The 57,671-nt window shown below is 42.0% G+C and carries 40 protein-coding genes (2 of these 40 running past the window's edge); 15 read left to right on the top strand and 25 right to left on the bottom strand.

All coding sequences use genetic code 11. The features are described from left to right. The 15 genes from RG47T_RS01870 to RG47T_RS01795 form a co-directional block, all read right to left on the bottom strand. Positions 1 to 687: the 5' portion of a TlpA disulfide reductase family protein gene (locus RG47T_RS01870; protein ID WP_074487706.1), read on the bottom strand. It extends 438 nt beyond the left edge of the window; only the first 687 of its 1,125 coding nucleotides appear in the window; its start codon is at positions 685 to 687; its stop codon lies beyond the left edge, outside the window. Positions 688 to 699: 12 nt separating this feature from the next. Continuing rightward, positions 700 to 2,106 (bottom strand): RagB/SusD family nutrient uptake outer membrane protein, encoded by a 1,407-nt coding sequence (locus tag RG47T_RS01865; RefSeq protein WP_074487704.1) that lies wholly within the window; start codon positions 2,104 to 2,106, stop codon positions 700 to 702. 14 nt (positions 2,107 to 2,120) lie between these two features. Further along, positions 2,121 to 5,459, bottom strand: coding sequence for a TonB-dependent receptor (locus tag RG47T_RS01860; RefSeq protein WP_175538884.1), 3,339 nt, complete (start codon positions 5,457 to 5,459; stop codon positions 2,121 to 2,123). A 273-nt stretch (positions 5,460 to 5,732) separates the two neighbouring features. Beyond that, positions 5,733 to 6,704 carry a FecR family protein gene (locus RG47T_RS01855; RefSeq protein ID WP_074487702.1) on the bottom strand — a complete coding sequence of 324 codons (972 nt, stop codon included), beginning with the start codon at positions 6,702 to 6,704 and terminating at the stop codon, positions 5,733 to 5,735. A 200-nt stretch (positions 6,705 to 6,904) separates the two neighbouring features. Continuing rightward, positions 6,905 to 7,450, bottom strand: a complete 546-nt coding sequence (locus tag RG47T_RS01850; protein WP_253187485.1) for an RNA polymerase sigma-70 factor — start codon at positions 7,448 to 7,450, stop codon at positions 6,905 to 6,907. Positions 7,451 to 7,617: 167 nt separating this feature from the next. Next, entirely contained in the window at positions 7,618 to 9,144 is a 1,527-nt protein-coding gene (locus tag RG47T_RS01845) for a rhamnogalacturonidase (RefSeq protein WP_091690712.1), read from the bottom strand. A 75-nt stretch (positions 9,145 to 9,219) separates the two neighbouring features. Further along, complete coding sequence (locus tag RG47T_RS01840; protein ID WP_074487699.1) at positions 9,220 to 11,058, bottom strand: glycoside hydrolase family 2 protein; 1,839 nt, start codon at positions 11,056 to 11,058, stop codon at positions 9,220 to 9,222. 3 nt (positions 11,059 to 11,061) lie between these two features. Further along, positions 11,062 to 12,177, bottom strand: a complete 1,116-nt coding sequence (locus tag RG47T_RS01835) for a glycoside hydrolase family 43 protein (RefSeq protein WP_083627261.1) — start codon at positions 12,175 to 12,177, stop codon at positions 11,062 to 11,064. An 8-nt stretch (positions 12,178 to 12,185) separates the two neighbouring features. Continuing rightward, complete coding sequence (locus RG47T_RS01830; protein WP_074487698.1) at positions 12,186 to 13,415, bottom strand: DUF2264 domain-containing protein; 1,230 nt, start codon at positions 13,413 to 13,415, stop codon at positions 12,186 to 12,188. Positions 13,416 to 13,679: 264 nt separating this feature from the next. Then, a complete protein-coding gene (locus RG47T_RS01820) occupies positions 13,680 to 15,014 on the bottom strand; it encodes a BNR repeat-containing protein (RefSeq protein ID WP_074487695.1) in 1,335 nt (444 codons plus the stop codon). Between the two features lie 51 nt (positions 15,015 to 15,065). Then, positions 15,066 to 16,691, bottom strand: coding sequence for a RagB/SusD family nutrient uptake outer membrane protein (locus RG47T_RS01815; RefSeq protein WP_074487694.1), 1,626 nt, complete (start codon positions 16,689 to 16,691; stop codon positions 15,066 to 15,068). A gap of 16 nt (positions 16,692 to 16,707) precedes the next feature. Then, the gene (locus tag RG47T_RS01810) at positions 16,708 to 19,725 is read right to left on the bottom strand and encodes a SusC/RagA family TonB-linked outer membrane protein (RefSeq protein WP_074487692.1); all 3,018 of its coding nucleotides are present in this window, start codon (positions 19,723 to 19,725) and stop codon (positions 16,708 to 16,710) included. 277 nt (positions 19,726 to 20,002) lie between these two features. Continuing rightward, positions 20,003 to 24,070, bottom strand: a complete 4,068-nt coding sequence (locus tag RG47T_RS01805; protein ID WP_074487691.1) for a hybrid sensor histidine kinase/response regulator transcription factor — start codon at positions 24,068 to 24,070, stop codon at positions 20,003 to 20,005. 172 nt (positions 24,071 to 24,242) lie between these two features. Next, complete coding sequence (locus tag RG47T_RS01800; RefSeq protein ID WP_074487690.1) at positions 24,243 to 26,231, bottom strand: sialate O-acetylesterase; 1,989 nt, start codon at positions 26,229 to 26,231, stop codon at positions 24,243 to 24,245. A gap of 41 nt (positions 26,232 to 26,272) precedes the next feature. Then, on the bottom strand, positions 26,273 to 27,286 hold the full coding sequence (locus tag RG47T_RS01795; protein WP_074487688.1) for a phosphatase PAP2 family protein: 1,014 nt from the start codon (positions 27,284 to 27,286) through the stop codon (positions 26,273 to 26,275). 192 nt (positions 27,287 to 27,478) lie between these two features. Here RG47T_RS01795 and RG47T_RS01790 point away from each other — a divergent pair, with 192 nt between their 5' ends. Beyond that, a complete protein-coding gene (locus RG47T_RS01790; protein WP_074487687.1) occupies positions 27,479 to 27,892 on the top strand; it encodes a hypothetical protein in 414 nt (137 codons plus the stop codon). Positions 27,893 to 27,989: 97 nt separating this feature from the next. Continuing rightward, positions 27,990 to 30,647, top strand: coding sequence for an ATP-binding protein (locus RG47T_RS25515; protein ID WP_083627259.1), 2,658 nt, complete (start codon positions 27,990 to 27,992; stop codon positions 30,645 to 30,647). 206 nt (positions 30,648 to 30,853) lie between these two features. Here RG47T_RS25515 and RG47T_RS01770 read toward each other — a convergent pair whose 3' ends face one another. After that, entirely contained in the window at positions 30,854 to 31,747 is an 894-nt protein-coding gene (locus RG47T_RS01770; protein ID WP_074487686.1) for an NAD(P)H-binding protein, read from the bottom strand. Positions 31,748 to 31,816: 69 nt separating this feature from the next. Here RG47T_RS01770 and RG47T_RS01765 point away from each other — a divergent pair, with 69 nt between their 5' ends. Further along, positions 31,817 to 32,200, top strand: a complete 384-nt coding sequence (locus RG47T_RS01765) for a winged helix-turn-helix transcriptional regulator (protein ID WP_074487684.1) — start codon at positions 31,817 to 31,819, stop codon at positions 32,198 to 32,200. A 199-nt stretch (positions 32,201 to 32,399) separates the two neighbouring features. Continuing rightward, positions 32,400 to 33,479 (top strand): GAF domain-containing protein, encoded by a 1,080-nt coding sequence (locus tag RG47T_RS01760; RefSeq protein ID WP_074487683.1) that lies wholly within the window; start codon positions 32,400 to 32,402, stop codon positions 33,477 to 33,479. 67 nt (positions 33,480 to 33,546) lie between these two features. Here the strand turns inward: RG47T_RS01760 and RG47T_RS01755 are convergent, their stop codons facing one another. Continuing rightward, positions 33,547 to 34,251, bottom strand: coding sequence for a DUF58 domain-containing protein (locus RG47T_RS01755; RefSeq protein WP_494337191.1), 705 nt, complete (start codon positions 34,249 to 34,251; stop codon positions 33,547 to 33,549). A gap of 18 nt (positions 34,252 to 34,269) precedes the next feature. Continuing rightward, on the bottom strand, positions 34,270 to 37,032 hold the full coding sequence (locus RG47T_RS01750; RefSeq protein ID WP_083627257.1) for a substrate-binding domain-containing protein: 2,763 nt from the start codon (positions 37,030 to 37,032) through the stop codon (positions 34,270 to 34,272). A 343-nt stretch (positions 37,033 to 37,375) separates the two neighbouring features. On the opposite strand from RG47T_RS01750, the gene RG47T_RS01745 reads away from it, so the two are divergent. The 5 genes from RG47T_RS01745 to RG47T_RS01725 all read left to right on the top strand — a co-directional run bounded on the left by RG47T_RS01745 (position 37,376) and on the right by RG47T_RS01725 (position 46,140). Beyond that, on the top strand, positions 37,376 to 38,701 hold the full coding sequence (locus RG47T_RS01745) for a sugar porter family MFS transporter (RefSeq protein WP_091690713.1): 1,326 nt from the start codon (positions 37,376 to 37,378) through the stop codon (positions 38,699 to 38,701). Between the two features lie 11 nt (positions 38,702 to 38,712). Beyond that, complete coding sequence (locus RG47T_RS01740; RefSeq protein WP_074487680.1) at positions 38,713 to 39,624, top strand: carbohydrate kinase family protein; 912 nt, start codon at positions 38,713 to 38,715, stop codon at positions 39,622 to 39,624. A 32-nt stretch (positions 39,625 to 39,656) separates the two neighbouring features. Beyond that, positions 39,657 to 42,797, top strand: a complete 3,141-nt coding sequence (locus RG47T_RS01735; protein ID WP_074487678.1) for a SusC/RagA family TonB-linked outer membrane protein — start codon at positions 39,657 to 39,659, stop codon at positions 42,795 to 42,797. A gap of 18 nt (positions 42,798 to 42,815) precedes the next feature. After that, on the top strand, positions 42,816 to 44,522 hold the full coding sequence (locus RG47T_RS01730) for a RagB/SusD family nutrient uptake outer membrane protein (RefSeq protein ID WP_074487676.1): 1,707 nt from the start codon (positions 42,816 to 42,818) through the stop codon (positions 44,520 to 44,522). A gap of 88 nt (positions 44,523 to 44,610) precedes the next feature. Continuing rightward, complete coding sequence (locus tag RG47T_RS01725) at positions 44,611 to 46,140, top strand: glycoside hydrolase family 32 protein (protein WP_074487674.1); 1,530 nt, start codon at positions 44,611 to 44,613, stop codon at positions 46,138 to 46,140. 354 nt (positions 46,141 to 46,494) lie between these two features. On the opposite strand, the gene RG47T_RS01720 is transcribed toward RG47T_RS01725, so the two are convergent. The 4 genes from RG47T_RS01720 to RG47T_RS26270 all read right to left on the bottom strand — a co-directional run bounded on the left by RG47T_RS01720 (position 46,495) and on the right by RG47T_RS26270 (position 48,307). Next, entirely contained in the window at positions 46,495 to 47,217 is a 723-nt protein-coding gene (locus RG47T_RS01720; protein ID WP_074487672.1) for a hypothetical protein, read from the bottom strand. Then, complete coding sequence (locus RG47T_RS01715; protein ID WP_074487670.1) at positions 47,214 to 47,441, bottom strand: hypothetical protein; 228 nt, start codon at positions 47,439 to 47,441, stop codon at positions 47,214 to 47,216. Before RG47T_RS01715 ends, RG47T_RS01720 begins: the two co-directional genes overlap by 4 nt. A gap of 355 nt (positions 47,442 to 47,796) precedes the next feature. Beyond that, positions 47,797 to 48,111, bottom strand: coding sequence for an NYN domain-containing protein (locus RG47T_RS26275; RefSeq protein ID WP_216350989.1), 315 nt, complete (start codon positions 48,109 to 48,111; stop codon positions 47,797 to 47,799). Next, the gene (locus RG47T_RS26270) at positions 48,089 to 48,307 is read right to left on the bottom strand and encodes an NYN domain-containing protein (protein ID WP_216350988.1); all 219 of its coding nucleotides are present in this window, start codon (positions 48,305 to 48,307) and stop codon (positions 48,089 to 48,091) included. The genes RG47T_RS26275 and RG47T_RS26270 overlap by 23 nt, the downstream gene beginning before the upstream one ends. Before the next feature lie 380 nt (positions 48,308 to 48,687). Here RG47T_RS26270 and RG47T_RS01705 point away from each other — a divergent pair, with 380 nt between their 5' ends. Together RG47T_RS01705 and RG47T_RS01700 are read left to right on the top strand one after the other, a co-directional pair. Next, positions 48,688 to 49,989 (top strand): site-specific integrase, encoded by a 1,302-nt coding sequence (locus tag RG47T_RS01705; protein WP_171972459.1) that lies wholly within the window; start codon positions 48,688 to 48,690, stop codon positions 49,987 to 49,989. A gap of 37 nt (positions 49,990 to 50,026) precedes the next feature. Then, complete coding sequence (locus RG47T_RS01700) at positions 50,027 to 50,716, top strand: hypothetical protein (RefSeq protein ID WP_074487666.1); 690 nt, start codon at positions 50,027 to 50,029, stop codon at positions 50,714 to 50,716. Positions 50,717 to 51,532: 816 nt separating this feature from the next. Here RG47T_RS01700 and RG47T_RS01690 read toward each other — a convergent pair. After that, on the bottom strand, positions 51,533 to 52,738 hold the full coding sequence (locus tag RG47T_RS01690) for a DUF8462 domain-containing protein (RefSeq protein ID WP_074487662.1): 1,206 nt from the start codon (positions 52,736 to 52,738) through the stop codon (positions 51,533 to 51,535). Positions 52,739 to 52,995: 257 nt separating this feature from the next. Between RG47T_RS01690 and RG47T_RS01685 the strand changes: the two genes are divergently transcribed. The 4 genes from RG47T_RS01685 (at position 52,996) to RG47T_RS01670 (ending at position 57,255) form a co-directional block, all read left to right on the top strand. After that, positions 52,996 to 53,286, top strand: coding sequence for a helix-turn-helix domain-containing protein (locus RG47T_RS01685; protein WP_083627254.1), 291 nt, complete (start codon positions 52,996 to 52,998; stop codon positions 53,284 to 53,286). 95 nt (positions 53,287 to 53,381) lie between these two features. Further along, positions 53,382 to 54,176, top strand: a complete 795-nt coding sequence (locus tag RG47T_RS01680) for a hypothetical protein (RefSeq protein ID WP_139302406.1) — start codon at positions 53,382 to 53,384, stop codon at positions 54,174 to 54,176. 1,004 nt (positions 54,177 to 55,180) lie between these two features. Beyond that, on the top strand, positions 55,181 to 55,744 hold the full coding sequence (locus RG47T_RS01675; RefSeq protein ID WP_074487658.1) for a hypothetical protein: 564 nt from the start codon (positions 55,181 to 55,183) through the stop codon (positions 55,742 to 55,744). A 251-nt stretch (positions 55,745 to 55,995) separates the two neighbouring features. Further along, positions 55,996 to 57,255 carry a site-specific integrase gene (locus RG47T_RS01670; RefSeq protein WP_074487656.1) on the top strand — a complete coding sequence of 420 codons (1,260 nt, stop codon included), beginning with the start codon at positions 55,996 to 55,998 and terminating at the stop codon, positions 57,253 to 57,255. A gap of 104 nt (positions 57,256 to 57,359) precedes the next feature. Here RG47T_RS01670 and RG47T_RS01665 read toward each other — a convergent pair whose 3' ends face one another. Further along, the gene (locus tag RG47T_RS01665; protein ID WP_245770779.1) at positions 57,360 to 57,632 is read right to left on the bottom strand and encodes a HigA family addiction module antitoxin; all 273 of its coding nucleotides are present in this window, start codon (positions 57,630 to 57,632) and stop codon (positions 57,360 to 57,362) included. After that, positions 57,547 to 57,671, bottom strand: partial view of a type II toxin-antitoxin system RelE/ParE family toxin gene (locus RG47T_RS27020; protein ID WP_354524260.1) — the 3' end only. The gene runs 157 nt beyond the window's last position; 125 of the gene's 282 nt are visible here — the last part of the coding sequence; the start codon falls outside the window, past its right edge; it ends in the stop codon at positions 57,547 to 57,549. The genes RG47T_RS01665 and RG47T_RS27020 overlap by 86 nt, the downstream gene beginning before the upstream one ends.

Here is a 57,671-nt window from a genome sequence, read left to right as displayed (position 1 = left end):
ACTTTCTTTAATCTGCTTGCCGTAAAAAGCATTTTGGGCAGCAGGGGTTAATAAGGCAAACAACTTATTGGCCTCATCAAACTGAAAGTAAGGGATAAAATGGGTGGCGATAACGAAGGCACTTACAGCCGATGCCGGATGCTTACTGATAAAATCATAATGCATTTTGTAATCCAGTTCCTGTACCGTGGCATAGTCTGCCTTCAGCATCGCTTTGGCTGCCGAATCCGGTTTGTTATGGTATACCTTGTTAACCGAATCTGACAGGTGATAATATTTACCGGCGCGATTGGTAACAGGTTTCCAGGCTTGCAGATATGCTTTCCATACATCATTGGTTGGTGAACCCTTAATGTCTGCCTTGTAAACTGAATCGCGGTCGGCATTTACTGTAATGGTGGCATTCTCCACAAACAAAGCTACCTGCTGGCGGTCTATGCCCGAAAATTTGATGAGATACTCCACAGGCTCGCCAACGTGCCCTTTAAACTCAAAATTGCCGCCGGTAATATTTACCGAATCTACAATGGTGTTGGTACTACCATCCATTAAATAGGCTTTCCCTGTTTCTGTTTTGGTAATATGGCCTTTGATGGTAAAATCGTCGCCAATGGTAAATGCGGCTAAACCATAGGCTGCTATAAGCAGGCCTATGGTATAACACAATGTTTTAATTTGCTTTTTCATGGGTGTTATTTATTAATAACCCGGGTTTTGTGTAAGTGTGGTGTTTTGCTGCCTTTGCAAATCTGGTATTGGAAACAATACAGACCGGGTGGCATTCCAGGTGGCTGGTTTCATAACGCTTAATACGGCATTAGCCTGCCCGGTTCTAAGCAAATCAAGCCAACGGTGGCCATACTCACCAAATAATTCCATTTTTCTTTCCTGGGCAATGGCTGCAAGTAAAGCAGTTGACGATGATGCCACAGTTGCCGGTAAATTAGCCAGGCCGGCACGTGTACGAATCAGGTTTACATCTGCAGCCGCGCCGCTTGTATTACCTTGCTGCGCCCTTGCTTCGGCCCGTATGAGGTATTGCTCTGCTAAACGTAATACCACGTTAAACTCATTACCCGCACCTGCAGTTGCCCCTGTGTAAACTTTATATTTGTTAATGCGGTAGTATTTAGAACCCGATACCGTTGAGTCTACCCAGTTAGTTTTACGATTGTCGCCGGCTTCAAAGCTGTTGGCAATGTTGCTGGTAAGTACATAAGTAGGCGGGGCAATATTTACAGCCGATGTTGAAGTACGATACGATTGCACAAATGATGAAAAACCGTAATAGGTAGCAAACTGTAAAATAGTTTCGTTACTGGTATTAATAAAGGCAGAAGCTGTTGGCGCTAAGGTATAAGTACCCGTATTAATTACCTGCGTTGCCATTGCTTCGGCATTTACATAATCTTTACGGTATAAATAAGCCCTTGCCAGTAAAGCCGTAGCTGCATACTGGTTTACCCTTGCACGCAAGGTACCCACATAAGCAGTTGGCAATAAGCCCTGCGCATCTTTTAAATCGCTGATAACGGAAGTCCATACCTGGTCGGCAGTAGAGCGGGGCAGGTAAGCATTGGTTAATGGAACACCACCTGTTAAAGGCACACCGCCATAAAAGTTAACCAGGTAAAAATTCACAAATGCCCTGAAAAATTTGGCTTCGCCCAGTAGTTGCGTTTTTACAGACGGCGTTAAAGTGGTAGAATTTGTTATGCCTGTTATAGCATCATTAACCGCCAACAGTTCGGCATAAGCATACATCCAGAAATTAGCAATCTGTGTGCTGCCGATAGCGATTTTATTATTTTCAATATCGTTAATTTCCGGCGTTGCTGTTAATGTATAATGTAATTCGTCGGCGCTTACTCCACCATAAAAACTGATATACTGCTGCACCGGCACAATTGAACCGTAAATACCATAGTTGTATAATGCAATAACAGCAGCAGTAGCAGAAGCATCTGTTTGATAGGCTGTTGAAGCCGTGATTTTATTTTGAGGAGCATCCAGCTCCACATATTTTTTGCAGGAAGAAGACATGATCATAGCAGGGAAAACCATGCAGATCAATAACAATTTTGATAAACTATATTTAAATTTCATGTTGATCCGATTTATTAGAATGTGCAGTTAAGACCAATAACCATTGTGCGCAATTGAGGCATAGCTATATACTGGCCGGTACCCAAGCCCGGTGCAGCGCCAGAAACCGCTGTTTCCGGGTCGTAGGTATACTTTTGCTTAGCCCAGGTAACCAGGTTTTCGCCCCTTGCAAACAACATTAAATTAGAAAAGCCGATTGTACGAACCCATGCTTTTGGCAAAGTGTAACTTACGTTCACTGTTTTTAATTTCAGGAATGAAGCGTCGCCCCAGTTTGCATCTGATGAATTATAATTATAATAAGGGGTTGTGCCTAATGTAGTTGCACCCGGATATACCGAATTATTGCCCGGTGCTGTCCAACGTTGCAGCTCGCTGGTGTTTTGGTTAGTTAAACTGGATCCGTAAGGATAAGATGAGGTATTGTTAATATAACCCATGCGGTGATTAAACAAAAACGATACATCTAATTGGATTTGCTTATAAGTAAAGCTGTTGGTCATGCCGCCATAATATGGGTGGCCAAGCGGTGCCGGGGCACGGTCGCCAGCGTAGGTTATCGCACCATCACCATTTAAATCTTTATAGGTTGGTATGCCAGTTGCCGGATCAATGCCTGTAAAGTGATACAATAAGATAGCATTAACAGGCTGCCCAACAATATAGCTCGAGCTGTTGAAAAGCTGGCTTGAATTGTCGATAGATAAGATCTTATTACGCTGAATGGTAAGATTAAAGCTTGTGATCCATTTAAAGCTTTTTGACTGCACGTTGGTGGTACTCAATTCAAACTCGAAACCGTTGTTTTGCACCACCGCCGGGAAGTTTGAAGTGTAGCTGTTAAAGCCTGACTGGGTTGGTAATACTACAGATACCAATTGGTCTGATGAGCGGTTACGGAAATAGTCTGCCTTTAAATAAACACGGTCTTTAAAAAATCCCAGTTCAATGGCGTAATCCAGTTTCTTATTGGTTTCCCAATGCAAATTAGGGTTAGGTATTGACGAAGGGTAAATAATAGACTGCCCCTGGTAACTGTTGGCCGAGCCCGCTGCGTTAAAGTAAGCATCGTACTGGTAATTTGAAATCTGGTCATTACCGGTTAAACCGTAGCTACCACGTAATTTACCAAAGCTAAGCCATGGCAGGTCTTTCATGAATGCCTCTTGCGAGAATACCCATGCGGCACCCACTGCCCAGAAATTACCAAAACGGTGGTTAGCACCAAACCTTGATGAACCATCACGGCGGAAAGTACCATCTACAATGTACTTATCATCCCAGTTATAATTTGCACGGGCAAACAAGGCCGTGTATTTATAATCAGAATTATTACTGCCGTAGTTAACGATTGAAGCTGCGTTATTAAGGTTACCTATCAGTGCATCGCTGCTAAAACCAGTTCCTAATAAACTTACACCATCTGCAATGGTACGTTGAAAGGTTGTACCTACTAAAGCCTGCAGGTTTCCGCCCAGTATTTTTTTCAGATACTCAACCTGCGGCTCTATAATGTAGTTAGAGTACGTATTGTTAGCATATTGCAGGGTATTATTAGGTGCAGATAAAACCACATTAGCCGGGTTACGGGAGGTCAACGGTGTCTCTAATGTTTGCTTAAGGCCGGTCGCCGAATATCCTAAATTCGCTTTCACACTTAAACCAGGCAGTAAATGATAATAAACATTCATGTTACTGATAAGGTTGGTTGTTGTATTAGATGTAGGGCGAAGCAGGTATGCCAATGGATTGGTTACTGAAGAGTTCCAGTAAAGTGTACCATTTGCATTGGTGGTAGGCAAGTTTGGCGGCAAGTTATATAGCGTAGACAGATCGGTACCGATCAAATTGTTTTGCATGTAGCCGTAGTTAACACTTAGGTCTATGCCAAATTTATTGTCTTCACTTCTATGCCCTGCGCTTAAGCGGTTGGAGAATGTATTAGCACCAAAACTTCCCGGGAAAACAGTTCCCTCATGGCGATAATTAGAACTGAATAAAAATGTATTTTGTGCTGTACCGCCAGATATGGCAATATCAGCATTGGTAGTATGAGCGGTACCGCCTATCAATTGTTTTTGCCAGTTGGTGGTGGCATTCTGATCCCAAACGGTTAGGTCAGGCGCATTAGTTGTTGTCGGCGTTACACCGGCAGCTGCAAAAGCCGCCCTGCGCATGGCCACATAATCTGGCGTACTCAGCATATCGATAAAGTGGCCTATTTTGCCGGTGCCCTGGTAAAAGTTTACATTGTATTTAGTTTTACCAGTAGCACCCTTTTTAGTAGTTATTAAAACTACACCATTGGCACCTTTTGAACCGTAAATAGCTGTTGCATCGGCATCCTTTAACACATCAATACGTTCAATATCATCGGGGTTAATCATGCTCAACGGGCTAATTTCACCGCCGTTAGCGCCACTCACACCATACGCATTTAAACCGTCGGTAGCAGGCGTACTTCCGTTAAACAAGGTAAACGGAAGCCCATCCACTACGTACAAAGGCAAAGTACCGCTTGCTAGCGAGCCGATACCCCTGATCTGTACCCGGAAACCGCTACCCGGCAAACCATTATTTTGAGTGATCTGCACACCGGGTAATTTACCCTGCATAGCCGCCAATGGGTTAGAAACCGGTTGGTTTTCGATATCCTTAGCTGTTATAGAACTTACAGACCCGGTATTGTTTCTTTTGGTTGTAGTACCATAAGCAATAACCTGTACTTCATCTATAGTACCTGTAGCAGGCTCCAGATGCACATCTAACGATGTTGAACCGTTGGTGGCAACTTCTTTAGGTTTATAACCAATAAAAGTAAAAATAAACACATCATTCTCTGACGAAATATCCAGATGGAAGTGTCCGTTTTCGTCTGTAGCAGTGCTTAAGGTATTATTTTGTTTTGAGCGAACGGTTACACCCGGCAAAGGCTCGTTATTTTCGTCGCGTACAATACCAACAATGCGTTTGTTAACCTGGTCAGCATTAGCAGCAGCATCTTCGGCTGTTTTTCCGGCAACGGTAGCCTTCTTTGTTTCAGACAAAATAATTTTGTTACCAACCTGGTGATAATCAAGGCCTGTACCTTTCAGCAGTACCTGCAATGCGTCGGCAACCGTTTTAGGCTGGGCATCAATGCTGATGTTTTTAAACGCATTTACCTTAGCAGATGGGTAAAATATACTAAAGCCGGATTGGTCTTGTAATTTTTGAAGTGCAGACTTCAATGATTCCTGGTGCACCTGTAATTGCACCTTTGTGCCATTCAGGCTTTGGCCATTGGTTCGGGTAGCCGCGAACAAGGAAAAACTGAATATTAATATGGCACCACAACAAACACTTAATCTCATGACAAACAGCCAGTTAATTCGTGAAAATATTTTAAAAGGGGTATAGAATTTCCCCTTTGCAAAAGCAGTATCTTTTTGCATTATTTGTATAAGTTAAAAAATGAGTCAATAAATTTTTTAATGGAAAACTCCTCATTGCTGTCCAAGGCCGGGGAGTTTTTTTATGTAGTACAGGCATCCTGCCAATAGCTACCTATTATTGCTTTGCTATGCGGAGTAACAGTTTTTCATACAGCGTTTAATTAGGGGTTAATACTTTATTAGTTTGTTAGTTTAGTTACAGCCAATACCGTCTAATACAACGGTTTTACCATCAATTGTATAGGTTGAACCCATCGTGTCTGACAGCGTTTTTAACACCAGTTCCAGGCTTTCTGTACCGGTAAAGCGGCCAGTAATTAAGCAGCCTTCCAGGTTCTGGTTTTTAAATTTCACGTTTACATCGTAGCGCCTGCTTAAGCGTTCGGCCAATTGCTTGTAGGGCATATCGTCAAACTGCATATCTGCTTTTGCCCAGGTAATTGTTTGCTTAGCCTCTATATTGCTTTGATCCAGCTTTTGGGCTGTGGTGTTGTAAACTACCTGTTGGTTGGGCAGCAGGGTGGCAATGGTGTGCTTATTTTCATCGGCCACGCTAACCTTTCCGCGGGTTACAGAAACAGTAACGTTTTGGCCGGGGTATGCTTTAATATTAAAAGCCGTACCCAATACTGTAGTTTTTACCTTGCCTGCATGGATAACAAAGGGATGGTTAGCCATGTGCCTGATATCAAAGTAGGCCTCGCCTACCAGCTTAAGCTCGCGTACATTACCGTGCATGGCATAATTAATGGTACTGCCAGAGTGCAGCAAAACCGTACTGCTATCGGGCAACAGCACAAATTTATTTTCAGAAAACTGAGTGGGTGCCGATGCAGTAAGCATGGCCTGTTTAACTGCTTTTTTACTTTTTTCAACAACAAAATAACCGGCAATTAATGAAACGCCAATTAATACCGCAGCAGCTTTTTGTATAAACCGGGTATTTAGCTTAAAAACCTTCGGTCTTGTTGCCTTAACGTGATTTTTAAGATGATATAGCATTCGTTTTTCAACCAGCTCTTCTTCGCTGTCGAAATCTGTATGCCATACAGCATCTTGCTCACTATTTTGCTGATACCATTGATCTAGTTGCTTCTTTTCTAAATCCGTTGCCTCACCAGCCAGATATTTATCTATTAAGACAAGTAATTTTTCATCTTCCATACAGTACAGTACGCGTATTTATATAACAGTTACATAAACCCCGCATCTACCCTTAGTCGAAATGAAAATATTTTATAAAAAAATTGAAAAGCATAATAAATATGCAATAAACAAACACCAAAGAAGTAAAAAGCGAAAAATTAAGCGCTAAAATACACTCAATAAGAAAAGTATTTTGGGTAAATCCGCAAAAAGAAATATCAGCGAATAATATTCAGCAAAAACACAAGATAAACCATACCGATGCTCCGCAGCGACAAACGAATTACCTTTAAAGCCTTTGTTAAATGAGCTTCGGCTGTTTTTTCGGCAATATTCATTTCAACAGAGATCTGTGGGATGCTTCTACCCTCTTCGCGGCTGTATTTAAATACCAGGCGGCATTTTTCGGGCAGTTTTTCTACGATGCCGTTGATGTATTCCTGCAGAAAGCGGGCATAGATCTTTTCATCATCAAAATCGTGCTGGGTTTTTCCATATACAGATAGCGCAATATCGCTCCTGCGTTTTTGCCGGTGGATAGCTGTAAGTACAGAAAACTTGGTAGCCGTGGCCAAATAGTTAGGTAAAGAATCAATTTTAACCTGATCTCTTTTGTCCCATAATTTAATCAATACTTCCTGTACTATCTCTTCGGCGGCAACCTTATCTTTGGTATGGTTAAAAGCAATGGCCAGTAATTTACGCCAGTAACGCCTGTAAATTTCGCCAATAGCAGCTTCATTCCCCGTTTTTAAGGAACTCACTAAATCGCTATCACTGTAATTTTTAACCCCCATACATCGATACCGCAATATATTAATTTATTGTAAATAAAAAGCTCACAGGCTTTTGAAACTACAATTGGGTGTATATTGGGCCGATATTGACTTTGCATAAAACCATTGACCGTCAGAAAGCAATGGTAGTTTTCTTACTTCAATATTAACCAGGCAGCATGCGTTATATCTTTATTGCTTACCTCAGCAAACTGAAAAAGTTGATTACCCATTACCTCGGGTACTTTAAAGCGATCTATCTCCAGTCCGTTAACATCCTGGGCAATTAATGCCGGGCGATTGTCCTGTTTGGCGGTAGTGAAGGAGATATTTAATAAATGCAGCCCGTTGATATGCCTTGCAAATAAACCATAAGCGGGATTGGCTCCCAGTAAAAATGGTTCGGGATAGCCTTTCTCCAGTTCGGGGAAGGGTTTCATCCCCTGCTCTTTAGTGCCGCCGCCTTTATATTGAACCGAGATATTTTGCAGGGTAATGTTTTGGAGCGGGTAACCGGGCGTACCGGTTAACTGGATGCCGCTTAACGAATCGGCGCCGGTTACATAAATATTGCTTATCAATATATTCTTTACCGTCCCCATGTGGGTGCTAGCCTTTGGCCCGCGGTTTCTTTTGCCAAGCGTTACATAGATGGGGTAGTGGGTAATATCCTGCATGGTGATATTGGTTACAATTATGTTTTCCATTATCCCGCCGTCAACCTCTTCGAGGGCCAAACCATTGCAGTTACGAAACGTACAGTTAGAAACTACACAGTTGCGGAAGCCGCCGTTTGATTCGGTACCAAACTTAATACGCCCGTTAGACCAGCCTGCCTTTGCGGGGATCCTTTTGCCATTTAACAGCGTACCTTCTTCGTAACCGGATACTTCACAATTAGTGATCACCAGGTTTTCGGTGATCTGGGGCTTATTCAACGCGTATGAACTTTTGGGGCAAATGGCATCATCGTGCGGCGAGTTTACCCGGCAGTTAGATACCAGGGTATTGGTGCAGCAATCTATATCAATACCATCGCGGTTGGTATCAATGGTTAAATTATCCAGCGTAACCAAATCGCAGCCTGTTAACAAAATGGCGAAGTGCCCGCCATGGAATATAGTAACATCGCGGATTAAAATATTACTGCACAATTTTAAGGCGATAGCTTTATCTCCTGTACCTATAGAGCCGCCTGTCGGGTCGCCCATATGTTCGTGGTCTTTGTTGGTCATGCCGCCACCGTCTATTTTACCACGGCCGGTTATGGATACATTGCTGAGGTGCTCGCCCCAGATGAGGCTGTTATGAAAATACGTATGGCCGCCATCCTGGTAAGCGGTATCGGCAAAAGCTTCGGCTTCATCATAAGCTTTGCTTTCTGGCGGTGCGCCTAAAATAGTTGCCCCGGCATCGAGGTATAAGTTAATATTACTTTTTAGGCGGATACTGCCGCACAGGTAAATCCCCGCCGGCACATAAACGGTGCCGCCGCCTTTACCGGCACAAGCTTCAATTGCTTTGTTGATAGCTCCCTGATCGAGATGTTTACCATTACCTGTAGCTCCATAATTTTTAACATTGTAGAAAATGCCATTGGATGTGGCAGTTACTTTCTGCGCAAAACATACCGATACGGCAAACAGGACAAACAAAGTCAAATTCAGGAACTTCAGCATCATCAGCAAATTGGTAGGGCTATATTAGGCAGATTAAATTGTTTAAAAGAGTACGGCCTTAAAAAATCTACGCAATCGTTACCGGACGCGTTTGCTCATCTCTTTATAATAAGCCTGCATAATGTAAAAGGCTTTCTTTTTATTGCCTTTATCGTCATAAAGTCCTTTGCGGTTCCAGCCTTCCTGGTATAATGGATTGTTACGTTTTGGCGACCGGAAATCATTTAACACCCAAGGTGCAACCCCCACATAATTGGATGGCATGCGCTTAAACATGGCTACCTGCTCTTTAAAATACCACTCCTGAAACTCTTCGCTAAACCGTGTGAGCGAATCGGCATGGAAACCAAATTTGCCCTCGGCACCGGTTTCACTAATAAAAAGCGGCTTATGATAAGGAGTACTCCAGTTGGTAGTTCGGCACTGATCGGGCAAACCGCCATACCAGCCGAGGTATTCATTAAAGGCAACCAAATCAACAAACTCACCGAGCGGATCATCCACTACATTCTCGTTTTTCAGGGCCGCATAGTTTACTTCTAAGGCTGCCGAGATCATCCGCGACGAATCCAGATGCTTGGCTTCTGTGATGAGATTGTGCATAAAATCGGTACGGGTTTGGCTGATTGGGGTTTCGTTACCTACCGACCAGATAATAATGCTGGCCTTGTTATGGTCGCGGGTTATCATTTCATTAAGCTGCGCTTTGGCTTTATCCAATACTTCCTGGCTGCCAAAATTGATAGTCCAGTACACCGGGATCTCCGACCAGACCAAGATGCCCAGCGAGTCCGTCATCCGGGTCATGGCCTCATCGTGCGGGTAATGTGCCAACCTAACCATATTGCAACCCAACTCGTGCGCCTGTAATAATAACTGTTTAGCATCATCGGTACCGTGTGCCCGCCTTACCTCCTGCGGTATTTCGCCATGGATACATATGCCGCGCATAAAAATAGGCTTTCCGTTAAGTAGTACCTGCTCTCCCGAGGTTTCGATGGTACGGAAGCCTATCCTATCTTCCACCTGGTCTGTAGCCGATGAAACAACTACCCGGTACAATTTAGGGTGTTCCGGCGACCATAGTACAGGGTTTATCAGCTTAAAATTTATTGGCGTTACCGCCCCTGTAGATACTACCTGATATTTCACTTTAAGCTCCGGAACAGTGATGGTCAGGCTTTCGCCCGGCTTGGCATCGCTCAGTTTTAACCAGCCGCTTACCTCCGGATTTCTGGCAGGTGCTTTGCCCGGCTGCGGCTTACCCAACTGGATCACATAATCCTGTATAAAGGTTTGCGGTAACTCCACCAGCTTTACATCGCGGGTAATGCCGCCGTAGTTCCACCAGTCGGTATTTAGGGTGGGCACTTCATCAGCATAGCGTTTATTATCAACCTTAACTACTAAAAAGTTGTCCTTCTCCTTGAGCAGCGATGCCGGCACCTCGAAATTAAATGGGGTAAAACCACCCTTATGCATGCCCAGTTTTTTTCCGTTGAGATAAACATCGGCCCGGTAATTTACGGCACCGAAATACAGGAAATAACGGCCACTACCAGTTGGTTTAAAGTCGAATGATTTCTTATACCAGATGGTACCTTCATAATACAAAAATTCGGGCTTCTGATGGTTCCAGTCGCCGGGTACCTTCAATGTATTTTTATCGGTATAGCCATGCTCCTTTTTATCGGTTTTGTTTACCGGCACATCGCTGTTCCAGTAAGCATCGGTGTTGCTTTCTTTAAGCTCTTTGTAGCGGTAATCGTAAAAACCGGTTTCGTAAGGGTCAACAATATACTGCCAGGTACCATTGAGCAACAATGCCCTGCGGGCTTCTATATTGGTGATAAGGTTGCTTTGGGCGTTAACCTTTACGACTAAGTCCACCAATATTATCAGAAGTAATTTCTTCATCGTTTAATTGTTGAATACGTTTAAATCCCAATTTTCCATCCAGTTAATTTCAATATCATCGCCCTTAAAGGTGACAGGGAACCACAGGTAACGGCCATCTATGGCATCTTTCGGCGTCCATTTATCGGCCATAAAAATAAAGGCGTCCTTTTTCCCGGCCACAGGCAGTACATAAGTGCTCTGCCCACCAAATGTTAGTTCTGCTTTTGGGCCGATGCAAGGATTACCATGATAAGTCCATGGGCCCCAAATGGATTTTGCCGAGAACCAGCGCGCCGGGTTAGGGTCCCAGCCTGTAGTACCCGACCCAATGAGATAGTAGGTACCATTGTGCTTAAATATGGCGGGCGCTTCTGTCTGATGCCCGGCGTATACCCTGGCAAACTTGCCGGTATGGCCGGTAAAATCTGCATTAAGCTCGGCAATATCCAGCGTAAAGTTTTCTTCGGCCGAGAAGATGTGATAGGCCTTGCCATCGTCGTCAACAAACACGTTCATGTCGCGCGCCATCTGTCCGCCGGGTACATCGCGGCAAAAGAAGCCCTCGCTCTTATTTTTCGGCTGTGTGCAATCTACCTTTTCGTTATCGGGCGTGCCATCCGGGTAGTAGGGCATAAACCCTGCATTGGGGCGATAGCTCTTCACAAATGTATATGGCCCGGTTACCTTATTGCTTACAGCCACACCGGCACGGGCCGCCTTGTAACCCTGTCCGCGTAATTCCAGGTGGAACCACATTACGTATTTTTTTGTCTTCTTGTTATAAACAACCTTGGGCCTTTCCAGTATACATCCTTTGGCAATATCGTTGGTAGTATCGGGCGATACCGGAAGGGCGATGCCTTCATCTTTCCAGTTATATAAATCTTTAGACGAATAACAGTGTACACCCACCATGGCACGGTTACCTGCGCCGCCTGCTATTTTATGTTCGCCAAACCAATAGTAAGTTCCCTTTTGATAAAGAAAACCACCGCCATGCGCATTTATGTGCACGCCATTATTATCGGGCCAGATAGCGCCCGGTGTAAATTGCTTTGCCTGCGCATGTACCATCAATGGTATGGCCATTAGCCCGGCAATGATCAGCTTAACAGCATATATTTTTCTCAATTTCATTTCGTGTTTTATTTAAGGTCTAATGCATGATCGGCAGGCACATCCTGGCCACTCCAAACTTTAACTGCTGTCCAGGGTTCTGCAGGTGCGCTCCAAAACTCATCTGTTTCTGGCAACCCCAACGCTACAAAAACGTTGGTGCAGATGTACAAACTGCCCGTGGTGATATAAAAATCGGCCAGGCCGGGTTGCTTTCCATATAGGCCGATGTTAAGCCAGCCATCAGCGGTAAATGTTTGCGGCGCACCCAGCGTTTTACCAATCATGGCGGTTAAGGCTCCCCTTACCTGCGCCGGTTTAAGGCTGGCCGGCAGTTGTTTTTTCAAGGCCAGGTTAGACAGGTGATGGAAAACCCCTCCCCGGTAAACGATAGACCGGCCTGTTGGCGGGTAGCTTCCATCTGTACCGATCAATCGCTCCAGAAGCTCGGCATAACGCTGCCCGAACTTCAACTCGCGCTCTTGCTCGTGTAAATAGCTTTTCTTTTTGGCATTCACTTCTTCCAAAATAACACTCAAATTGGGGTGGATCACAATACTATTATAATAATCGTTGTGGAAACTCATCCCGTCCGAATACATGCCATCGCCCACATACCAATGCTGCGTAAACTCCCTGATCCCATACTCTACCCTTACAGGGTCGTAACCCAGATCATATTTGCAAAGAAAGGCCTCGATCATGCCCGAAAACAATATCCAGTTGCTATAAACCGGCACCGTGTTACGGGTGATCTTCATCACATCAACTACCTGTTTTTTCACATTCTCATCCAGGTGTTCCCACAGCCAGGGCGAACGGATGAGCGCCAGTGCCAGGTAGGAGGCATCTACCAGCGGCTGCCCGCCGTTCCATTGCAGGTAATCTTTAGCCTGGGGGTTTACTGCGTTGGTTATTGCTTTTAAAGCCCATTCGCGGTATTGGTTACGCAGTTTTAATTCATCAGGGTCTCCACCCTCTAATTGCAGCCAGGGGGCTACGCCACTTAAGGTACGGCCAAAGGCTTCCAGGTAGGCCACCTTGGTGCGGCTTTCTTTGTTATCTATATGGTCTGATAGTGCAACCGGCATCTTCTCCTTCAGCTGGTCGGCAGCCAGGTTAGCTAGCACCGGCCGGGCTACCTTATCCATATAGCTAAGCCAGATCTTCCTGTCGGACAAGGTTGCCGTGCGCTTTTTCTGCGCGGCAGTGGTTAGTGTTAATGTTATTAATATGAAGTAGATTAAAATCCTTTTCATGATAGGTTATTTAGATGATTTATTTTTTACCGGCATTAATTTTTCGAAAACGTTAACCGGCATCATATTGCCTTAGGATAGATATTGAATTTATTGTTAAAAACGGGAATATTGGTATCAGCATAAAGGCCGGCAATACAGACTTGGGCGCATGCAGTGTATCTATCGTCTGTACAATAATTGCCAATCTTATATCCGTCAAAAAAATCAAAAGGAGCTTACACTTCATCATTTCTTCAAAAAATCTTTAGCTGTATCAAATATTTATCTTTTTTCCGGTTTCCATTCTATTACCTGCACAGGTTGCGGGCCTGCATTGGCCTGCCCCTCCCCATCTACCTGTATTGTTTTTTGCACAAACAGATCCAGCACTTTTTTATCCTTCCATAACTCCGTATCATATGTTGGTTCCCAGTTACCAACTGATGTACCTGTGAGATATTTGATGTTCCACTTAGCGTTTTTAAGGTCTTCGTTAATAGCGACAGATACCTTACTCCCTCTTTCTGCATCGCGAAATATCAATGCCACTGCCATTTTACCCTTTTGCCGGTAAGCCACAATTTGCGGCCGCGATACCGGGATACTTTTGGTGCCCGTGCCGCTTAAGCTAAATGGTGTTTTCCTGAAATCGAGATCATTGATTTGCCATTGGCCGCTGATGTTATAAACCAAATGGTATTGCGGTACCGTTTCACCTTGTTTACGCCAATAGGTGGCTATAAACGGATGCCCGTTTTCGTCGGCAAACATCGAAGTCTGGTTAATCAGTTCGCTTTGCTGCGGAATTTCACAGGCATACTCAGCGGTGTTCAATGTAATCGGCAAGTTATATTTTTCGCCGGATGATCTTTCCCAGGTTAAGCCGCCATCTTTAGACCGGGCATAGCACATATCGTGGTTACTGGCCACATCGGGGCTTTCGCGCCATACCCACGAGATATGGAGGGTACCTTTAGTATCAATTGCTATCTGCCAGTAAGCGTTCCGCTTGCCTTCGCCGTCAATGAGGTTGTCCTGAACCCTGGTCCATTTTTTATTTTTAACATTATACCTGTTTAAAACCAGGTTGCCGTTGCCCGATTCGCCATCGCGGTAAAAGAACAGCAGATCGCCCGAGGGCATTTTATAAAATTCGGGGTAGGTAACCTTATTTTCTTTTATACCGGTCATCGGCATTTTACCAGTCAGCTGTAAACTACCCGGACTAACGCTACGGCAATAATTTAAGGGTTGGTTATGATGCCCCCAGGTTACGTGCAAATAGCCCTCGCCGTCAACAATAATGCAGATGCATTTGTGCGCGTCAGTAGCATCGCCGGTATATGGCGTCTGTTGCGTTTGCCAGTTCTGTGATCCCAATTTCCTTTTGGCTAGCACCACATATTGCTGTACATCATAAAATGCGGCATACTGAGTACCCTGAAAAGTAACCAGCGAATTTTTCCTGAAAACCACCGTGTTCACCGAGTTATTTGCCCAGCCATTTGCAGCAATAGTACTTGTTTGGGCCTGTGCCGAGCAGGTTACTTTAAAACAAATGGCAAGCACCAGCCAAAGCCATTTACTATTGATCACTTTCTGATAATTCGATAACATTAGTCTGTTTTATATAAAGCGGCAGCTGGCTAACTGCCGCTTTATTATTTATTAATAGCCCGGATTTTGATCCAGAACTGCATCCTTATTTAATTGTATTTCTGTTAAGGGTATAGGCAACAACAAGTTTCTGCTCGAAATACCTGTTGTTGGGTGCTGTACATCGTTACTGTTGAGCCTTGTCGAACGGTCTACCAGCGTACCTGTACGCATCAACGTCATCCGCCGGTTCTCTTCGGCAATCAACTCCCGGGCACGTTCGTCCAGGATAAAATCAAGCGTCATTTGCCCGGCGGTAACCAGCGGTGCACCGGCACGGGTTCTCAGTACGTTAATCGTGTTGGCAGCCTCGCCGGTTTTACCCTGCTTAACCTGTGCCTCGGCCAGTAACAAATAGGTTTCGCCCAAACGCATCATTATAAAATCTTTAATCATGGCATAGCCAAAGGTATCATTAGGGTCAAATGCGCCCCACTTTAAAGTGCTCGGGCATATTTTATAAAGTGTATCGGGCCCGGTAAATGGCACTGGTTTACCCAATAGCGCAGATTGTGCAGGGTCATTATAATAGTATCTTCTTTTAATACTATACTTTGAGTTCCTGATATCACCTGCCGGATACAAACCGTACAATACCCAGTTACTTAGCCTTAACCTTGCAACCCCCCTGCCGCCTAATGAATCGCACGGCAACATACCTAAAATATTGTAATAAGCAGCTTCCCATACGCGGCGTTGCTGCGCATTATCAACGTTACCACCGGTTACCGAGCTTGGGTTTTCTTCTTCCAGCACCCAGATGGCTTCGCTGTTACCTTGCGAACGCCGCTGGTTACCGTACACAAACATGTCTGAATAGTAATCGCCGGCACCACCTGCCCTCACGCCGTAGCGCGACTTAACCAGGTTAAATTTACCGCTACTGATAACCGCTTGCGCCTGTGCTTCTGCCAGATCATTTTTTCCCATCCTCAAATAAACCTCTGCAAGCAGCTGCATAGCCATATATTTATTGGCACGGCCTGCCGGTTTACTGTTTATATTTACTTTTGATGAAACTGCGCCTATTTCTGTGAGGTTAGCCGCAGCAAAGGTTAAATCGGCTACAATCTGCGCATTCACCTGGTCGAGCGGGGCCCTTGTAAAATCTGTTTTCGGCCCGGTTAGGGGATGGATAATCAATGGCACCTTGCCATATAAGGTGGCTAGCGATTCATACGCATATGCCCTGAAGAACTTAGCCTCGGCAGAAACTGCATTTTTACCGGCCGCGCTTAATCCTTTGGCATTGGGGCCTTCTGCACCATCTATAATAATATTGGCATTATTGATAAGCGAGTAATTACGCTGCCAGGTAAATGCGGAGGCGGCATCTGTAGCCGTAAGCTGTGTATAATTATAGTAAGGCACTTCAATACCTTGCTGGTTGGCGGTGGCATTGGCTACATCTGTACCTACCTGCCAAACGCTTGGCCAGCCCTGCGCGCTGGAGTAGGTAAGCGTGCCTGTTGCATATTGATATAACCCTACAAGCGAGGCATCAAAACCCAATGAATCTGTAACCGTCAACGGCGTGTATGATGAGTATGGTTTCTCTGCCAGGTAATTCTTTTTACAAGATGCAAACGCAATCATCAATACCGATGCTGTAATTAATATGGTTGAATATTTTTTCATTTTTTTACGTTTATCGTTATTTTAAGGAAACATTAACACCCAGTACAAATGTGCGTGTTACAGGATAGTTGTTGGTATAATCGGCCACAAAGGCAGATTGATTACTACCCGAATTACCGGTACCCCTGGTGTAATAGGTTTGCTCAGGATCCCAACCTATCCATTTGGTAAAGGTGGCCAGGTTTCTGCCGCTTACATAAGTGGTTAAACTGGCAATGCCAATTTTATCCAAAAACTTTTGAGGCACTACATAGCTAAAGGTGATATCCTTAATACGGGTATAACTTGCATCGCGCGGATAGCCATAGCCCCGGGTATTGGTATAATTTAACGACTGGAATGAATTGGTAGGATTGGTTGACGCCCAGTAGCCGATGTCCACCGGTGTGTTTCTGCGGCCCGATTCATCGGCATAGTTCAAATCGGCGTTATTTTTTAGCATGCCTTGTGCCGTTTGGATAAATACACTCAGGTTAAAGTTTTTATAATGAAAGGTGTTGGTTAAGCCACCGGTCCATTTTGGTGCTGTTTGCCCCTGTACAACGCGGTCTTCTGCGGTGATCTTACCATCGCCATTGGTATCGGCAAATTTCAGGTCGCCGGGTTTAGCACCCGGATCTTGTTTGGAGGCATCCTCGCCTGTTTGCCAAACGCCGGTCATCTTGTAATCGTAAATAACGCCAACAGGCTGCCCTATGAACCAGCGGTTTCCCAAATCGTCCTTACCATCGCCATAAATAGAAACAATTTTATTGCGGTTGGTTGCATACACAATACTGGTTTCCCAACGGAAAGCCTTACCTGTAATATTCTGCGTGGTTAACGTAAGCTCTAAACCTTTATTAGCCGTTTTACCAATATTGTCCCACACGCTTGAGTAACCAGTGATGTTTGGCAAACTTCTTTTCAGCAATAAGCCGCTGGTTCGATAATCGTAAACATCTAAACTACCGCTAACGCGACTTTTGAGCAAAGAGAAATCAACGCCGATATCGGCTTGGTTGGTAGTTTCCCAATGTAAATTATCATTACCCAGGTTATCGGCCTGTAAACCAATGGTACTTACACCATTAAACGGAAAACGAACGGATTTGTCGGCCGTAATGGTTTGGTAAACAGAGATGGCCTCGTTACCAGTACGGCCGTAAGACCCTCGCAACTTCAAGCTGCTTACAACATTAGAATTCCGGAGAAAAGCTTCATTGCTGATATTCCAGGCTGCGGCCACTGATGGGAACCAGCCATATTTGGTAGTATTAACCCCAAATACCGAAGAACCATCGCGACGGGCAGTTGCCGTAAATACATAACGGCCATCATAAGAATAGATGAGACGGCCCATTTGCGAGTTAAGCGCATAACGATCTGAAGAAGAGGTTGACGATTGGCTAGCCCCCGAACCTAAACTATTATACGATAATTCATCATTAACAAAGCCGGTGGCTGTGCCGGTTGATGTAAAATATCTTCTTCTTTGCGCACTGTACAAACCCGTAAAATCAATGTGGCTTTTGCCTATATCTTTAGTATAATACAATAGGTTTTCAACGGTATAAGACTGTGTTTCAGAACTGGTTGCAGTTGCTGTGCCTAATAAATTATTGGCCAGCCTGCCCACATAACTATCGGTGCGGGTTGGCAAATAATTGTAACCTGCATTTAAATGGTAGCGCAAGCCTTTAAGTACACCGCCAAATTTAACCTCGGCATAGCCATTGCCACTCAGGTTAACGCTACGGTTAAGCTGGTCTGTTTTAAGGCCCAATAAGGGGTTGGTGTACAATTGCTCGGGATTCATTGGGTAAATGGTGTACGAACCATCGGCATTGTACTCATTACCATAAGGGCTCATGGCTGTGGCAAACAAAAGATTGGCACGGCCACCATCATAGTTATTGTTGGCATAATAAAGCGATGTACCCACGGTGAGGTAGTTGGTAACGTTAATATCCAGATTTGACCGGATACTTACACGCTGGTACTGATAGCCTTTTACAACGCCCTTTTGGTTCAGATAATCGCCGGAGATAAAATACTTAACATCGGTACTGCCGCCGGAGATGCTTACATTATGATCTTGCATAATACCCTGCTGGGTAGCTTCTTTTACCCAATCAATGGTTCTGCCTGCCTTGTAATTGGGCAGTTCTGAGTTATTGGGTACCGGGCTGGTTTGCGTTTGGCCGGTCTGTTTCAGGTAGTCGGCATATTTCTGTACGTATTGTGCACTGTTGCGCGGCTCCAGGATATGAGCCAGGTTTTCGGTACCCACATAGCCGTTGTAGCGAATAATAGGTTTACCTGTATTACCTCGTTTGGTGGTCACCAAAATAACCCCGTTAGAGCCGTTGGTACCATAAATGGCCACGGCTGATGCATCTTTCAGAATTTCCACAGAGGCAATATCATTAGGGTTGATATCATTTAACGACCCGCCTGTTTTGCTCAACGGAATCCCATCAACCACTACATAAGGGCTCGAGCTGGCATTAATTGAGTTTTGCCCGCGGATTAAGGCCGCCGGCTGGCTACCCGGCACCGAAGAGCTGGTTGAAATATTGACACCCGCTACAGCACCTTCTATAGCCTGCAAAACGTTGGTAACCGGTAATTCCGTCAACCTGGCTTTGGGTACAGAGGCAACGGCACCGGTAACGTCAGATCGTTTTTGGGTACCGTAACCCACTACAATTACCTCGTTAAGCTGCTTCCCATTATCAGACAGGGTAACATTAATGATTTTGGTGGTGCTGTTTACAGCTACAGATTTAGTTTCCATACCGGTGAAACTAATGGTTAGGGATGCGGCACCGTTAAGGGTTAAGCTGAAAGCCCCATTGCCATCTGCCGTAACACCCTGACTTGTGCCTGCTACCTTTACAGAAGCGCCGGGGAGGGGTAAATTTTTATTGTCGACCACCTTCCCCTTAATTACGTACGAGGCTGCCTCCTGGGCATACGCTGTACTAAAACTGGTAAATATTACGGTTATTAAACACGTAAGATAAACTGCATAAGTAAAAAATTTTCTCATCTAAATTAATTTGTTGGTTTATTGCTTTGGTTTTTTAATCGATTGCATGTTATGCAGGGCGGGCATACTAAATGCGTAACTGCTGTTTTAGGGACATATAGTTTGTACTAAAATTGGTTTATAAAAAATAACTGAATTAGAGATCAGTTGTAATTGGTAGTAACTAAGTAAAGGGGTTTTAACGTTACCGAGAGGGGTTAAAACAGTAAATTAAAGGGGGGTAATTTGGTAAAATGTAGCTTTTAGGGCATAGTTATACCTTTAGCTGCGCAAACAGTTACAGAAAGCTATCTTCTATTAAATAGGTTTTATGGAAGGCCGCCCTGTGCTTCTTAATAAACTCGGACGGCTTATCGCCAAACTGTTTAATAAAGTGCTCCCTGAAATACTTAATGTCGTTAAACCCGGCATTAAACGCCGCTTCGTTAACATTACAATTGGTGTGAATCATAATTTCGGCAGCCTTACGCAGGCGTACAAACCTTACAAAGCTGTTTACCGATTGCCCGCTGATACCTTTAATTTTTTTGAACAGGCTGGAGTAACTCATGCCCATTTCATCGGCAATAGTTTTTACATCAAAGTCGGGGTCAACGAGGTAATTTTCGATAATGGCAATGCATTTATAAAGGAAGTTCTTGTGGTCTTCTGAGATATTGCGGGCGTTTGATTTTAAGGTTACTTCGTTGTAAAAGTAATTCTGCAATTCGCGCCTGTCTTTTAAAATACCTTTAACGCGGGCCTCCAGCAGGTCTTTTTCAAAAGGTTTGCTCACAAAATCTACCGCTCCTACTTCCAGGCCTTTGAGCTTGATCTCGGGGTTCGGGTCGCCGGTAAGCAAGATCACCGGAATGTGGCTTAGCAGGGCATCCTGCTTAATAATCTGGCATAACTCTATCCCCGAAAGCCCGCCCATCATCACATCGCTAATCACCACATCGGGCAGGTACTTCTTTACCATTTCCAGCCCGGCTTCGCCGGTTTGGGCTTGGTAAATTTTATAGTGCTTCTTAAAAATATCCGTAATATACCTGCGAATCTGGTTGTTATCATCAATTACCAGAACCGATTGCCTGTCCGAGATCAGCAGTTCCAAATTGTTCACTTCTTCTTCCGGCGGCCTTACTTCGTTTATCTCATTGTTGATTAATTCATCAATAAGGTGCTGGTTGGCTTCCATCATTTCCGGCTCGGTTTCCAGCTGCAGTGGTTTACCTTTTGGCAGCTCTACAGTAAAGGTTGTACCGCCTTCGGCATTACTCATATAAGTAATATAACCATGGTGACTTTTGATGAAGCTTTTCACCAGGTACAGCCCTATCCCGAACCCGGTTTTGATGGAAGTGCTATCCTTGATCTGGTAAAATTTGTCAAACAGTTTTTCGCCGGTACCTTCGGCAATACCGCAGCCATTGTCTGACACTTCTACAAAAACGGTTACTTCTTTTTGCGAAAGCCGGATCTTAATTTCGCCGCCATTCGGAGTAAATTTAATGGCATTGGAGATGAGGTTGAACAAGGCGATTTCTATTTTCTCCCGGTCGGCCTCGATAAAAATCTGTTCCTCGCCGGCACAAAAACTGTAAGTGATATTTTTGATCCTGGCCTGGTGTACAAAGCACAAAAATACATCCTTGCATACGCACGAAAAATTGAGGGTCACCATATTTAACTGGTCGGTTTCGCTCTCGGTTTTCCGGAACAACATTAAATGATCTACCAGCCCCAGCAACCGGCGCGCGTTACGGTAAATGGTGTTCAGCTCCTCATTATCTTTATTGTGCGCATTGCGCAGCAAATCTTTTATCGGGTTAATAATCAGCGTAAGCGGCGTACGGAACTCGTGCGATACATTGGTAAAAAAAGAAAGCTTCTTTTCGTTCAATTCTTTTTCGCGCTCCACTTTCAGGTTAGCGATCTGCACCTCGTATTTTAGTTTGGTTTGCCTGATGCGATACAGCCAAAACCAGTATACCACCGTGCCTATTACCGATAAATATAGCAGATAAGCCCACCAGGTACGGTACCAGGGAGGCAGCACCATAATTTTAAAAATAAGCTGATGCGGGTTCCAGCCGCCGGCGGTGTTGGTGGCCTTAATCCGCAGGGTGTACTCGCCTTCGTTTAAACGAGTGTAGTAGGCCCTTTTTAGCTTGCCTACATTGTTCCAGCCGTGGTCCCAGCCTTCGAGGTAGTAGGCATAGCTAATTTTGTTGGGGAACGAATATTCGGGCGTGGTATAATCGATAGCAATGGTTGCATCGTAATAGGACACTGTAATTTGCTTAAGGCCAACTATCGATTGGTTGGCGGTATAATTGGAATCGCCTTCAATAGTTTTGTTATTGATATAGAGCCCGGTAAGTTTTATTTCGGGCTGGTGCACGGCCACGTTGATACTATCGGGATAAAAAATATTAAAACCATTAATGCCCCCGAATACCAGTTCGCCCGAGCTTAATTTTAATGCGGCATTAAAGTTAAACTGGTTACTCTGCAAACCGTCTGATGCGTAAAAGTTTCTGAACTTTTGCGTGGTGGTATTAAACTCGGTAAGCCCGTTGTAGGTACTGGCCCAAAGGTTACCCCCTTTATCAACCAAAACATTCAGGATAGAATTGCTGGGCAAGCCATTTGCCTCGGTAAACCGCGTGAGTTTATTTGTTAAACTGTTATATTTCAGCAGCCCGCCCCCTTCGGTGCCAACCCATAAGTTATGGCTATTATCTTCTGTAATGGATCTAACGGCGCTTTTAACCCCTATAAACTGATGCACTTTTTTAGCAAGATCTATTTTGATCAACCGCGAGTAATCTCCGGCCCAAAGCGTACCGTTATGGTCTTCAAAAATGGCGTGGATGTTGGTGAGCTGTTCATCAAACATCATGAATTTATCTGTAGTGCCATTGTACCTGTACAATGCCCCGCCACGCGTGGTACCTGCCCAGATCTGGTGGTGCGAGTCGAGGTATAATTTCCAGAGGTTTTTATCAATAACCTTGGTAGCCGGGTTATAGCAATCATAATGTATAAACCGATGTGCCTGGCCGTCCCAGCGGTCTATCCCACCACTAAACATGGCCACCCAGATCTGATTTTTGTGGTCTTTAATAATGCTGACCACAAAGTTACTGCTTAACGATGCCGGGTTATCGCTATGCACATAATTGGTGTACCGGTTTTTCTTCCGGTCCCAATAACTCAGGCCCCCGCCATCAGTACCAATCCATAAATTATGCTGCTCATCCTCGCAAAACGACAGGCTGAAGTTGTTCACCACACTATTGCTGCTCAGCGCATTGTGGGTAATCAGCCTAAACTGGTTAACGTCGTTGTCTACAATATTTACGCCTCCCCGCAGGGTAGCAACCCAGGTGCGGCCTTCGTTATCCTCATAGATCATACTAATGGCATCGCTATGCAGTGTAGCAGTAACGTCCTTGCCACTTACCATATAACTTAATTGCTGCTTAGCGGTATCTAATACATTTACGCCCCCGCCATTGGTGCCTATCCATAAATTACCCGACTTCGAGAAATTAAGGTCGACGATGTTTTCGCTGGTCAGTTTTACAGCTGCATTTGCAAACCTTGATAAATGGCGGGTGGCTAATTGATAGGTGTACAGGCCATTATCTGTCCCTATCCAAATGTTGGCATGGTTATCTGTTAAAAGGCAATTGGCCGATTTTAACTCGGTGCTAACAACCTCCAATATATGGCTTTGCCTATTTAGCTTGCAAAGACCCACATTGCGAATAAACAGCCATACTTGGTTAGCACCATCAATACGGATAGCCTGTACGCTATAGGTTTTGTTAGCCTTGCCCAGTACAACCTGCCTGCTAACTCCCTCGCGCTGGTTATAGATAAATAAGCCTGCATAGTCTGTGCCTATGTAAACATCGCCCTGTGTGCCGGTAACCAGCGAAGTAATGTTAGAAGTTATTTTTTGCCTGCCGGCTTTATGGCCCGCCAAATAAAATACCGGGTAAAACCGGGCATCGTTATAATTATAATAAACAAGCCCGCTTAAAGTGCCTACAAAAACCTTATTACCCGAGCCGGTAAGTTTATTAACGTGATTATCATTTAATGATCGGGCATCGCCCCATATGTTTCTAAAAATGCGTACAGTACTGCCATCATACCGGTTTAAACCATCGTAGGTGCCAATCCAAACAAAGCCATGCCGGTCTTTATAAATATTGGTAACCGAGTTGTTAGACAATCCCTGTTCGATGCCTAAATATTTTACGGGCTGAAAACCGAAACCTGTTTTACATAAAAGTAAAATACAGCAGATAAAAATACAAGACAACCAGGGTTGCAAAACTCTTTTCATCAATCAGGAAAATTAGCAGGTATAATTGGGTTACAAAACCAAATTTATCAATAAAATGGTGACGGCATATAGCCGATTGATTTTTCTATCCAACACCTGCTTATTTACCGGCAACACTGATTTTAATGAGCTGAGATTGCTGAAGGTGTTCCTGCTGCAGGTTATATAGCAATTACGGAACCAGTTTAACATTGTCGGTAATGCCCGCCCAGGTATCAGACCTGAAAGGCCCTACCGGTAAGCCTGCCCCGCCAAACAAATTAGCATCAACGGGCGAATCGCTCCAGGCATAGCGCACGGCAACGGGCTGCTGTACTGCTGTGCTCCATACTTTTACTGTATTGTTGATGAGCTGAGCCTGTGCGTAATGAAAAACATGATCATTTCCGGCTACTTCAAACCCTTTTAAATAGCCGTATTTATCTTTAACAGTTAAAGGGCCATTGGCATCATTAAATGTAACCAGCGCATAATTTTGCTGAAAAGTGGCCGAGTTGAACAATGGGCTTACCGCCACATCTGCATAATGGTAAACCCTGTTTAACGCCACACCCGCAGCCCGGTAGCCAAACGGCGCTTTATTGGTGGGATGAAGGTTATTGGGGTCGCCAATATCTGTAGTTACAACTAAAGCAGAGTCGGCATATTTAACTGCCACAGCGGCCTGTGCTTCTCTCAGCTCGGCCCAGGTACTTCCCTGGTTACTATTTTGCGTTGGGCCGTATGCCGGCAACTGCATCACCACAAAAGGCAGTTTGCTTTTCCATTGATTTCGCCAGTCGCCAATCATTGTAGCAAGTACATCGCGGTATTGAAATGCCCGCCCGGCGTTAGATTCGCCCTGGTACCATAAAACACCCGCAACAGACAGGGGGATCAAAGGTGCTATCATCCCGTTATACAGGGTAGCTACCGTATTGTTAGGCATTAACTCCATATGGTATGGCTTGGCCCAGTCTGCCATTAAACGCCATTTGTTATCCATTAAGGATACCGTGGTATCGGCCAGTTTTATAAAAAGATCCTGTTTATCACCATTGAGGCCAAAGCCAAACCAGGCAGGGTTCTTTTGATTTGTTTGCAGGTTAAGTAACAGGCTATTATCGCCAGCTTTCCAGGTTCCCGCAGGGATGTTAATGGGAGTTCCTTCGGGTAAATCTCCTTTATAAACCACATTGCCGTTAATAGCAATCGCCATTTTTGCATCTGTATGGCCCAACCGTAAAACGGATGCAACTTTTGCCTGTGCACTATCTAAAGTTACTATACGCTGCATAAAGCCCTCGCCCCTAAAGGCCGACCATTTGCCCTGCCACATCCAGGCACCAGGTGTGCCGGTGTTCCAGCTGTTAAAAAATGAGGCTGGGGCAGCTGCCAATTGCTCAAATGTGTAAAGTGTTGCTGCCTGGTTGTGGTAAGCATAGTTTTTAATATCCTGCTCTACCTTGCTTTTAACTTCATCAAGGCTGTTTGGCTGGCTTTTAGCTATTGCGTTTAACGTTGCAGATTTAAGCATAGCATCTTTGCTTACCCAGCACTCGGCCTGTGTGCCACCCCAGCTGCTATGAACCAGCCCAACAGTTACGTGCAGCTGCGCAGCTAATTGTTTGGCAAAGTAATAACCTACGGCTGTAAAATCGCCAATGGTAGCAGCGCCGGCCGGCACCCAGGCACCTGCGTCTAGCTCTTTTTCGGGGTTAATACTCATGCGGTGCGGTACAAAAAACTGCCGCACGGCAAGCCTGCTTGCAACCTTTTGCTCTTGTTGATAGCCATCCGAATTTTTGAGTACAAACTCCATATTAGACTGGCCCGAACAAAGCCACACTTCGCCCATCATAATGTCTTTGTATTGCAGCGTATCAGCACCGCATGATATGGTCATGGTGTATGGCCCGCCCTCCTTCATCGGCTGCAATGTTGCTTTCCATGAACCATCTGCCTTAGTACGGGTACTAATTAATTGCCCGTTAAAGCTTAACCTTAGTGCCGTGTTTTTTTTGGCGTTTCCCCATACCACCACCGGTTTGTTACGCTGCAGCACCATATGGTCTCCAAATATTTTGGAGGTAAGCAGTTGTGCCTTCGCAACAAAAACCGTGCTGGCTAAAAACACAGCCAACAGCAGTACCCGGGTTAAAAGGAAATACTTTTTAGACATATAATTTAAATCTCGTTCTTTATATTGGTTAGGCAAGTTGGTTAAAGCGAAACCGCCAGGGTAAGGCCCGTCATATTGGTAGATATAGCGGGTAACACCTGGTAGTTAAAGTCTATTTTGTGCTTATGGTTTATGCCCATTTGCTTTTCCCGTTCTTTTTTTTCTGCCTGCTTCTTTTCCATCAGCCGCGAACTGCTTACAATACCTTGCCCTATCAGGGTGCCCAGTAAACCGCCTGCTACCATATCGCCAACCCAATGCTGGTGCGAATCTACATCGGCAAAAAAGATAACGGTAACGGCGCCATAGGGTATCCAGTAATTATGAAATTCCATGGCCATTACCTTGGCTACAGCAAAATATGCGGTGGCATGCATAGACGGGAAAGATGTACCGGTAGGGCCGGTTCCAAAATTAATGGCGCGAAAGTTAAAAAAGTCGTGCGGGTTATCTGTATAGGGCTTTCTTGGCGGCTTGCCATCGCTCAGTGTCGGGTCGGGCCTTTCCCTGGCAAATATAGCTTTTAGGGTTACCTGCGTAATAAGGTACGAGTATGCTAATGCTTTTGCCGAGTTAAGCGCAGCCATTTGCCCTGTTTTGTAGTTGCCGGCCAGCGAACCAGCATACAGACCAGCAATAGCATAATCTAAGTAAGCATCATTACCGTAAAAGAAACGCGAGCTACCTGCACCGGGGAGTTTGGGGAGTTTATAGTTGACGTTCTTTTCAACATGATCCTGGTACCATTGGGTTATTGGTTTATCGGCCAGTACTAATAATGATATGCCCCCCAAATAAGCGGCTGTTTTACGCCAGTCTTTCCCCAGAATATGCCCCATTTGTGCAAAATCGCCGGGCGTGCTCAGCACAAATGTTTTCAATGATTTTCCGGCAGTTTGCAGGTGGCCGTCTTTTACGGCCATGGTATCGGGCAGCACACTGGTGGTGTCTGCCATCGGTGCCGCTTTAATAGAATCGCGCTGTTGTGCTAAACCGGGAAAGGTAATTAATATAGAAAGGAATAAAATGGCGGCAATCTTTGTCAATATTGTCATCAAGGGGATATTTATTTAAAATAACTCAAAAAAACTTGGTTAGCCAAATTAGTTATAATTAAGGCAACAACTTATGAGTGATAGCTTTTTTTCGATGACAATCACCCGCTTGTAATAAAATACGATTAACCTAAATTATCGCTCCCCGTTAACAACAGGATCTGCTTTTTTAACGTATATAGCTTAAGCAATATGAAAAGTATACTGTTAATTACGTTTATGTTGGTATTGGCAGGCAGTGCAAATGCCCAGGTAGGTGGTATGCCAAGAGAATTAACCTGCACCGAAGAAGCTTTTAACTTTAAGGTAAGCATTAAATCGGGCTGGCATTTTGGCCAGGTTAGTATGGGGCCTTCAGGATTGCCTAAAAACACCCCGGATTATTTAACAGTACGCTCTTTTAATGAAAAATTGCCCCAAACACATTTGCCTGACAATAATCTTAGCACAACACCCCTGCAACGTAAAATAATCCCGCTTATGCCTAATAACTTGATGTTGCCATCTTTTAATAAACTCAATTACATATTTCCCTATAACAGTAAATTTGCGCAGTTAATAAACTATAACAACAGCAAACTTCTCTTTCAGGCCGGTTTAAAATAAAGTACATTGTATGATAAACTGCGCCAATTGCGAATCGAATTACAATTACGTCGGCTGAAAATTCTTATCTTTGCCCGATAATTACGCTCATTCACGAATGATTGATCCGACTGTAAATTTCAGCGATAAAATGCTTCTCGATGTGCTTGCACAGTCTAACGAAGCTACTGCAATTTATAACAGCGAATCACTTCACATCCGGTTTGTTAACGATGCCATGCTCAAGATCTGGGGCAAGGACAAAAGCGTTACCGGGAAAACATTCGAACAGGCTATTCCCGAAATAGTGGGCCAGCCTTTTACGGCGCTTCTTAAAGAAGTTTGGCGTAGCGGTAATACCTATATCGCCCAAAAAACGCCGGCCAATTTGGTAGTAGGTGGTTCACTCCAAACATTTTATTTTGATTTTGAATACCGGGCCATTAAAAATGAGCGTGGCGAAACACTGTGCATTTTACACAGCGCAACCGATGTAACCCAACAAGTAGTGAGCAAGGAAGCCCTTGCGCATGCGCGAGTGCAACAGGAAGCCTTAGAAAATGAGCAGGCTTTGAATGAGGAACTGGCTGCTGCTAATAAAGATCTGACCACCGCGAATGACGCAATGCATCATGCGCAACGAGGTTTGCAAGAATTTAATGAAGAACTGGAGGAACGGGTAATGCTACGTACCCGGGCTGCCGAAGCTGCAAAGTACAGATTGGAGGCTATGGTGATGAACACACCGATTGCCATGACCATTTTAAGAAGCAAGGCGTTAATTGTAGAGATTGCCAACCAACCCATGCTGGATGTATGGCGCAGAACAGCCGACCAGGTTATTGGCCGTGGTTTGGTTGAGATTTTCCCCGAACTTAAGGACCAACCTAACCCCGAAAGAATGCGTGGGGTATTGGATTCTGGCAAACGCTTTTCCCTGCCCGAAACAGAAGTAATTTTGGGTACTGTAAACGGCGAATTAAAAAAGCATTACGCAAGGTTCTCTTACGACCCTATTTTTGAAGCTGATGGCAGTATTAATTCCATATTGGTTACCGTAATTAATATTACCGACGAGGTAACCAACAGGCAAAAATTAGAAGCAAGCCGCGCTGAATTATTGGAAAACAGCGAGAAACTTACCCTGCTGAACGACGAGCTATCTGCACTGAATGAAGAGCATCAATCTACCAATGAGGAGCTCAACGCACTTAACGAAGAATACCAGGTTATTAACGACAACCTGTTAAGCACTAACGAATCGCTTGAGCTTATACAAACTCAACTACAAACATCTAATAACAAGTTGATTGAAAATGAGTATAGGACGCGTAGTATATTAGAACAGGCACCTGTTGGGCTATGCGTGTTGAGGGGGCCCGAGCATATTATTGAAATAGCCAACGAAAGTATATTGAAAATTTGGGGACGGGCCGAGGTGGAAGTACTGGGAAAACCCCATCACATAGCTCGGCCGGAGTTAAATGGACAACCTGTTTATCAATGGCTCGATGATGTATTTGCTACCGGGGTAACAAAAGCCAATAATGAGTTTAGGGTTATGCTATACACAGATGGCGGAAAATTGCGGGAAGCGTATGTAAACTCCATCTATCACCCGCTCAAAAACGCACAAAACGAGATAACCGGTGTATTGGTTATCCTGGAGGAAATAACAGAACGGATAATAACAAGTCAAGAGAACCGGAAAACAGAAGACATGCTTAACCTGGCCATACAGGCGGGCGAACTGGGCACATTTTACTATGATCCAGTAACCAACTTGTTTTCAGGAAATGATTTACTAAAATCGTGGTTTGGCTTACAACCCGGCGATACCATTGACCTTAGCTATGTAACCGGTGCCATAGCTGAAACAGACCGCGACAGGGTTAGCCGTGCTACACAGCAAGCTTTAAATTTTGAGATGGGCGGCAACTACGAAATTGATTACACTATTATACATCCCGCAACAAAAGAGCCGCGTATTGTAAGGGCTAAAGGCAAGGCCACGTTTAACCAGCAAGGCGAAGCCATCAGCATGAATGGAACACTGCAAGATATTACCGAAAGCAAGCAGGACGAGCAGCGAAAGAATGATTTTATAGGCATGGTTAGTCATGAGCTTAAAACACCGCTTACTTCGCTGGGCGGTTATGTTCAGATACTACAAGCCAGGGCCGAAAAAAACCAGGATGCATTTACTTCGGGCGCGCTTACCAAAGCCAATAACCAGGTAAAGAAAATGACAACCATGATCAATGGTTTCCTTAACCTTTCGCGACTAGAGTCTGGTAAGATTCATTTAGACAAGCAGCGGTTTAAACTGGATGAGCTGGTTAAAGATATTATAGATGAAATGGCATTAATTACAGCCAGTCACACCATCATACTGCTGCCTTGCAATCCCATAACCATTTATGCCGACATGGATAAGATAGGTAACGTTATATCAAACCTTTTATCTAATGCCATAAAATACTCCCCCAATAATTTTAATATTGAGGTGCAATGCAAGGTAAAAGAAAACCATGCGTTGCTAAGCGTTAAAGACAATGGGTTTGGCATAGCCGACAAAGACATTGAACACCTTTTTGACAGATACTATAGGGTAGAATCAAACCATACCCAAACCATCTCCGGGTTTGGTATTGGCTTATACCTCAGCGCCGAAATCATTGAGCGCCATGACGGCCGGATATGGGTGGAAAGCGAACCAGGCAAGGGAAGTACCTTTGGCTTTACTTTGCCATTGACCGAGCCCCTCTCTGTTTAAAAAGACGAAAGTACAAAAACCCTTAGCTTCCACTAAGAGTTTCTGTATCTGTGGTAGCTACCGTCCAAATCTCGAACTATTTCCTATCTGATTTACGTTTAATTGCCTATTTAGACTTAAAAATGAATTTTGGAATGAATAGGAATCTATTTAAAAGCTATGCATAATGAAGGCTGTAGAACAAGTAAGGTAAGGCTCGACGACGATTACTTTTCTGCATACGCAGCAGCAAAACGGTTAGCGAAATCTTCCAATCGAAAAGTACCTTTAACAACATTAGCACTTTTCCAGTAATCTTCCTGCATTTTGCCATTACGGATGGATTGTCCCATATCACGATATAACGCGGCAAAACTCTGATTAAGTCCTGCCTGTACCATTCCGGTGTAAGCGTCTTCATCGCTGAAGTTAATCCATGGCAGTTCATTTTTTCCAATTGCGGCGCCAAGTATCGCAGCAATTTCACCCGGTTTTCTTTCGTCACTTGAAATATAGGTAATCGTTTGTCCATCGGTAAAGGGTGTCTTTAATTGCTCCGCAGCCACACTTACTATATCGTCAGTATCTACTAAGACCAGCTTTTCTTCTGTATTACCGAAATTGCTGCCCGCAATACCTGCTTGCTTGATCAAACCAATCTGGCTGTATAAATTATTAAAGAAATATGACGGGCGCAGAATTTTAAGGTGAAGGCCAGGAATTTCGCTTAGCTTTGCTTCGAGGTATCCTAATGCATCAATTGGGCCTGCGCCTTTACGCAAATGTGCTCCTATACTGCTGAGCAAAACGACCTTCTCAATCCCAGCCGTTTTTACAGCTTCTGCATATTTATCTGCAACTTTAATCTGGAAAGCACCGTAATCTTGTATGGAAAAATCACTCGGTATCATCAAATAGGCAATATCTTTACCTTTAAAAACTCCTTTCAAAAACTCAAGGTCTGTAGCAGACCCTATAGCTGCTTTGGCGCCGAGGGTTTCTATCTTTTCTTTTTTATCTGCGTTGGAGCTGATCACAGTTACAGTGTGACCTGCGGCAATTAAACTTTTAGTAACGGGCAGGCTGATATTGCCCAATGAACCGGTGATGAGGTAATTCATATTTTGTTTTTTGTTGTACAAAGTTATATTTGTACTTACTTTATAACAAGTACTTACCCCAGAGTACGTATGACTAAAATTAAAGAAAGCTCGACTTACCATGCCAACCGGGAAATTGTTCTGAATGAATGCCCGGTGACTTACGTTATGAATAAAATCGGCGGCCATTGGAAACCAATCATTCTTTACCATTTGCTTTCTGGTAGCAAACGATATAGTGAACTTAAAAAGGCAATGCCGCATATCACCGAAAAAATGCTGATTCAACACCTAAAACAACTGCAAACAGATAAATTGCTTATTCGCGAAGCAAAGACGGTAATGCCCTTGTTTGTAACTTATACTTTAACCGAAAGCGGAACTGCTTTGAAAACAGTAATAAACGCCATGGCTGAATGGGCATATCTTGATATGAAAAGCCAGGCTGTTTCTGTGACAAATTGTTTATTGTAACCAAACCACGTTTCCCCTAATAACGTAACAAAAACTTACACAATCATGAACCCTTTTTGCTGGCGATACCGATCTGATTAATAAAACACAACCGGTGATCGCCCTATAGCCAAATATCCCAGCGATGATTAAAAGTAAAAATTTGTCTCGATGGAAATCTATTACCGATGCTAAAGAAGGTATCGAAGCTTATTAAAATATGCCTCACCAGGAAACACAAAGACTGCAGGCTGTTCACAGGTTTTTAAACCTGAAATTCAGCAAAGAAAAAGAACTTAAGGAAATTATCCGTTTAGCGGCTACCATTTGCGGTACCCCAACAGCGCTGCTCACGCTTATTGACAAGGATACCCAATATATCAAGTTCAGACAGGCATTTGATTTTGAAACTACTTTGCGCAAAGATGCATTTTGTAACCATGTGATCGAACAGGATGAGGTGATTGTTGTACCAGACGCCAAATTGGATAGCAGGTTTGTTAATAACCCCCTTGTTAACAACGATCCAAATATTAGGTTCTATGCCGGAGCCCCTTTAGTAACTAACGATGGTCATCGTCTCGGCAGTTTATGTGTTATAAACCAAATACCCGGACAGCTAACTGAAAACCAACAACTCATGTTAATGATTTTGGCTAAACAAGCCATGCAGTTGATGGATTTTGATGAGAGTTTGAACTTACTTAAAGAGCAGTTCAACGAGGCTAAACGTTCGGAAATCGAACTTCGGTCGTTTTTTGAAAGTTCTATGGACCATCATTTGCTTCTTGGAAGAAATTTCGAAATACTAGCCTTCAATAAAGCTTGGGGAAATCATGTCATAAACGCCTATGGAAGACAGATGGAAAAAGGGAAACCTATGATAGATTATATCCATCCTGACAATCTCCATCTTTTTTACAAAGATTACCAGACCGCTTTAAAAGGTACCGCTGTTTATGATGAGCGCAACCTTGGGCAAAGCAGAAATAATTGGAGGTTAGTAAAATTTGAGCCGGCTTTTAATCCTGCCGGCGAAATAATCGGCGTTTCTGTCAATACAGCTGATGTAAATAAAAGAATAGAACACGAAAACACCGTAAAAGCGCAGACGGAGCAGCTCAATGAGATTGCCTTTATTCAATCTCATGAACTACGTAAGCCAGTGGCATCGATACTTGGGTTAATGGATCTGATCAGAATGGATGGAAGAAATGAGGGGATGGAAGAATGGCTGATGCTGGAAAAGGCTGTGCAAGAGCTTGATGATAAAATACGGATGATCATCAAGGTAATCTGAGCATATATTGTTGCCATCCATTTTACGTGGCTGGTTTTTACATTATTTGTGGAGGCGTATTAACCGCTTATAATTTTTGGGCCGCTTTTATTTCAAGGTACCGGTTAAGGCTATTTACGGTTAAATTTTGCGGTGGGGTTAATATACATTGTATGCCGTGGCGCGTAAGTTCTTTTACAATCAGTTTTTTCTCATACATAAACTTTTCGGCTATTGTTTTTATATAAACACCTTCAACATCGTTGGCCGGCTGGCGGCTCAGATTGCGCAAACCTGTATTTTCAAAAAATATTACTACCAGTAAATGATATTTGGCAATACGTTTTAAATAAGGTAATTGTCTTTGCAAGCCCGATAGGCTCTCAAAATTAGTAAAAAACATAACCAGGCTACGCTGCTTTAATGTGCCGCGTATGGTTGAATAAAGCAGGTCCATATCGGTTTCGGTATAGCGCGTTTTCTCTTTATACAGCACCTCCATTATTTTGTTAAGTTGCGTAGGCCCTCGCTCGGCAGGTATAACCGCGCCTTTTTTATCTGAAATGGTTATTAACCCGGCTTTATCTTGTTTTAACAGCGCTACGCTTGATAAGACCAAACTGGCGTTAATGGCATGATCAAGCATGCTAAGACCATCAAAAGGCATTTTCATTACCCGCGATTTATCGATGACGCAATACATGTGCTGCGCCCGCTCTTCGGTATAATTATTTACCATTAAGGAACCGTGCCGCGCAGTAGCCTTCCAATTCACGGTACGCGGGTCACCCAACTTAAATCTTCATGTTAATCACGAAGTCTGCTTGCGCTTAAACTCGCTTGGGGTACAATTGTACTGCGCCTTAAATACAGTCGAAAAATAGTTGGGGCTTGCAAAGCCTACCATGTAGGTTATCTCGGAGATGGAATATCCTTCATGGGTTAACAGATATCTCGCTTTTTTTAACCTTCGGTTTAAAATGTAATCGGTAATGCTACAACCTAACAGGGCTTTTACTTTACGATATAACTGTACCCGCGAAATGCCGATGGTTTTGCAGATATCATCTACATTAAAGTTTTCATTGGCTAGGTTTTGCTCAACAATACCTGTAAAATCGTTAAGAAATTTTTTATCGAGCGATTTTGATGCCGGTATTTTGCCATGACTTACATCGCTTGTAAAATGTTCTTTAAGTATCACCCTATTTTTAAGCAGGTTTTTTACTGTTGCCAGCAGCTGATCATAATTAAAAGGTTTTACCATATAAACATCGGCCATGCTGCTAATGCCATCAATTTGCTGCTCTACGCTGGCCTGCGCCGTAAGCAAAATAACCGGGATGTGCGATGTACGCATATCTGTTTTTAGGTTTTCGGTAATTACTTTCCCCGACATACCTGGTAGTACAACATCTGATATAATAAGGTCGGGCACTTTTTCAAACGCTTCTGCCAAACCCTGCAATCCATTATCTGCCGTGAACACCTCGTAATCGGCACCCAATTTATCGGCAAGGTAGCCCAGCAAATCGGCATTATCTTCAATTACCAGGATAGATTGCTCTTTAGGGCTGCCAAGGCCTGTCGAATCCACTTTTATTTCGTCTTGTTCAAGGTCGGTAGTATAAATGCGCGAGCGCTCGTCAATGGCAGCGGTGCTAACCGGTTTATAATGTTGGCCGGTACTATAATTGTAAGGGTTGCCCAGTGGCAGTGAAATGGTAAAAATAGTTCCATGCCATTTTTTACTGCTTACTTTAATGCAGCCATGATGTAGCAAAACAATCTCTTTAGATAAAGAAAGCCCCAAGCCAGATCCCTTTGTATTGCCGTTATCGGCCTGGTAAAACTGGTCGAAAATATGTTCAGTTTCTTCGGGCTCCATGCCTATGCCATTATCCTGTATGGCTATTTCAACATCGTTGGTATTTTGGGTAAAAGTTACTATGATGCGGCCGTTATCTTTAATAAACTTAAGTGCATTAGATAATAGGTTAAAGAAAACTTTATCAAGCATATTACTATCAAACCAAACGCTTATATTTTTTTCTGCCGATACCAGGCTCAGCGTAATATTCCGTTTACGGGCATTGTGCTGAAAGCTATCCATAATGTCGGTAACAAAATGTACCAGGTTGTTTGGCGACGCGTTAATTTGCTGTTTATCATATTCAATTTTGCGGTAGTCTATCAACTGGTTAACCAACCTTAACAGCCTAAACGTATTTTTATGTATTAGCTTTAAATTTTTGCCGGCTATAATATTCAGTTTCTCGTTCTTCATCATATCCTCAACCGGCGACAGGATGAGCGTTAAAGGCGTACGAAACTCGTGCGAGATATTGGTAAAAAAGTTCAGCTTGGCTTCGGTAGCAACTTCGGCCCTGGCCGACATTTCCATCAGTTGGTTGCGCTGCAGCAAAATTTCGTTATTTTTTACTTCCAGGCTTTTGTTGATCTTTCGGTTCTCCATCAGCCAGTAAAAAGCAAGCCCTCCAAAAACAATGGCCAGCACCAAGGTTATTACAATAATATTTAAAACCAACTGCTGGCTGTTATAAACCTGTCGCTGCTCTTCCAATAGCGATTGCTGCCTTTCAATATCCTTCTGCTGGTTGTTAATTTTGTTCCACTGCATTTTCATGAGCTGCACATTGGTTGAATCGATAACAAGCGATTGCAGGATGTTTTCTTTAGAAAAAGCTTCTTTATTCAGAATCCTGAACGCGGTGGTAATGGCCTCTTTGCCGCCTGTGGGGTATACTAAACTGGCATCAATAGTTTTTGATGCTACCATTTGCAGGCCTCCGCCGGCTCCAGGCATAGCATCGACTCCTAATACTTTAACATGGTGGTTTAAATGCAGGTTGTTTAGCACCTCCCTGGATGCGCCTGCCATTACATCGTTGTGGGCAAACAGGGCATCGGCTGTTTTTAAATCGGGCTTTACCTGGTAAAGTTGTTTTTGGGCATGGTCCTTAAGCCAATCGCCATATACCTGTGCTTTGATATGGATATTATTAAATTTAGCCAGGGCATCGCTAAACCCCCTGTGCCGTTCAATTGCAGGCGAAGAACCGGGTAGTCCCATCACCTCTACAATGTTGCCTTTGCCCAAGTTATTGCCTATATATTCGCCGGCCATTTTGCCAATCTGGTAATTATCGGCGCCAACATACGCTGTATAAAGGTCTGACGACGTTTTACGGTCAATTACAATTACCGGGATACCTTTATTGTAGGTTTGCTCAACTATACCGGTTAAAGGTTGTGCTTCATTGGGCGATATAATGAGCAGATCGATGCCTTCATCCAGCATTTGCTTTACTTGTTTAATTTGTTTTTTGCTGCTGTTATCGGCATCAGCATAAATGAAACGGGCATCGGGATGTAAAGAAAGCTCCATTTTCATTTCGTCCAGCATATTGCGCCGCCACAGGTCTGAGCCCACACATTGCGAAAAGCCTATGGTATACTGTGATGTTTTGTCGGCTTTTTTACAGCCGGTAAACAACATTACTATACATAAGGTTGGCAATAACAGGTTGCGCAATTTATAAAGCAAAGCCATTAAAAAATATTAAGTAAACGTTTAAGCCCGGTTTTATTGGTTAATACAATCCTTTTGGGTGGGGATGTATACAAAAGTATCGATAAATATTTTTACAATACAAATAATAACCCCTGGCCAAAGGCTGCCACTTGTGTCATCATGTATCAAAACTGGAAATACAATGTATCAAAATCAAACATTCGGCTGATACAGAATTGAAATTAATTTTATTTCACTGATAATCAATAGATTAAAATTGATTTAATTTTTATACTATTTTGGAATAAAATCAATAACTGTCCATTTGCATATCGCCCTACTTTGCAACAGTAAATCCAATTAACACCATTTATAATTTATTATGAGAAAACATTCCGTCCTGGCCTGGTCCATGGTCGTAGCCCTTGGTGGCTTCCTTTTCGGGTTTGATACCGCTGTGATATCGGGCGCCGAAAAATCTATCCAGGAATTCTGGCATCTGTCTGTAATGGAGCACGGGCTTACCATATCTATCGCACTTATTGGTACCGTAATTGGTTCATTGTTCGGGTCGAGGCCATCAGATATCTTCGGAAGAAAAAATACTTTATACTTTGTAGCCGCAGCTTATTTATTGTCATCAATAGGTACCGCGCTTGCAGATAACTGGTACCTGTTTTTAGTGTTCCGGTTATTAGGCGGCCTTGGGGTGGGCATATCATCGGTAACAGCTCCTATTTATATATCAGAAGTGTCGCCGGCGGATAGGCGAGGACGTTTGGTTGGTTTGTTCCAGTTTAACGTGGTATTGGGGATCCTCATCTCGTACCTGTCCAACTACCTCATTAGCCAGGGCGGTGAGGCTTCATGGCGTTGGATGTTGGGTGTGCAAGCCTTTCCTTCAGCTTTATTTTTGACGCTCATTTATTTCATTCCCGAGAGCCCCCGCTGGCTCATCCTTAAAAAAGGTGAAACAGGCAGGGCACTTGAAATATTGCGTGTGATCAATCCGCTCAATTGCGAACAGGAACTAGCTGCTATAAAAAACTCAACCCTGCATGATACGGCTTCAAGCGGCAATCTTTTCTCTGGGCAATATAAAACGCCGGTAATATTAGCCATGCTCTTTGCCTTTTTTAACCAGGCATCGGGCATAAACGCCATTATATACTACGCGCCCCGGATATTTGAAATGGCCGGGCTTGGTGCGCACTCTTCGCTGCTATCTACAGTTGGTATAGGGCTCATCAATTTTATATTCACCCTGCTGGGTATTAATATTATTGATAAGGTAGGCCGTCGTATATTAATGCTGGTTGGCTCATTCGGGTTAATCGTGTCGCTGTTTATGGTAGCGTTCACTTTTCACTCCGGCCACATGAGCGGGTTTGCAATCCCAATTTATATGATGATGTTCATTGCCTTTTTCGCTTTTTCGCAGGGGGCGGTTATCTGGGTTTTTATATCCGAAATTTTCCCAAATCAGGTACGCGCCAAGGGGCAAACCCTGGGCAGTTCAACACATTGGGTAATGGCAGCGATAATTGCTTTTTGTTTTCCATACCTGGCCGAGTCGTTGGGAGGCGCGGTTACCTTTTCCTTTTTCTGCGTGATGATGGTATGCCAGCTCATTTTCGTATGGAAGTTTATGCCCGAAACCAAAGGCCGGTCATTGGAGCAGATAGAAACGAATATGGTAATGCATTAATAATCAGAATAATGAATACCCAGCAAACTAACATAACAACCCCGGCCATTTGCTACGGCGAAATCCTTTGGGATGTATTGCCGGATGGCCCGCAGCCTGGTGGGGCATTACTTAATGTGGCTTATCACTTAAATAAACTGGGCATGCCCACCAGCCTGGTAAGCAAAATAGGCAACGATGCCAACGGCCACAAGCTAGAAAATTTGATGGACGGCTGGGGAATACCAAAAAATTTACTGCAAACCGATACTGAGCACCCAACAAGTCAGGTAATTGCCAAAATGAATAATGGCAACGAGGTATCGTACGATATCGTTTTTCCGGTAGCGTGGGATTTTATCTGTGATAGTAAACATATAATAGGGCAGTTGCAGCCATCAACCTACCTGGTATACGGTAGTCTGGCATCGCGTAGCAGCGTATCGCGTAATACCTTATTTGAATTATTGGCAAGCGATGCGATTAAAGTGTTTGATATTAATCTTCGCCCGCCCTTCTTCAGCCGCGATTTGCTGGATGAATTGTTGCAAAAAGCCGATATCGTAAAGTTTAACCAGGCCGAACTGGAAATGGTGCAGGGCCTTTTCAGGGGATCGTTCGGCAAAGAATCAGAACAGGTCAGGTTTATACAAGATCATTTTAACATTCCCGAGATCGTTGTTACAAAGGGCGAGTTTGGCGCATCTTATTACAAGCAAAACAAGGCATATCATGTTGCCGGCCGCGAGGTAAAAGTTACCGATACCATTGGCAGCGGCGATTCTTTTTTAGCCGCGTTTATTGCCAATCATTATAACGGCGTACCGCCAGTAACCTTATTGAAAAATGCGATAGCGATGGGTGGCTTTATCGCAACAAAGAAAGGAGGTTGCCCCGATTATAAAATCACAGAATACCAAGACTTTAAAAACCAATTATTTTAAATAAACCATACCTAATAAACTTAATTAAGCCAATGAGAAAATTATTACTTATTTGTTCCCTCCTTATACTGCTCATAAGTAAGGGATACGCGCAATCCCGCGTTATTACCGGGACTGTGCTGGATAACGCATCAAAACCAATGGATGGCGTTACCGTTGTGGTTGTTGAAACCCAAAAATCAACTTTGTCAGATGCCAGCGGAAAGTTTAGCATCGCGGCAGCAACCGGGCAATCTATACGGTTTTCATATGTGGGTACCAAGCCGATGTTGTTAACGGTTGCCGCAGATACCAAGGTGCTTGATGTGGTATTTAAAGATGCTTCCACTGCATTAAATGAAGTGATAGTAACAGGTTATACATCCGAAAGAAAGAAAGACCTTACAGGCGCTGTGGCGGTTGTTGATCTTACGCCGGTAAAAAACAACAGTTCTGGTAATACCATGCAGGCTTTGCAGGGCAGGGTTGCCGGTTTGTATATCGAGAAAGATGGATCGGCCAATGGCTCAACCAGCAAGATACTGATCAGGGGTGCAAATACATTGGGCAATAACAACCCTTTATATGTTATTGATGGCATACCCACCACCAGGCCCGAAGTGTTTCAAAATTTATCACCCTCAAACATAGCATCTATACAGGTGCTAAAAGATGCGTCGGCCGAATCTATTTACGGATCAAGGGCATCCAATGGCGTTATCATTGTAACTACAAAAAACGGCGGCAATACGCAGGGCAAAGTTCAGTTCCAGTTTAATAACAGTACATCTGTTCAGTCCGAAAAATCATTACGTTTTAAGATGCTGAATGCTACAGACAGAGGTAAGGCACTATGGCAGGCCTCTGTAAACGATGGCCAGGACCCTGCTGCCGGCTATGGCGACATATATACCTTTAATTGGAATGGCGATTACAACAACCCGGTTTTAAACAGCGTTACACCCAAACAATTTGTAGGTGGCGACCCTAATACCCCTGCCGGCAATACAGACTGGCAAAGTGTGCTGTATAAAACAGCCATGGTTTATAACAATGATTTCACAGCATCGGTTGGTAGCAAAAACGCATCGCTTGAAATTAACATTGGCAACATCAAAAACACTGGCCTGGTTCGATTTACCAAGTACAACCGCACTACAGGTAGTATTAACGGTGTGGTACGTGCCTTTGATAACAAAGCTTCTTTTGGCGTAAATTTAAAAATAACCAACTCCAATGAAACGCTTACTACAACAGATTTGGGTGGCGCGGCGACCACATTTTTGGCGGTAACGCTGGCTCCTACTATACCAGTATACCAAAAAGATGGTGTTACTTATGCCGGGGAATCTGGCGCGGGATACTCTGATAGAAATAACCCCTTGCATATGCAGGATTTGGCCAAGTGGAACAACGCTAACCGGGTAAATACTTTTGGTAACGTTTTTTTAGAAATACAGCCTATTAAAAACCTGTATTTCAAATCGAATTTTGGTGCCGATAATGCAAACTACCTGAGCAAGGTAATAACTCCAACTTTCCAGGAAGGCGCCCTGGCCCGTACAACTAATAGCTTATTTTTTGACCAGAACCATTACCTAAGTACTACTTTTTCAAACACGTTAAGGTATAACTATGATTTATCAACCAACAACCACTTTAAATTATTGGTTGGTACCGAGTATATTAAAACCTTTACCGATTTACAAAGCACGCTTAAACAAGGCTACGCCATACAAACCGAAGATTATTTTACTTTAGATGCCGGCACCGGCAATACCATTGTAACGGGCCGCTCAACCGGTAATAGCTTGTTTTCGCAATTTTCACGGTTAGATTATAATTATGCGGGTAAATATTTAGCCTCGGTTACTATCCGTCGTGATGGTTCATCAAGGTTTGGGTCAAACAACCAATATGGTATTTTCCCGGCAGCCTCCGTTGGTTGGAAAATTGACCAGGAGCGCTTTATGAAAAACAACGCTATCTTCTCTGAATTAAAACTAAGGGCAGGTGTTGGCCGCGTTGGTAACCAGGAAATTGGCGATATTTCTCGATTCGCACTTTACGATACCCGCTATGGTACCGTTCAAAATCAGTTAACCCCGGGCTTTTGGGAGCAGTACATGAACGTTGGTACGGCGTACTCACTTTCTGGCGCTAATACCGGCTCGTTACCCTCGGGCTTTGTGCAAACCCAGGCTGCAAACCCGGCCCTCAAATGGGAAACAACAGATGAGATAAACGCCGGGCTTGATTTTGCCATCTTACACGATAAAATATCGGGTTCATTCGATTATTTTACCCGCCGCACTACCGGCATCCTTATTACACCGCCTGTTGCATCGGCCTTGGGCGAAGGGCAATCAAAAACCGTTAATGGTGCCTCAAAGAGCAATAAAGGGTGGGAGTTTTTGGTAACCTATCATGGCCAGCAATCAGGCGATTTCAATTACAATGTAACGCTAAACTTTTCGCATTTCAGGGATAAGATCACAGATTTACCGGAGAATGTCAGACCGGCTTATCCTGGTAATATAGATAATACCATAATAGGACATTCACAGTTTGATATTTTTGGCTACAAAACAGCCGGCCTTTTCCAATCGCAAGCCGAAGTGGATGCTGCCCCAACGCAAATTGGCGCGGGGCCAGGCCGTATACGTTATGTTGATGTAAACCACGACGGAAAAATTGATGCCAACGACCAAACATGGATAGGAACTACATTGCCGAGCTTAGAATACGGTGCCAGAATTGATCTGAGCTATAAAAAGTTCGATCTGTCTATATTTGGTTCGGGTGTTGCCGGGCGTAAAGGGTTTGATGTATATACCCTATACAACAACTTGATGCATAGCCGCGAAAACGTAGGCCCCGGTGTATTCAACGGCTGGACATCACAGCATACTAATACAACAGTGCCTGCATTAACTCTAAAAGACAACAATAACGAAGCCCGTACTTCCGACTACTTTATTGTAAATACCTCTTACTTTAAATTGCGCAATATCCAAATTGGATACAGCATTGCACCCAATGCGATATTTACCAGGCTTAGGGTATTTGCCATGGCCGAGAACGTATTTACGTTGAAAAGCAAAAGCTATTTAAGCCCAGATCCTGAAAGGATTGACCTTGGACCGGTTCCAATTCCTAAAGTTTTCAGTTTTGGTATTAACGCATCATTTTAACGATATAAACTATTCAGTATGAAAGCAAAAATATTATTCACCGCTATCTTATCCGGACTGCTCATCTTCAGTTCATGTAAAAAAGCGTTAGACTATACACCCAAAGGGGTGTTGTCTTCATCAGATTTAAAAACACCAACCGCTATTGAAGGTTTGGTAACCGCAGCCTATGCCGCTATTGGCAATGGCGATATGATAGGCCCTATATATAGCAACTGGGCTTACGGCAGTGTTCGCTCAGATGACGCTTACAAAGGCGGCGGCGGTACCGGAGACGTAGGTGAAGTTGATGCCTTGGAGCATTATAACCTGGTAACCCCCTCAATGGACTCGTTTGTTTCGCGCACCTGGAAGAATTTATTTAAATCTATATCAAGGGCAAATGTTGCACTAAGGGCAGTTAATTCACTCTCCGAAGCCGAGTATCCCAACAAAAAAATACGTTTGGCCGAATTAAAGTTTTTACGTGCCCATAGTTATTTCACCATGAAACTGCTTTATAAAAACATTCCCATTTTTGACGAAAATGCTACTTCGGATGATATTCTGAAAGTTTCAAACACGTTGTCAAATGAGGATTCATGGAATAAAATTGCAGCCGATTTTCAATTCGCTGTTGATAATTTACCGGTAACCCAGCCAGAGTTGGCCCGTGCCAATAAATTAAATGCCCAGGCTTATTTAGCTAAATTGAGGTTGTACCAGGCTTATGAGCAGGATAATAAACATCAGCTAACAAGTATCAACAAAACGAGGTTGCAAGAAGTTGTTACGCTTACCCAAGCGGTTATTTCATCTGGTAAATACGCGTTAAGTGCAGATATTGCCGATAATTTTTTACCCGAAACGGAAAACGGCCCCGAGTCGGTATTCGCAATTCAGTTCAGTATTAATGACGGTACTACCGATGGACGTTTAAATTTTGAAGATGGCTTAAATTACCCCCACGGCGCACCTCAGTATGGCTGTTGCGGTTTCCATGCTGCAAGCCAGAACCTTGTGAACGCACACACAACAGATGCGAATGGTTTGCCGAACTTCGATACATTTAACAATAGCAATGCCGATTTAACAAAGGTAACGGTTGATCCCAGATTAGATCATACCGTTGGTATTGATGGCCACCCATATAAATATGATAATACAAAGCCATTCAGCAACAGTTGGGTACGTGATCCTGGGGTATATGGAAATTTCCACACCATGCGTAACCAGCAATTGGCTACCAGCTCATCTTATTTTAAGCTTGGTCCGTTTATGGGGTCGGCAAAAAATTATGATATCATCAGGTACGACGATATATTGCTTATGCAGGCCGAAGCCTATATTGAATTGGGGCAGCAGGCAAGTGCGTTACCACTCATTAACCAAATAAGAAATCGTGCGGCGGCAAGCACAGGCCGGCTTAAAAAAGCAGATGGTACTTTTCCATCCAACTATAACGTTAAACCCTACAGCATTACCAACTGGACGCAGGATTACGCCCGCAAAGCGCTACAGTGGGAAAGACGCCTGGAGTTTGCTACAGAAGGAGCACGTTTTTTTGATTTAGTTAGATGGGGTATTGCCGAAAAAACTTTAAACAACTACATCAATATTGAAAAAGTTAGAAGAACCTTCCTGGCTACCGCTAAATTTACGGCAGGCCGCGACGAGTACCTGCCTATACCACAATCAGAAATTACATTTACCAACGGTTTGTACAAACAGAACCCGGGGTATTAAATTTGTTTGAAAAAGATTGGAGCCCCGGTTTATAACTATGCCGGGGCTCTCTTAAATTCATCTGCCTAAATTAAAAGGAACTTCAATTATGAAAACAAAAACCGGTATCGCATTACTAATGGCTTTTATGATAATTACCATGGTTAGTAAAGCGCAAGATAAATCAGGAGTAAGTTACCAGGAGCCACACCGCCCGCAGGTGCATTATTCGCCAGAGCAGCATTGGGTAAATGACCCCAATGGGATGGTTTATTTTAACCACACTTACCATTTGTTTTTTCAATATTATCCTGGTGATATTGTATGGGGGCCAATGCACTGGGGGCATGCTGAAAGCAAGGATCTGGTTCATTGGAAACAATTGCCCGTTGCTTTATATCCCGATAGCCTGGGCTATATATTTTCGGGCAGTGCTGTGGTTGATTCCAACAATACTTCGGGCTTTGGCAAAAATGGGAAGGTTCCGTTGGTAGCTATATTTACACATCATGATCCAAAGGGCGAAAAGGCGGGTACGGATGTTTTTCAAAACCAAAGTATTGCATACAGTTTAGATAACGGCCTTACCTGGACTAAGTACGCAGATAACCCGGTACTTAAAAATCCAGGTATTAAAGATTTTAGAGATCCTAAAGTGATGTGGTATGCCAAACAAAAAAAATGGGTAATGACGCTGGCCACCAAAGATCATATTACCTTTTACTCGGCCCCCGATTTAAAAGCCTGGAAAAAGGAGAGTGAGTTTGGTTTAAGAGCAGGGGCGCATGGCGGGGTATGGGAGTGCCCAGACCTGTTTCCGTTGAAGCTGAACGGCAAAACATATTGGATACTGGTGGTAAACATTAATCCTGGAGGCCCTAATGGAGGCTCGGCCACGCAATATTTTGTAGGGGACTTTAATGGGCACCAGTTTATGCCGATGGATACCCAAACCCGCTGGCTTGATTACGGCCCCGATGAGTATGCAGGCATTACCTGGAGCAATACCGGCAGCCGTAAAATCTTTCTGGGCTGGATGAGCAACTGGGAGTATGCCAACCAAGTGCCTACTGAAAAATGGCGCAACGCCATGACCATCCCACGTGATCTGCATCTCAAGCAAAGTAAACAGGGTATAGTAATTGCATCCAAGCCTGTTCCGGAATTGGCTAATATTAACGCCAATACATGGGTATCCAAAAATGTTTTGGTTAACAAAACACTTGATCTGAATGGAAAAGTGGATAAATTACAAAGTCAATACATTTTAAAGCTAAACACGACGACATTAAAGGGCTATACCATTAAACTATCCAACAATAAAAAAGAGGAAGTATTAATTGGTTACGACGATGTTAAGGGTAAGTATTTTATCGACAGAACAAAATCGGGCAGGATAGATTTTAAAAAAGGTTTTTCGGGCCGGTTTGAAGCGCCCCGACTAAGTTCATCTAAAAGTGCTGATTTGACAATAGTAGTTGATAAAGCATCTGTTGAGCTTTTTGCCGATGGCGGCTTAACTACCATGACTGCTATATATTTTCCGAATGAGGATTACTCTGGCCTGGCTATAAACGTTAATGGAGCCTTGAAATTAAACACACTTACAATTACCGGATTGAAATCGATTTGGAAATAGGACATGCAGCTATATAATAGCGCTTAAGCTGCGCTCGCGATTCATTCATTTTCTTGAAATCAATTAATTATGGAAAGAACTCATTTCGTTTATTTGCCGTCGTCTAGTCTACATTTTAAGGCTCAGTAGAAAAGTTGCGGGGGGGGGATTAATTCCGGATGACACATAGGTGACATGAAACAAAAAAAGGTTACGCTTTTCGTGCGTAACCTTCTTATTTTGGGTGTGGTGGCTACTGTATAAATTTCGAACTTTTTCCTGTCTGATTTGCGTTTAATCGCCGATTTGGATTTATAAATGATTGGGAACAAGTATCATATTATAAATTGTATGGATTGGAATTTGCAATAGTTGTTAAAATGGATTGAGCCAGATTTTTCCATTCTTGATTCTTATCCTTTTTTTTATCAATGGATAAATATCAGTAAGTGTATCAAGTTTATTATAATGAATAGTAATAGTCCCTCCCTTAATCGTATAAGGAATATTATAGTTTTTTTGTATTAAGTCCAATATTGCTTTGTTAAGGGTAAGGTCAGCTTTTAATGAATCAATTTGATTGTTGAGTTTGCCAACTTGCGTATTTAACGTGCTGGTCTTATTTAATAAGGACTTTGGATTATCTTCAAGTATGATCTTGTTTGTTGTGTCTTTATAAGATAAGCCAAATTTATCTTTAATGACCTTTAATTTAAAGGTTGCAAGTTCTACATCTTTTTTTAACGTGATGTTTTCTTTTAGTGTATTGTTTGTTATTTTTAATAATTCTTCAACTGATATATTTTTATCTCCAAATGTAAAACCGGTAACTCTTTGACTTTCTGATGTAGGTTTTGATGTCAAATTTTTAACATTTGAGTTGCAAGCATTAATCATCTTATCCTTTAAGATTATAATGCTGTCCTTGTTTTTTAATATTCGATCATTTAATTTTAGTATACTATCAAGCCTGGTAATGTTAGATTGTTTTTCTTCAATTTGTTTTTTTCTATCTAAAGCTACAAATCCTAACAAAATAACAAATGCCAGTAAACAGAGGAAGAGGCCGACAAATACTCCTTTAGCTATATCTTTCATTTGTCGCCTTTTTCATTAAGTAAATTTATTGTTTCCAAAAAAAGCTGAGATTCTTTAGAGTTCTTGTCGAATTTTTTATACTGCAAAAGCATTGAAGCTTCGATATTTAACTTTAATTGGCTTTTCTCGTTTTCACAATTTTTCTGTTCAGTTTTTTCGATTAATTCATATTTTTTTTGCAAGTCAGCATTTTGATCTTTGTAAAACTCAATTTGATTTTTCATTAGAAACAAAACAAATGACCCTCCAGCTATTGTACATCCGATTAGTTTTGAATAGAATAGAAACTTGTGAGAATTAAGGATATTACCTAAATAGTTAGACATAAGGTATTAAATCGAAAAACTAAAATATGGAATAATTATTTATTTACATGTTTCTTTCGGGAAGAACATTTAACCTCACCTATAACTCAGTAAAAAAAGCTGAACGATATTGATGCCATTACATGAAAAAAGTTGTCAACTAAGTTGACAACTTGTCTAAATTGTGGTTTGGCTACTTTACAAATCTCGAACTACTTTATGTTTGGTTTACTTTTAATCACTGATTTAGGCTTAAAAATTTGGGAGTCAAAAATTACCGTCCTTGTTTTTCTATTTCCTTTTTTATATCTCTCATATCAATATAATGCCGACCCGCAACATTACGTAATTCTCTTGCAATAAAACCTTCTGTTGCGATTACTAATAATTGTTTCCCCCTGCCCCTTAACAAAGTTAATGCTCTTTCGAAGTCACCATCACCGCTAACCAACACCGCAAGTTCGTAATGGTCTATTGTATTAAACATATCTAACACAATTTCGATATCTAAATTGGCTTTGCGTTTTGTAGCGCCATTTTTTGTGTCATAAATCGTTTTAATTTGCTTAGAAATAAGAGAATATCCCATGCCTGGTAAGGGCATCTAAGAAAGCTTGCTGCTTGGCTTCAGGAGGAGCGTCTTGACCAATGTAATAGAAAGCATCTACGATGTCTCCACGAGCTCCAATAAAATCTAATAATCTTTTAGGATCAGCAAACCAATTCAATGCTTGTTTTTGCATGAAAAAGAAATTTGCGCCGTCTACAAATACAGAAATTCTCATAAAATACAGGTTTAAGTAATAATAACAAGATATGTATTTTATAGTGAATAGGAATTTTACGCTAAAAAAAATATTAAACTAATTTTAGTATGTGTGATTAATCAGGCTGACATAGATCTCAATAAAAGGCGTTGGCTACGACGTTACATTAGGCAAGTTGTCAACTTTGTTGACAACTTGCCTAATGTAGTGGTATCAGCTGTACCCGAACCTATATATACAAAGAAGTAAATACAGATTAAAATATGGCTCTAATTAGTAATTAGAGCCATATGCATGTAAAGCCAAGGCAAACAAAAGTAAAGCAAGTTAAAAAACAGTGTCTTCAAATTTGTCCTCAACCTTATTTCATATACCTTAGAGGCCTCAATTATAAATCAATGGCCGAGATAAACTTTTACCTCAGAAATAACACGCCAAATAAAGAAACTGGCATCTTGTTATATTTTTCATACAATGGAACGAGATTAAATATTTGCACCGTTGATCGTATTGACCCTAAATACTGGGACAGCAGCAATCAAAAAGCAAGGCAATCAAAGTCATTCCCAACGAATGCAGAATTCAACACGCGGCTTAACAACATCAAAAACAAAGTCCAGGACATATACCGCAAATACTTAAACGACAATAGCCAACAACAGCCTTTGCCAGCAACAATAAAATCCTTAATAATGGCCGGGTTATTTGACCAGGCTGAACCTCTTACTAACACTTCCTATACGTTAATTTCGTTTGCAGAACATTATATCAATCAAATTGAAACCAATAAAAGATTATCCAAAACCGGCAAGCCATTAGCAGACTCAACGAAACGAATACACAAAACCCACTTAGCAATTTTAAAGGAATTCCAGGCAACGAGACGAAAACCAATAACTTTTGAAGACGTCACATTGGATTTTTACAATGACTTTAAAGACCACTTAACTACGGTGCGCAAATATTCTACCAACAGTATTGGTAAGCATATAAGGACCCTTAAAGGAATATTAAGTGATGCAACAGAAACCGGAAAAAACACAAAGCTTGATTTCAGAAGTAAACGCTTTTTAGCCCCTACAGAGGAGGTAGACAATGTTTATTTAAACCCTACAGAATTAACCATATTATACAATTACGACTTATCACAAACTCCCCGCTTAGAGCGCGTCAGAGATTTATTTTTGGTTGGATGCTGGACAGGCCTTCGCTTTTCAGACTTTAACTCGATCAGCTCTAAAAACATCAAAGACAGGTACATTAATATCAAAACTCAAAAAACTGGCAAAGAGGTCGTTATTCCTGTTCACCCAACAGTTAGTGAAATTATTAAGCGATATGACGGAAAAACAGAAAACAGTTTACCATTACCGATAAGCAATCAAAAAATGAATGACTATTTAAAAGAGATAGGCAAATTAGTTGGATTTACTGAAATCATAAAGAGGGAGAGAACAAAAGCAGGCAAAGGAGTAGTTATAAATATACCCAAATTCAAGCACCTAACGACACATACGGCACGTAGGTCATTCGCAACTAATGCCTACAACATGGGAGTTCCCACGCTCACCATAATGGCTATAACAGGCCATAAAACAGAAACAAGTTTCATGAAGTATATAAAAGTAACGCCGACAGAGCATGCAAGCAAACTCTTGGCTATTTGGAATGACCAGCCTAAATTAAAAATTGTGAGTTAACCCATATTGCTAAATACGAGAACAATCTTTCGACTAAATGGAAAATCCACAAAACACAAAAACAATCCCCAATCGGCTATTCGTTCTAAAATCTCCTTTCGATATTGTAAGAAATCAATATGATATTGTAATTAACGATGGCATACGTGACGGTAAGATAATTGTTCCGGATGATAAAGAGCTATGCATTAGGCTATATGACAAAATTTACATGAACAATGATCCGGGATTCGATTTAAGTGAATGCCTTGATTATCATTTTACACACAGCGACAACAAAGAGTATTTTTTACGCTACGTAAAAGAGGCCCTTATTATGCAACATTCAGATTGGCCCTCGAACGCGTACGAAGAATATAGGCATAAACAGGCACTAGAATGGTTTGCAAACAACATAACCAATGCTCATTTAAACACATCCGTCGAAGACGCCCCCGAAAAACTTAGCCACAGAATTTTATTACTATACGAGTTAGGGATTGTTGACTTTCTATCAAAAGAATATTTTAATTCACAACAAAACGATCGAAACAGCACTGACTTTGCAAAAATTATAGCTGTTATTATTAACGAAGATGATAAAGTAGAAACAATTAGAAAAGCAATTTCAGGAATGAATACTGGTAATAAATCAGACATAGTTACGAGTACAGCAACAAAAAAAGTCGGTACGTTTTTATCCAATTTCAATATCAAACTAAAAAGATTAAAACGCTCTAATTATTAACGCGATAAGGTATTCAGACTTTACAACCAAAGAGTTTCTTAAACTAATAGTTATTTTAAGTGATCGTTATTTCTTTTTGTGAAAAATAAAAAACTAAACTTTACATTTATACGTATAATCTTTTGATGTATTAGTTTGTAGTTTTCTTACATTTGCACCCCGGAATAAAATGGAAAATTTCACGCATAAAGCAAAAATTTACGGGTTTACTTGCTACTATAACGATAAAACTGGCGAGATAGAAGGCGTCAGTTGGTTTAATCGCAAAATGATTGACCTGTTTATTTGGATAGATGTCAACCTGACTGGTAACGAAATGTTTAGAATTGAAATAATTGAACGACTATAACGTTATTAAACATAAAAAAAGAGGTTGAGCAGACCATACTCAACCAACTTTTTTTTAATTCCGGCTTAGATTACTACGCCTTTACCGGAATCTTAAAAGGTCTACCATTTTTACGGCGAATCTTTTTACCTTTTACAGTAATAGTCATTCTGTAGATGAAATTCCCTTCGTCTGTGCTAACATTTGTCGGTTTATCACTCATGATAAAAACTATTTACATGCACCCTTTTTATGCATGGTTCCCAATTTTAACTCTCCTAATTGAGCAAGGATTACTTAACTTTTGGTCTCAAAAAAAGCCCCGACCAGTTAAGTGGTCAGGGCAATAATTTAAATCACTTCCGCACGGTTCCAACAAGATTAGGTTAGAGAAGGTGTTTGTCCATGATTGATAAATTTCAAATGTTAGCGCGTTAAAAGTAAAAATACTTTTCAACAAATTGCTAACTAAATATTTATTTTTTTTATTAACGGTTCTCATTTTCTTGTCTTAAAATATAATCTGCCAATAAGGGAACCGCAAATGAATATTTGCTACGTCTGTTTTTGTAAACCAAACCCGCTTCAATTAGTTTCAACAAAGAGTTATTGATATGGGCAGATTTAAATTCATTATTTAATTGAACTGATTTGTAAGCAATTTCCTTATTAGTAAATTCTGAATTTGCATTGGCTAGTTTAGAAATGATTATCAACAAATCTCTCTGCCTGTCTGTTACTCTACTCCAACGTCCTGAATAAAAATCTGTATCTAATTTATTTACCATCTCTGGTATTGTAACAGAGGGATTTTCTATACCCACTTTAATCTGCTGTAGTATAGCATCAAATGCTTCCTTGCAGAAGAATTGTATAAAATAAGGATAGCCACTTGAATATTTTAGAATCTCTGCGATGCCATGTTCCGTGAATGTTACAGGACAGCCCTCTGTTTCAATTGGTTTTAAAATTGCTTCTCTACTTTCCTCTTCGCTCAGCCTGTCTAAAGTTGTGATATTAAACATTCGCTCGGCATAAGTCCTTGCTTCAACCAAGTTTGGGAATAAAGTGGGTAGCCCAGTCAAGACTAAAAGATATGGTATCTCCTTCTTTTGTAAATACTGAATTACTTCCAGTAATAGCGAAAGAGGGTATTGTTTGTCAGCTGCTTTATCTTTTAATATTTGCGCTTCGTCATAGGCCAATACAATTCCCTTGACCTTTGTTTTTACAACATCCCAGACAAATTCTAATACTCTTTTTAACTTATCAGATTCAAGTCCGGGGGTATTATTATGAAGGCTCATAAGCATTATAAAGCTAAGCTTTACCTCTACCGTCTCTGACGTGGCTGTGAAGCCAATTCTCTTTATCTCCGTTTCGCCAATGGTAAATGATGAAACTAGCGTCGCAATATCAGCAATGATTCTAGTAGATAAGGAAGATTCACTAATGCTTGCAGCTTCACTTAAATCGTTTCCAGCCCAAAACCATCCGTTTTGTAGGGCAATTGGTTTTAAACTTTCTAATAACACAGTCTTCCCAACTCCCCTTAATCCTGTCAGTATGAGATTTTTCAAAATAGGGGACTGTCGTAATAGCTTTTCAAAATCTATCTTCTCGTGCTCTCGTCCAGCTAAATACGGGGGAGGTTGGCCTGCGCCGGGTCGAAAAGGGTTGACAAATGATTCCATAATAATTTTTCATACAAAAATATCCAAATATTGTATAAAAACAAATTTTATGATAAATATAAAAAAATGTATATATACAAATAAATGTATATGAGTGTATAATTTGCCTTCTTGTTTTGATTTGGCCCGACTTTTAAGGAAGTCTCTAAGAAAATACACTTGGAGAAGTAGTTATTTAATTTCCCTTAATCACTTTGTCATAACCCCGTTTTTCCCCCTATATTTCATTAAGGACATTTACAGCCATATTATAATTTATGGCAACGCAGACATTTACAACAACCTATGAGCCGACCGAGTTTAAGACTTTGTTAGCTGACTGTATCTCGGAAACGGTACGTTCTGAAATATCTAAAATACTTTCAAATCAAAAACCTAAGAAGACTATTTATACCAGGCAAGAAACCGCCACCATTTTGGACATATCCCTACCAACATTAAATGAGTATACCAAACAAGGTTATATAGTAGCCTACCGATTAGGTTACAAGGTGAGGTATAGAATTGAAGACATTGAAAATGCACTAATTAAAATCAAAACTAAGTAGTGCATTTTCATATGTTCGACTTTGTTAAAACTGAAATATATAACATTGCTTTATACAATGACTTACTCAAAAACCCCTTATTAGAATTTAAATGTTTGGCAGATGTTACAACCGGTGAAGTGCATTCCGACTGGATGACCGCCCGACATAAAAATTTAGAGTTTAACATCCACACCAAAGGCCGAATTGAAATCACAGGTAGTCTCCATAAATATTGGAATGCGGGAGAACATAATTACAATGACTTCACCATTGACAATATTCGAGAAACAATACAACACCTCGAACATTCTTTTAATATTGAGCCAAACACAGCCCGCCTAAGCAACTTAGAGTATGGTGTCAATATTATGACACCATTTGATCCGAACGACTTCTTAAAGAGTTTAATTTGCTACAAATTTCAAAGCTTTAATAAAATGAATATTAAAGGTGGTTTCGGTAATGATTGCAGCCTCACACAATACCGGATAAAAATTTATAATAAGGGATTACAATTTAACCAATCTAGGCACATATTAAGGTTCGAAAAGTCAATTAAAAAAATGGAGGTTCTGTCAAAAAAGCATCCAGTTTTCCTTATTGACCTTATTGATCCCGAATTGCACGAAATATGCCGCAATCAATTACTAGCTGCTTTTGACGATATTTTATTTAACGAAACATTAAATAAAACAATTTTAAATAAGCCAAAATTGAAATGTTACAACCTAATTAACAATGAAACTGAAAGACTAAATCTAAACGCAAAAGGCAGGTGCGACTATAAAAAGAAGTTTAATGAACTAATTAGCCAACACGGGAAACAAAATTTCAGACCCCTATTAATTGATTTAATCAATGAAAAAATAGATTTCCTAAAAAAAGGGAATGTTCTGACAGGAGTATAAACAAAAAACAGGAACGGTTTGACACATCTAATATAGTGTCAGATTATTACCAACGAGCATTCTAAAACCGACCCAATCAAACACGAAAGCATTGCCTGAGAATTGCACTTACAACCTCAAAGCAGCCTCGCTTTTAAATAATTTTCCGATGTCATTACACGTGTGCGTAAACAATACGACATTCAAGCAAACATTTAACTGCTTACTTATTTTGCGAAGCAAATAAACTATAAGCCGCCGATGAAAATCGCACCTCGCATCTTAAACCACCGAAGCATTACAGATTTGCAACTACCAAACATTAAAAGTGGCCTTTAACCACTATTTCAATCCAAATTTAACATATCAATTATATATTTGGTTAGTAACGTTAATTCTCTTACACCTATAAAAAGGCCATAAAGAATCGCAAAAACACATTTCAGGCAATCAAAATCCTATAAAGTGATTAATAATTTTCGGATGTCATTACATATGTGCGTAAAAAACACAACATTCAGACAAACATCAGCCGCTTACTTACTTTGCAAAGTAAAATAAATTATAAACCCCGATGAAAATCGCAACTGCATTTCCTAACAACCCTACAAATAAACTTGCTAAGGATGCCAAGCCGCTAAAAAGTAGTTAAAAAGGGGCTTTGAAGGGGCTTACATGCAAGCTAATAAATATAGCTTCAAAAGCTTATCCTACATTTAAAGAGCATGTGAAAAGTAATTTATATTTTTAGCCAAAATTAAAGTAAATACAAAATCAGTCCTTAATGAACATCTAACTAAAACTTTTAACGGTTAATCATTTAACCATATATCCTATTTAGGATAAGATATGTACTAAGTTAGTATTGCTGCCCGAATTACGACCTCGATTAACAGACAATACAAAGCTACAAGTACGCTGTAATGGCGTGGCTGGTATCTTTGTGTCTGTGGGGCGTCGTAACCCTGGGTGGCTCAATTTTACAATGGTCACGCCATATTTTTTTAACCCAACTATACGACACAATGAAAATCCTTACTTTATTCACAATTACCGCCTTAAGCATTTACAGCACCGCCAAAGCACAAAAATTAGAAAAGCCCAGCATTGATAAAATGACCGGAGACACAACGTTTAAAACAACCGCCGAAAGAATCTATACCAGCATAAGTTGGTCAGGTGGAGAAACCGACATTCTTTACTCTTATGCCGCAAAAGTAAAGGGAGATAAGTTTTTGATACTCCACATTAATATAACAAATGGAAAGCACAGTTCTGTCTTTGCTATTAATAAGGGTTCAAAAACCTATTTGAAATTGTTCGATGGAAGCATTATAGAAATGCAACCAGGCACGAATGAAATAAGCGAGGGTCAGGTCTTTCCAGGCGGTTTAGGGCTAAACCCCAATACAAGGGGCGATGCATATCCCATATTTGAGTTATCGCCCAATCTAATTGACAAATTGAAAAGCTCAGAAATTAAAATGATTAGAATAGAAACCTCAAACGGCAATATGGACTTTGAACTCAAAGACAAAAACAGCAAGGTCATAGCTAAAGAAATTGAACTGATAGAAAGTGTACATTAGTTACAGAATTCATTGAGTGTCCTCAATCCTGTCCTTAGCAAAAGCAAAAAGGCCTCTCATGTAAGATGAGAGGCCTTTTTAGTGGTATCAGCTGGGATCGAACCAGCGACACAAGGATTTTCAGTCCTTGAATTTATGTATTAAGATGATTCGATATGGCCTCAAATACTGTTTAAAGGCCGATTATTATTCATTACAATTCGTTTGAAACCATAAAAAACCGTATCTTGTTGTACCATTGTTGTACCAATATGTCGGTTGTAAAAGTTGTTTTAAGAAAAAAATACAAGCAGGACGGCACTTCGCCCCTAACCCTGCGTATCACGAAAGATAGAAAATCATCTTATATATATCTCGGTTATCACATTTTAGAAAGTGAATGGGACGCGGATAAACAGCGCGTCAAAAAATCGCATCCTAATTCCGTGCGGCTAAATAATTTCATTATCAAAAAGCTGTCTGAGGCTTCGTATAAAGCGATTGAGCTGGAAACGAACCGGGAACATGTTTCATCAAATGCGATGAAACAAAAGGTTAAACCGAAAGGTGGCCTTAGTTTTATGGGACAGGCTGAATTGTATTTAGCCAATTTAAAAGAGGCTGGAAAGTACAATCAGTACACCGCCGATAAGCCAAGGATTAAACATTTTAAGGAGTTTTTAGACGGTTCGGATATCGCGTTTTCCGATATTACCGTAGCCCTGCTTGAACGATTTAAGCATTATTGCCTGACAACGCTAAAGGTTGGCGAACGTACTGCAATCAATCATTGGGTGGTTATCCGGTCGGTTTACAGTCAGGCGATTAAGAATGAGCTGGCCGATGCAAAGCATTATCCTTTTGGTAAAGGGAAAATTGTTATTAAGTTTCCCGACTCCACCAAGATCGGGCTGGCCGTTGCTGACGTGCAAAGAATTGAAAAAGCCGATCTTCCTAATGGCAACCATCACCATGCGCGTAACTTGTGGCTTACTTCCTTTAATTTTGGTGGCATGCGATCTTCGGATGTGTTGCGCCTAAGGTGGTCTGATTTCAAAAACGACCGCCTGCATTATACAATGGGCAAAAATCTTAAAACAGGTTCCTTAAAAATCTCCCTAAAGGTTCATGACATCCTCAACCAGTATAAAGAAGATAAACGGCATAAGGATGATTTTGTCTTCCCTGAATTAAAGACGCTTAGCGACGAAGAATTAGAAAATAAATTTTTAGTACAAAGGCGCATCGCATTTGCCACAAGCCGCGTCGATAAGTTTTTAAGGGAATTTGTCGCCCCGGCTGCAAAAATAAGCCACACGTTAACCATGCACATCGCGCGTCATACATTCGGCAACATTGCAGGCGAAAATATTGATCTGCACATGGCTCAATCAATATTCCGGCATTCGAACTTAAAAACGACTTTAGATTATATGAACAATTTTAAGAATAAGAACACTGATGCCGCTTTAGATGCTGTTCTTAACTTTGATAAACCTAAATCAAAACGCGCTAAAAAGGTAAAAGCATAATAGAAGATAAAAGCGCAGTATTATCTTGATAATCCGTTTTAACTATGTATTTTTTGGATTGGAATCCAAATTCACTATGTGTTTATCGGATTTGAACAAATAAATTAAGCGACCTGTGGGTGCCAAAATACTTTAACCTGTTTTACGTCCACCTTTTTACGTGCTATCGCCAGGTCATAGTTTTCTTGGGCGTGCATCCAAAACTCTGCCGTTGTATTAAATGCCGGGCCAAGGCGCAAGGCCATTTCAGGCGTAACACTTTGCTTGCCATTGATAATCGGTGAAAGCGTTTTACGCGTGGTGCCTAATCCCGATGCAACCTGCAACACGGTTAGTTTTTTGTCCTGTTTCTTCGTGAATGCCCTCCAAAGTTTCACGGATTAATTCGCCCGGATGGGCTGGATCATACATTGCCA

This window comes from Mucilaginibacter polytrichastri, assembly GCF_001911425.1.
Classification (GTDB): domain Bacteria; phylum Bacteroidota; class Bacteroidia; order Sphingobacteriales; family Sphingobacteriaceae; genus Mucilaginibacter; species Mucilaginibacter polytrichastri.
The sequence above is the reverse complement of the archived record's forward strand: the minus strand, read 5'-3'. Positions and strand labels throughout refer to the sequence as shown.

Coding starts and splice junctions, on each gene's coding strand:
- RG47T_RS01770 (WP_074487686.1), bottom strand. CDS start 31,747: ATGAATTACCTCATCACCGGTTCATTGGGCAATATCAGCCTGCCCGTT.
- RG47T_RS01690 (WP_074487662.1), bottom strand. CDS start 52,738: ATGGAATCATTTGTCAACCCTTTTCGACCCGGCGCAGGCCAACCTCCC.
- RG47T_RS01835 (WP_083627261.1), bottom strand. CDS start 12,177: ATGAAATTGAGAAAAATATATGCTGTTAAGCTGATCATTGCCGGGCTA.
- RG47T_RS25515 (WP_083627259.1), top strand. CDS start 27,990: ATGATTGATCCGACTGTAAATTTCAGCGATAAAATGCTTCTCGATGTG.
- RG47T_RS01675 (WP_074487658.1), top strand. CDS start 55,181: ATGAAAATCCTTACTTTATTCACAATTACCGCCTTAAGCATTTACAGC.
- RG47T_RS01705 (WP_171972459.1), top strand. CDS start 48,688: ATGGCCGAGATAAACTTTTACCTCAGAAATAACACGCCAAATAAAGAA.
- RG47T_RS01670 (WP_074487656.1), top strand. CDS start 55,996: ATGTCGGTTGTAAAAGTTGTTTTAAGAAAAAAATACAAGCAGGACGGC.
- RG47T_RS01750 (WP_083627257.1), bottom strand. CDS start 37,032: ATGGCTTTGCTTTATAAATTGCGCAACCTGTTATTGCCAACCTTATGT.
- RG47T_RS01845 (WP_091690712.1), bottom strand. CDS start 9,144: ATGATGCTGAAGTTCCTGAATTTGACTTTGTTTGTCCTGTTTGCCGTA.
- RG47T_RS01815 (WP_074487694.1), bottom strand. CDS start 16,691: ATGAAAAAATATTCAACCATATTAATTACAGCATCGGTATTGATGATT.
- RG47T_RS01745 (WP_091690713.1), top strand. CDS start 37,376: ATGAGAAAACATTCCGTCCTGGCCTGGTCCATGGTCGTAGCCCTTGGT.
- RG47T_RS01730 (WP_074487676.1), top strand. CDS start 42,816: ATGAAAGCAAAAATATTATTCACCGCTATCTTATCCGGACTGCTCATC.
- RG47T_RS01810 (WP_074487692.1), bottom strand. CDS start 19,725: ATGAGAAAATTTTTTACTTATGCAGTTTATCTTACGTGTTTAATAACC.
- RG47T_RS01715 (WP_074487670.1), bottom strand. CDS start 47,441: ATGAAAAATCAAATTGAGTTTTACAAAGATCAAAATGCTGACTTGCAA.
- RG47T_RS26275 (WP_216350989.1), bottom strand. CDS start 48,111: ATGGGATATTCTCTTATTTCTAAGCAAATTAAAACGATTTATGACACA.
- RG47T_RS01720 (WP_074487672.1), bottom strand. CDS start 47,217: ATGAAAGATATAGCTAAAGGAGTATTTGTCGGCCTCTTCCTCTGTTTA.
- RG47T_RS01830 (WP_074487698.1), bottom strand. CDS start 13,415: ATGAAAAGGATTTTAATCTACTTCATATTAATAACATTAACACTAACC.
- RG47T_RS01860 (WP_175538884.1), bottom strand. CDS start 5,459: ATGAGATTAAGTGTTTGTTGTGGTGCCATATTAATATTCAGTTTTTCC.
- RG47T_RS01760 (WP_074487683.1), top strand. CDS start 32,400: ATGCCTCACCAGGAAACACAAAGACTGCAGGCTGTTCACAGGTTTTTA.
- RG47T_RS01855 (WP_074487702.1), bottom strand. CDS start 6,704: ATGGAAGATGAAAAATTACTTGTCTTAATAGATAAATATCTGGCTGGT.
- RG47T_RS01725 (WP_074487674.1), top strand. CDS start 44,611: ATGAAAACAAAAACCGGTATCGCATTACTAATGGCTTTTATGATAATT.
- RG47T_RS01685 (WP_083627254.1), top strand. CDS start 52,996: ATGGCAACGCAGACATTTACAACAACCTATGAGCCGACCGAGTTTAAG.
- RG47T_RS01740 (WP_074487680.1), top strand. CDS start 38,713: ATGAATACCCAGCAAACTAACATAACAACCCCGGCCATTTGCTACGGC.
- RG47T_RS01865 (WP_074487704.1), bottom strand. CDS start 2,106: ATGAAATTTAAATATAGTTTATCAAAATTGTTATTGATCTGCATGGTT.
- RG47T_RS01805 (WP_074487691.1), bottom strand. CDS start 24,070: ATGAAAAGAGTTTTGCAACCCTGGTTGTCTTGTATTTTTATCTGCTGT.
- RG47T_RS01700 (WP_074487666.1), top strand. CDS start 50,027: ATGGAAAATCCACAAAACACAAAAACAATCCCCAATCGGCTATTCGTT.
- RG47T_RS01765 (WP_074487684.1), top strand. CDS start 31,817: ATGACTAAAATTAAAGAAAGCTCGACTTACCATGCCAACCGGGAAATT.
- RG47T_RS01790 (WP_074487687.1), top strand. CDS start 27,479: ATGAAAAGTATACTGTTAATTACGTTTATGTTGGTATTGGCAGGCAGT.
- RG47T_RS01800 (WP_074487690.1), bottom strand. CDS start 26,231: ATGTCTAAAAAGTATTTCCTTTTAACCCGGGTACTGCTGTTGGCTGTG.
- RG47T_RS26270 (WP_216350988.1), bottom strand. CDS start 48,307: ATGAGAATTTCTGTATTTGTAGACGGCGCAAATTTCTTTTTCATGCAA.
- RG47T_RS01820 (WP_074487695.1), bottom strand. CDS start 15,014: ATGTTATCGAATTATCAGAAAGTGATCAATAGTAAATGGCTTTGGCTG.
- RG47T_RS01795 (WP_074487688.1), bottom strand. CDS start 27,286: ATGACAATATTGACAAAGATTGCCGCCATTTTATTCCTTTCTATATTA.
- RG47T_RS01840 (WP_074487699.1), bottom strand. CDS start 11,058: ATGAAGAAATTACTTCTGATAATATTGGTGGACTTAGTCGTAAAGGTT.
- RG47T_RS01735 (WP_074487678.1), top strand. CDS start 39,657: ATGAGAAAATTATTACTTATTTGTTCCCTCCTTATACTGCTCATAAGT.